The 57671-nt window shown below is 71.9% G+C and carries 39 protein-coding genes, 9 tRNA genes, 3 pseudogenes and 1 riboswitch (1 of these 52 running past the window's edge); of the genes and pseudogenes, 25 read left to right on the plus strand and 26 right to left on the minus strand.

Features of this window, described 5'->3' with window-relative positions; genetic code table 11:
- From ACFWI4_RS31410 to ACFWI4_RS31430, 5 genes and pseudogenes are all read left to right on the plus strand, one after another.
- Positions 1-755: pseudogene (locus ACFWI4_RS31410) on the plus strand (DNA polymerase III subunit gamma and tau); the annotation flags it as partial.
- A gap of 744 nt (positions 756-1499) precedes the next feature.
- Complete coding sequence (gene purD / locus ACFWI4_RS31415) at positions 1500-2753, plus strand: phosphoribosylamine--glycine ligase (protein WP_387203161.1); 1254 nt, start codon at positions 1500-1502, stop codon at positions 2751-2753.
- Between the two features lie 387 nt (positions 2754-3140).
- Positions 3141-4979, plus strand: a complete 1839-nt coding sequence (locus ACFWI4_RS31420; protein WP_387203243.1) for a hypothetical protein — start codon at positions 3141-3143, stop codon at positions 4977-4979.
- A 218-nt stretch (positions 4980-5197) separates the two neighbouring features.
- Entirely contained in the window at positions 5198-6718 is a 1521-nt protein-coding gene (locus tag ACFWI4_RS31425) for a N,N-dimethylformamidase beta subunit family domain-containing protein (RefSeq protein WP_387203164.1), read from the plus strand.
- A gap of 200 nt (positions 6719-6918) precedes the next feature.
- Positions 6919-7818 carry a phosphoribosylaminoimidazolesuccinocarboxamide synthase gene (locus ACFWI4_RS31430; RefSeq protein ID WP_385402609.1) on the plus strand — a complete coding sequence of 300 codons (900 nt, stop codon included), beginning with the start codon at positions 6919-6921 and terminating at the stop codon, positions 7816-7818.
- A gap of 110 nt (positions 7819-7928) precedes the next feature.
- Here ACFWI4_RS31430 and ACFWI4_RS31435 read toward each other — a convergent pair.
- The 8 genes and pseudogenes from ACFWI4_RS31435 to ACFWI4_RS31470 all read right to left on the minus strand — a co-directional run bounded on the left by ACFWI4_RS31435 (position 7929) and on the right by ACFWI4_RS31470 (position 13093).
- Positions 7929-8001, minus strand: a tRNA-Gly gene (locus ACFWI4_RS31435).
- 22 nt (positions 8002-8023) lie between these two features.
- Positions 8024-8668, minus strand: a complete 645-nt coding sequence (locus ACFWI4_RS31440; RefSeq protein ID WP_387203167.1) for a response regulator transcription factor — start codon at positions 8666-8668, stop codon at positions 8024-8026.
- A 287-nt stretch (positions 8669-8955) separates the two neighbouring features.
- Positions 8956-10185: pseudogene (locus tag ACFWI4_RS31445) on the minus strand (sensor histidine kinase); the annotation flags it as partial.
- Positions 10186-10205: 20 nt separating this feature from the next.
- Entirely contained in the window at positions 10206-11009 is an 804-nt protein-coding gene (locus tag ACFWI4_RS31450) for an ABC transporter permease (RefSeq protein ID WP_387203170.1), read from the minus strand.
- Positions 11010-11227: 218 nt separating this feature from the next.
- Positions 11228-12181: pseudogene (locus ACFWI4_RS31455) on the minus strand (ABC transporter ATP-binding protein); the annotation flags it as partial.
- Positions 12182-12341: 160 nt separating this feature from the next.
- Positions 12342-12414: transfer RNA gene (locus ACFWI4_RS31460), tRNA-Gly, on the minus strand.
- Positions 12415-12491: 77 nt separating this feature from the next.
- A tRNA-Gly gene (locus tag ACFWI4_RS31465) sits at positions 12492-12563 on the minus strand.
- 212 nt (positions 12564-12775) lie between these two features.
- The gene (locus ACFWI4_RS31470; protein ID WP_339130310.1) at positions 12776-13093 is read right to left on the minus strand and encodes an Lsr2 family protein; all 318 of its coding nucleotides are present in this window, start codon (positions 13091-13093) and stop codon (positions 12776-12778) included.
- Between the two features lie 361 nt (positions 13094-13454).
- Between ACFWI4_RS31470 and purS the strand changes: the two genes are divergently transcribed.
- The 6 genes from purS (at position 13455) to purM (ending at position 20671) form a co-directional block, all read left to right on the plus strand.
- Positions 13455-13718 carry a phosphoribosylformylglycinamidine synthase subunit PurS gene (gene purS / locus ACFWI4_RS31475; protein WP_005482678.1) on the plus strand — a complete coding sequence of 88 codons (264 nt, stop codon included), beginning with the start codon at positions 13455-13457 and terminating at the stop codon, positions 13716-13718.
- On the plus strand, positions 13715-14395 hold the full coding sequence (gene purQ, locus ACFWI4_RS31480; RefSeq protein WP_382782894.1) for a phosphoribosylformylglycinamidine synthase subunit PurQ: 681 nt from the start codon (positions 13715-13717) through the stop codon (positions 14393-14395). The genes purS and purQ overlap by 4 nt, the downstream gene beginning before the upstream one ends.
- Positions 14392-16665: a phosphoribosylformylglycinamidine synthase subunit PurL gene (purL, locus tag ACFWI4_RS31485; protein ID WP_387203174.1), complete on the plus strand. Its 2274-nt coding sequence runs from the start codon at positions 14392-14394 to the stop codon at positions 16663-16665. The genes purQ and purL overlap by 4 nt, the downstream gene beginning before the upstream one ends.
- Before the next feature lie 83 nt (positions 16666-16748).
- The gene (locus ACFWI4_RS31490) at positions 16749-17543 is read left to right on the plus strand and encodes a sterol carrier family protein (RefSeq protein WP_387203176.1); all 795 of its coding nucleotides are present in this window, start codon (positions 16749-16751) and stop codon (positions 17541-17543) included.
- A gap of 459 nt (positions 17544-18002) precedes the next feature.
- Positions 18003-19529 carry an amidophosphoribosyltransferase gene (gene purF / locus ACFWI4_RS31495; RefSeq protein ID WP_385402591.1) on the plus strand — a complete coding sequence of 509 codons (1527 nt, stop codon included), beginning with the start codon at positions 18003-18005 and terminating at the stop codon, positions 19527-19529.
- A gap of 41 nt (positions 19530-19570) precedes the next feature.
- Positions 19571-20671 (plus strand): phosphoribosylformylglycinamidine cyclo-ligase, encoded by a 1101-nt coding sequence (gene purM / locus ACFWI4_RS31500; protein ID WP_387203179.1) that lies wholly within the window; start codon positions 19571-19573, stop codon positions 20669-20671.
- A 200-nt stretch (positions 20672-20871) separates the two neighbouring features.
- On the opposite strand, the gene ACFWI4_RS31505 is transcribed toward purM, so the two are convergent.
- Together ACFWI4_RS31505 and ACFWI4_RS31510 are read right to left on the minus strand one after the other, a co-directional pair.
- The gene (locus ACFWI4_RS31505; RefSeq protein WP_037615441.1) at positions 20872-21126 is read right to left on the minus strand and encodes a DUF3073 domain-containing protein; all 255 of its coding nucleotides are present in this window, start codon (positions 21124-21126) and stop codon (positions 20872-20874) included.
- A 301-nt stretch (positions 21127-21427) separates the two neighbouring features.
- Entirely contained in the window at positions 21428-22522 is a 1095-nt protein-coding gene (locus ACFWI4_RS31510) for a Leu/Phe/Val dehydrogenase (protein ID WP_387203182.1), read from the minus strand.
- Between the two features lie 222 nt (positions 22523-22744).
- Here ACFWI4_RS31510 and ACFWI4_RS31515 point away from each other — a divergent pair, with 222 nt between their 5' ends.
- Both ACFWI4_RS31515 and bldC read left to right on the plus strand, forming a co-directional pair.
- Positions 22745-23593, plus strand: a complete 849-nt coding sequence (locus ACFWI4_RS31515; protein WP_387203185.1) for a hypothetical protein — start codon at positions 22745-22747, stop codon at positions 23591-23593.
- A 544-nt stretch (positions 23594-24137) separates the two neighbouring features.
- On the plus strand, positions 24138-24344 hold the full coding sequence (bldC, locus tag ACFWI4_RS31520; protein WP_003949541.1) for a developmental transcriptional regulator BldC: 207 nt from the start codon (positions 24138-24140) through the stop codon (positions 24342-24344).
- Between the two features lie 462 nt (positions 24345-24806).
- Here the strand turns inward: bldC and ACFWI4_RS31525 are convergent, their stop codons facing one another.
- The 10 genes from ACFWI4_RS31525 to ACFWI4_RS31570 all read right to left on the minus strand — a co-directional run bounded on the left by ACFWI4_RS31525 (position 24807) and on the right by ACFWI4_RS31570 (position 34229).
- Positions 24807-25004, minus strand: a complete 198-nt coding sequence (locus ACFWI4_RS31525) for a DUF6274 family protein (protein WP_385402580.1) — start codon at positions 25002-25004, stop codon at positions 24807-24809.
- A 271-nt stretch (positions 25005-25275) separates the two neighbouring features.
- Positions 25276-25350 (minus strand) — tRNA-Asp (locus ACFWI4_RS31530).
- Between the two features lie 95 nt (positions 25351-25445).
- Positions 25446-29423, minus strand: a complete 3978-nt coding sequence (gene hrpA / locus ACFWI4_RS31535; RefSeq protein ID WP_387203188.1) for an ATP-dependent RNA helicase HrpA — start codon at positions 29421-29423, stop codon at positions 25446-25448.
- 68 nt (positions 29424-29491) lie between these two features.
- Positions 29492-29926 carry a hypothetical protein gene (locus tag ACFWI4_RS31540; RefSeq protein WP_387203191.1) on the minus strand — a complete coding sequence of 145 codons (435 nt, stop codon included), beginning with the start codon at positions 29924-29926 and terminating at the stop codon, positions 29492-29494.
- Between the two features lie 196 nt (positions 29927-30122).
- Positions 30123-31523, minus strand: a complete 1401-nt coding sequence (locus ACFWI4_RS31545) for an FG-GAP and VCBS repeat-containing protein (RefSeq protein ID WP_387203194.1) — start codon at positions 31521-31523, stop codon at positions 30123-30125.
- A 168-nt stretch (positions 31524-31691) separates the two neighbouring features.
- A tRNA-Phe gene (locus ACFWI4_RS31550) sits at positions 31692-31765 on the minus strand.
- Positions 31766-31789: 24 nt separating this feature from the next.
- Positions 31790-31864, minus strand: a tRNA-Asp gene (locus ACFWI4_RS31555).
- Between the two features lie 50 nt (positions 31865-31914).
- Positions 31915-31987, minus strand: a tRNA-Glu gene (locus ACFWI4_RS31560).
- 80 nt (positions 31988-32067) lie between these two features.
- Positions 32068-33663, minus strand: coding sequence for a metallophosphoesterase (locus tag ACFWI4_RS31565; RefSeq protein ID WP_387203197.1), 1596 nt, complete (start codon positions 33661-33663; stop codon positions 32068-32070).
- Positions 33664-33878: 215 nt separating this feature from the next.
- Positions 33879-34229 (minus strand): metallopeptidase family protein, encoded by a 351-nt coding sequence (locus ACFWI4_RS31570; RefSeq protein ID WP_382782861.1) that lies wholly within the window; start codon positions 34227-34229, stop codon positions 33879-33881.
- Positions 34230-34411: 182 nt separating this feature from the next.
- Here ACFWI4_RS31570 and ACFWI4_RS31575 point away from each other — a divergent pair, with 182 nt between their 5' ends.
- The 6 genes from ACFWI4_RS31575 to ACFWI4_RS31600 all read left to right on the plus strand — a co-directional run bounded on the left by ACFWI4_RS31575 (position 34412) and on the right by ACFWI4_RS31600 (position 44058).
- The gene (locus tag ACFWI4_RS31575) at positions 34412-35665 is read left to right on the plus strand and encodes a serine hydrolase domain-containing protein (RefSeq protein ID WP_387203200.1); all 1254 of its coding nucleotides are present in this window, start codon (positions 34412-34414) and stop codon (positions 35663-35665) included.
- A gap of 194 nt (positions 35666-35859) precedes the next feature.
- Positions 35860-36396, plus strand: coding sequence for a hypothetical protein (locus ACFWI4_RS31580; protein WP_387203203.1), 537 nt, complete (start codon positions 35860-35862; stop codon positions 36394-36396).
- 415 nt (positions 36397-36811) lie between these two features.
- Positions 36812-38932 carry a DEAD/DEAH box helicase gene (locus ACFWI4_RS31585; RefSeq protein ID WP_387203206.1) on the plus strand — a complete coding sequence of 707 codons (2121 nt, stop codon included), beginning with the start codon at positions 36812-36814 and terminating at the stop codon, positions 38930-38932.
- A 246-nt stretch (positions 38933-39178) separates the two neighbouring features.
- On the plus strand, positions 39179-42271 hold the full coding sequence (locus tag ACFWI4_RS31590) for an FG-GAP repeat domain-containing protein (protein ID WP_387203209.1): 3093 nt from the start codon (positions 39179-39181) through the stop codon (positions 42269-42271).
- 58 nt (positions 42272-42329) lie between these two features.
- Positions 42330-43865 carry an amino acid permease gene (locus ACFWI4_RS31595; protein WP_387203212.1) on the plus strand — a complete coding sequence of 512 codons (1536 nt, stop codon included), beginning with the start codon at positions 42330-42332 and terminating at the stop codon, positions 43863-43865.
- Positions 43866-43985: 120 nt separating this feature from the next.
- Positions 43986-44058 (plus strand) — tRNA-Lys (locus ACFWI4_RS31600).
- A 67-nt stretch (positions 44059-44125) separates the two neighbouring features.
- Here the strand turns inward: ACFWI4_RS31600 and ribA are convergent.
- Together ribA and ACFWI4_RS31610 are read right to left on the minus strand one after the other, a co-directional pair.
- Positions 44126-44770, minus strand: a complete 645-nt coding sequence (gene ribA / locus ACFWI4_RS31605) for a GTP cyclohydrolase II (RefSeq protein ID WP_385402558.1) — start codon at positions 44768-44770, stop codon at positions 44126-44128.
- 122 nt (positions 44771-44892) lie between these two features.
- Positions 44893-45402: a MarR family winged helix-turn-helix transcriptional regulator gene (locus ACFWI4_RS31610; RefSeq protein WP_387203216.1), complete on the minus strand. Its 510-nt coding sequence runs from the start codon at positions 45400-45402 to the stop codon at positions 44893-44895.
- A 211-nt stretch (positions 45403-45613) separates the two neighbouring features.
- On the opposite strand from ACFWI4_RS31610, the gene ACFWI4_RS31615 reads away from it, so the two are divergent.
- From ACFWI4_RS31615 to ACFWI4_RS31635, 5 genes are all read left to right on the plus strand, one after another.
- Positions 45614-46756 carry a dihydrofolate reductase family protein gene (locus tag ACFWI4_RS31615; protein ID WP_387203219.1) on the plus strand — a complete coding sequence of 381 codons (1143 nt, stop codon included), beginning with the start codon at positions 45614-45616 and terminating at the stop codon, positions 46754-46756.
- A gap of 124 nt (positions 46757-46880) precedes the next feature.
- Positions 46881-46954, plus strand: a tRNA-Met gene (locus ACFWI4_RS31620).
- 200 nt (positions 46955-47154) lie between these two features.
- Positions 47155-48396: a PP2C family protein-serine/threonine phosphatase gene (locus tag ACFWI4_RS31625; RefSeq protein ID WP_387203222.1), complete on the plus strand. Its 1242-nt coding sequence runs from the start codon at positions 47155-47157 to the stop codon at positions 48394-48396.
- Between the two features lie 169 nt (positions 48397-48565).
- Positions 48566-48721, plus strand: a riboswitch (cyclic di-AMP (ydaO/yuaA leader).
- Between the two features lie 11 nt (positions 48722-48732).
- Positions 48733-49746 (plus strand): M23 family metallopeptidase, encoded by a 1014-nt coding sequence (locus ACFWI4_RS31630; RefSeq protein ID WP_387203225.1) that lies wholly within the window; start codon positions 48733-48735, stop codon positions 49744-49746.
- 140 nt (positions 49747-49886) lie between these two features.
- Complete coding sequence (locus tag ACFWI4_RS31635; RefSeq protein WP_387203228.1) at positions 49887-50831, plus strand: aldo/keto reductase; 945 nt, start codon at positions 49887-49889, stop codon at positions 50829-50831.
- A 103-nt stretch (positions 50832-50934) separates the two neighbouring features.
- On the opposite strand, the gene ACFWI4_RS31640 is transcribed toward ACFWI4_RS31635, so the two are convergent.
- The 4 genes from ACFWI4_RS31640 to ACFWI4_RS31655 form a co-directional block, all read right to left on the minus strand.
- Complete coding sequence (locus tag ACFWI4_RS31640; protein ID WP_387203231.1) at positions 50935-52281, minus strand: PrsW family intramembrane metalloprotease; 1347 nt, start codon at positions 52279-52281, stop codon at positions 50935-50937.
- A gap of 88 nt (positions 52282-52369) precedes the next feature.
- Positions 52370-53206: a tRNA (guanosine(46)-N7)-methyltransferase TrmB gene (trmB, locus tag ACFWI4_RS31645; protein ID WP_387203234.1), complete on the minus strand. Its 837-nt coding sequence runs from the start codon at positions 53204-53206 to the stop codon at positions 52370-52372.
- A gap of 257 nt (positions 53207-53463) precedes the next feature.
- Positions 53464-54669, minus strand: a complete 1206-nt coding sequence (gene lhgO, locus ACFWI4_RS31650; protein WP_387203237.1) for an L-2-hydroxyglutarate oxidase — start codon at positions 54667-54669, stop codon at positions 53464-53466.
- Between the two features lie 157 nt (positions 54670-54826).
- Entirely contained in the window at positions 54827-56248 is a 1422-nt protein-coding gene (locus ACFWI4_RS31655) for an MFS transporter (protein ID WP_385402538.1), read from the minus strand.
- A gap of 889 nt (positions 56249-57137) precedes the next feature.
- Here ACFWI4_RS31655 and ACFWI4_RS31660 point away from each other — a divergent pair.
- Positions 57138-57671 carry the beginning of an asparagine synthase-related protein gene (locus ACFWI4_RS31660; RefSeq protein WP_387203240.1) on the plus strand. Its footprint extends 1557 nt past the window's final position, so the window shows 534 of its 2091 coding nt (coding positions 1-534); the start codon lies at positions 57138-57140; the stop codon falls past the right edge of the window.

The raw sequence follows: 57671 nt of genomic DNA on the forward strand, positions 1-57671 counted from the left end.
GGCCCACCGCGGCCCCCGCGGGCGGCGGACGCCCGCAGGCGCAGTCCGCACCGGCTCCCGCCGGCCCGCAGGCTCCCCCGGCCGCCGCGGCGGCTCCCGGGGTGCCCCAGGCGGCGGCTCCGGCCCCGGGCGGCCTCGACCCCCGCGTGCTGTGGCCGAACATCCTGGAGGCGGTGAAGAACCGCCGCCGGTTCACCTGGATCCTGCTGAGCCAGAACGCACAGGTCACGGCCTTCGACGGCACGACCCTCCAGATCGGCTTCGTCAACGCCGGAGCGCGGGACAACTTCGCCGGCAGCGGCAGCGAGGACGTGCTGCGGCAGGCGCTCGCGGAGCAGTTCAACGTGCACTGGAAGGTCGAGGCGATCGTGGACGCCTCTGGCGGCTCGGCACCGCCCGCCCCGACCGGCGGCTTCGGCGGAGGAGGCGGTTACGGCGGCGGTGGCTACGGAGGCGGTGGCGCCGGTGGATACGGCGGAGCCCCGGCCGGCCAGCGCCCCGCGCCCCAGCAGCCGTCCGCCCCCGCTCCCGGCCCCTCGGCCCCGCAGTCCGGTCCCTCGGCTGGCCGTCCCCAGGCCACGGGCATGTCCGCGCCCGCGCAGACCGCCCCGGCGTACGAGCCGCCCCCGGTCGCCCCGGAGGACGACACCCCCGAGGACGACGACCCCGACCTGGACGAGTCCGCCCTCTCCGGCCACGAACTGATCGTCCGCGAACTCGGGGCGACGGTGGTCGAGGAATTCACGAACGAGTAACCCCGGGGGCTCACCGGCCCCGTTCCGCCGAGCCCTGAGCCCGACTTCGGCCACCGGGCCACGGCCCTTGGTGTCCCGCCACCGGCTCGGGCTCCCGGCGCGAGCCACCGGCCTTACCGACCCCTGGCTCCCGGGTCACCCGGCTCCGGCCCCAGCTCGCCGGGCTCAGGCCCAGGACTCCCGGCCCCTGGCTTCCCCGGCCCACCGCCCCCGGGCCAGGGCCCCGGGTCACCCGGCTCCGGCCCCAGCTCACCGGGTTCAGGCCCAGGACTCCCGGCCCCTGGCTTCCCCGGCCCACCGCCCCCGGGCCAGGGCCCCGGGTCACCCGGCTCCGGCCCCAGCTCACCGGGCTCAGGCCCAGGACTCCCGGCCCTTGGCTTCCCCGCCCACCGTCCCCGGCCCAGGGCCACCGGTCCAACGGCCCCTGAGATCCGGCCCCGGCCCGGCCTCGGTCCGAGCTTCCGGCTCACCGGCCCACAACGCCGAGATCCCGCTCCTGGGCCGGGCCGCTTGGCCCACCCACACCCCTGAAACGACCCCCTCACCGGCCCCCGGCCCCCGCCGACCCGCAAAGGCGCTGTCGCCGCCTCCGGAACCTCCCAGCGGACCCTTCCCGCGGTCCGTGGGGGCGGCCCCCGAACCCCGCCCCGCGCCCCCTCCTGGAGGATCGCACCAGTCCCGTACCCCCCTTCCCTCGGAAGCCCCTACAAGGGGCACCCGGGTGCGGCGGCTAGGCTGACCCCCGTGAAGGTCCTTGTCATCGGTGGTGGCGCCCGCGAACACGCCCTGTGCCGCTCCCTGTCCCTCGACCCCGACGTCACCGCCCTGCACTGCGCCCCCGGCAACGCCGGGATCGCGGACGTGGCGGAGCTGCACGCGGTCGACGCCCTCGACGGCTCCGCCGTGGCCGCGCTGGCCACGGAGCTCGGCGCCGAGCTGGTGATCGTCGGCCCGGAGGCCCCGCTGGTCGCCGGTGTCGCCGACGCCGTGCGCGCGGCCGGCATCCCCTGCTTCGGCCCCTCGCAGGAGGCCGCGCGGCTGGAGGGCTCCAAGGCGTTCGCGAAGGACGTGATGGCGGGTGCCGGCGTCCCCACGGCACGCTCGTACGTCTGCGTGACGCCTGAGGAGGTCGAGGAGGCCCTCGACGCGTTCGGGGCGCCCTACGTCGTCAAGGACGACGGACTGGCGGCCGGCAAGGGCGTCGTCGTGACCGACGACCTGGAGACGGCACGGGCGCACGCGAACGCCTGCGACCGCGTCGTCATCGAGGAGTTCCTCGACGGCCCCGAGGTCTCCCTCTTCGCGATCACCGACGGCACGACCGTCGTCCCGCTCCAGCCCGCCCAGGACTTCAAGCGCGCGCTGGACGGCGACGAGGGCCCGAACACCGGCGGCATGGGCGCGTACTCGCCGCTGCCGTGGGCGGACCCGAAGCTCGTCGAGGAGGTCATGGAGACCGTCCTCCAGCCCACCGTCGACGAGCTGCGCCGCCGCGGCACCCCGTTCTCCGGGCTCTTGTACGCCGGTCTGGCGATCACCAGCCGCGGTGTGCGGGTCATCGAGTTCAACGCCCGCTTCGGCGACCCCGAGACCCAGGTCGTCCTCGCCCGCCTGAAGACCCCGCTCGCCGGTGTCCTGCTGGCGTCCGCGAACGGCACCCTCGCCGATCTGGAGCCCCTGCGCTGGAGCGACGAGGCGGCGGTCACCGTCGTCGTGGCCTCGCACAACTACCCGGACACCCCGCGCACCGGCGACCCGATCACCGGGCTCGACGAGGTGGCCGCCAAGGACGCCCCGCACGCGTACGTCCTGCACGCCGGCACCCGGCACGAGGGCGGCGCGGTGGTGAGCGCGGGCGGCCGTGTGCTGTCCGTCACAGCGATCGGATCCGGCCTCACCGAGGCCCGCGAGCGCGCCTACGCGGCCGTCGCCCGCATCGGTCTGGACGGTTCCCAGCACCGCACCGACATCGCGGCGAAGGCGGCCGCCGAGGCGTAGCCCCGTCGGCGGAGGCCAGGCCTCCAGCCCCCTATAGCAGCACCGAGCCCCGGACTCCGTACGGAATCCGGGGCTTCGTGCGTCCCGTCCGGGCCCCTTCAGCTGCGGGTTTCTGTACGGAATCGGAAGCGTGCTCGGGGCCCGCCGTCACCCACCTTTCCCCAGAGCCATTCCATCGGGTGACCGGGTGCCCTATCCGGCTGACGACGGCCGGGGCCCCAACTAGGGTGCGGCGAAAGCATTCCGGCACTTGGCCCACCGGCATTGCGATGTCGGCGGCGGGTGCCACAGTGGGGGAGTGACCAACGCCAGGGCATCCGTCGGCACCGGCAGCGACAGGGCCGGGGCCCGGCGGACAAGAGGGGGTGACGTCCGGTCGTGACCGGTATGGGTGTGGAGGTGGGCGCGCAGGCAGCGCGCTCCCGGGCTCTCGCTGTGCTGCGTGTGCGCAGCAGGGCGCTGGCCGTCGCCCTGCTGCCCGCGGCCGTGGCCGTCGTGCTGCTCGTCGGGGCCGCCACCGGCCGTGTCAGCGGCAGGCCCTGGGGGATCGCGGGGTGGATCGTGACGGTCCTCGCCGTCCTCGTCCTGCTCGTGGCGTCGGGTGTCGCGCTCGTCGTGGCCCGCGCCCGGCCCGCGATGAGCCCCACCGTCCCGATCCCCGAGGCATCGGCCCCCGACCTCTACCGCATGGTCCGGGACCTGGCCGACCGGCTCGACGTCCCGGCCCCCTCCGCGATAGCGCTCACCCCGGACTGCGACAGCTGGCTGGAGGACCGCACCCACCGGGCGCACGGCCGGTTCTCCCCGGGCGGAGGCGGCGAGCCCGACGGCGGGCGCCGCGATCCGGCCGGAAGCGGCTCCGTGACCGCGCCGGCCGACCGCGCGGCCAGGGTCGCCACCGCCCCCGTCCTCGTCATCGGCTCCCCGTTCCTGTGGTGGATGCGGGTCGGCGAGCTGCGGGCGGTCCTCGCCCCCGTCGTCGCCGGTACGGGCCCGTCCGCGCACCCGGACATAGCCGCGGCCCGCCGCTTCGTCCGGGGCCTGGACGCGGCCGTCGCGGTGGCCTCGGCACCCGGCCGCGGCCCGCTGCCCCGCACGGTCCTGGCCGGAGTCGGCCGGATCACCCGCATCCTGCTGCGCGCCTGCCGGGACCACGCGGCCGAGATGGAGCGCGCCGTGGCGTCCGCCGCGGCCGAGCGCGCCCAGGCCGTGGACTACGGCGTACGGATCGTCGCCCAGGAACAGGTCGGCCTGGCGTACGCGGGCTGGGACCGGCTGCTGACCCGGGTCGCGCTGCCCGCCTGGCGGATGGGCCGCTGGCCCTCCCGGCTGGACGTGGGCGTCGTCGCCGCCCTGACCGAGCTGTCCCGCCGCGACCGCCTCGCCGAGGGCTTCACCTCCCGGCTCGGCGAACGCCCCGCCTGCGACCTGCTCGAAGAGCCCGGCACCGTGGACGAGGCCGCCTCGCTGCTCGCCGCCCGGCTCTTCCACGGCGGCCCGGCCGAGGCCGGCCCCGACTGGGCGCCCGTCGACTGGCAGGACTATCCGGACGAGGTCGTCGACCGGAAGTGGCGCACCGACGCCGCCCGGCTGCACCGGGTCCTGGACGCCCTCGGCGTACGCCATCCCGCCGACCCCGCGCTGCCCGAGGCCGACGGGCCGACCCTGGCCCGCGTGCTGGAGCACCTGTCCGCGCCGCAGGGAGCCGTGCCCGCCCCGGATCCCGCCCCCGCGGCGCCCCTCGCCGAGCACCGGACCGAGGCGTACGGGGAGATGGGGATCTCCGAGAGCGACGACCCCGACCTCGCCGTGGGGAACGAGCGGTCGGCGGCCCTCGCGGCCCGGCTCACCGCGGAACTCGCCCGCGAGGAGGCGTCCGCCCCGGCACGTCCCCGGCCCGCCGGGAGCACGGGGCAGCAGGGCCCCGACCACGACTTCTGGGACGACCGGATGCTTCCGCTGTTCCCCCTCCAGCCGCCCAGGACGGGCCGTGAGCTGCTGGCCGACCATGTCACGGCGATGGTCTGCTGCGCCGCGATGGACACCGCCGGGGCGGTCCCCGGACTCGACTGGCTGGACGGCCCGTCCCTGCTCGTCGCCGGTGAGCGGGCCGCCGACATCGGTCCGCGCGTCCTGACCCTCATAGAGACGGGAGACCCCGTGCCGCTGCGGGAATGGCTCCGCCATCTCGGAGTCCGTCCGGAGAAACCGGTCCGCCTGGTCTGACGGAGGCCCCCCGAGGCACCCGCCCGGCCGTCCCTTTCCGGCCCTTCGTCCACCCCACGGTTCGCAGGGGCCCCGGCCCAGCCGGAGCCATCCGTTCCACTCACGCCAATTCGCGACGAACGGTGACGGACTGCGTGCGTAATGTGATGTGCTGGGACCGATCGAGCACAGCGCAAGGGCTTGCCAGTACGACGGGGGCACGAGGGAGGGGTGCGGGCATGGGATCGGAGCAGATCCGCCGCTGGGAGTCGGGAGCACTCGCGCACGCCGTCACGGATCCCTTCGGCCTGGGACCCGTTCCCTGGCTCCGCGGCAGCGAGACCTATTTCGACGACACCGGCCACGTCGTCCCCTGGTACGTGGACACCGAGACACCGCAGCCGGCGGCCGGCGCCTCCCGGATCCCGGCCCCGCGCTCGACCTCCCGCACCCGTCCTCGCACGGGCCCCGGAGGCCCCCGCTCCGCCGACGACGTCCACCGTCAGATCAAGGGCTTCACCAGCACGGGAGCCGCCGCTCCCGGCGAGTCGATCGACTTCCACGTCACGGTCGACCCGCCGCAGGAGTTCAGCGTCGACATCTACCGCATCGGCCACTACGGCGGGGACGGCGCCAGCAAGATCACCACGAGCCCCCGGCTCTCCGGGATCGTCCAGCCGCCGCCGCTCACCGCCGACCGCACGGTCTCCTGCCACCACTGGTGGCTGTCCTGGCGCCTCCAGATCCCGTCCTACTGGAGCGTCGGCGCGTACGTCGCGGTCCTCACCACCGTCGACGGCTACCGCTCGCACGTCCCCTTCACCGTCCGCAACCACCAGACGGCCGACCTGCTCCTGCTGCTCCCGGACATCACCTGGCAGGCGTACAACCTGTACCCGGAGGACGGCCACACCGGCGCCAGCCTCTATCACGCGTGGGACGAGAACGGCCGGCTCCTCGGCGAGGCCGACGCCGCGACGACCGTCTCCTTCGACCGCCCGTACGCGGGCGCGGGCCTGCCCCTGCACGTCGGCCACGCCTACGACTTCATCCGCTGGGCCGAGCGCTACGGCTACGACCTCGCCTACGCCGACGCCCGCGATCTGCACGCCGGCCGCGTCGACCCCACCCGCTACCGCGGCCTGGTGTTCCCGGGCCACGACGAGTACTGGTCGCCGCAGATGCGCCGCACCACGGAACTCGCCCGCGAGCACGGCACCTCGCTCGTCTTCCTCTCCGCCAACACCATGTACTGGCAGGTGGAGCTCGGCCCGTCCCCGTCGGGCGTCCCGGACCGGCTGCTGACCTGCCGCAAACGCCGGGGCCCCGGAAAGCCCGTTCTGTGGCGGGAGATCGACCGCCCGGAGCAGCAGCTCATCGGCATCCAGTACGCCGGTCGCGTCCCCGAGCCGCACCCGCTGATCGTCCGCAACGCCGACCACTGGCTGTGGGAGGCCACCGGGGCGCACGACGGCGACGAGGTGGAGGGCATGGTCGCCGGTGAGGCGGACCGTTACTTCCCGCGCACCCCCCTGCCCGAGCACCAGGACCGGATCCTGCTGGCGCACTCCCCGTACCCGGACAGCGAGGGCGTCCCGCGCCATCAGGAGACCTCGCTCTACCGTGCTCCCTCGGGCGCCCTGGTCTTCGCGTCCGGGACGTTCGCGTGGTCCCCGGCGCTCGACCGCCCCGGCCACGTGGACCCCCGTATCCAGCGGGCGACCGCCAATCTCCTCGACCGCATCTGCAAACACGACTGAGGAAGGCACCGCCGGCCACCCGGCGCCGCTCGCCGGCGGCCCCGCACCGCCCCGCCGGCCACCCGGTGCCGCACCCATCTGCGGCCCCGTGCCGCACCCCGGAGACGGGCGTCCGCGCCCGCTCGGGACGCCCCCTGTCCACGGCCGCCCGTCCCGTACGGGAGAATCGAGCCACTTGTACAGAACCACGGGGAGGAACCGTGTCCGGATTCGTCGAAAAGCCCGAGCCCCTCCAGGTGCCGGGTCTGGTACATCTGCACACCGGCAAGGTGCGCGATCTGTACCAGAACGAGGCGGGCGACCTCGTGATGGTCGCCAGCGACCGCATCTCCGCCTACGACTGGGTTCTCCCCACCGAGATCCCCGACAAGGGCCGTACGCTCACCCAGCTCTCCCTGTGGTGGTTCGACCAGCTCTCCGAACTGGCGCCCAACCACGTGCTGAGCACCGAACTCCCGCCGGGTGCCCCGGCCGACTGGGCCGGCCGCACCCTGATCTGCAAGTCCCTGCGGATGGTCCCGGTCGAATGCGTCGCCCGCGGCTATCTGACGGGCTCGGGCCTCGTCGAGTACAACGAGTCCCGCACGGTCTGCGGACTCGCGCTCCCCGAGGGCCTCGTCGACGGCTCGGAGCTCCCCGCGCCGATCTTCACCCCGGCCACCAAGGCCGCGGTCGGCGAGCACGACGAGAACGTCTCGTACGAGGAGGTCGTCCGCCAGGTCGGCGCCGACACCGCGGCCGAGCTGCGCCGGGCGACGCTGGCCGTCTACGGCCGCGCCCGGGACATCGCCCGCGACCGGGGCATCATCCTCGCGGACACCAAGTTCGAGTTCGGCTACGACGGCGACACGCTGGTCCTCGCCGACGAGGTGCTGACCCCGGACTCCTCGCGCTTCTGGCCCGCCGACGGCTGGGAGCCGGGCCACGCGCAGCCGTCCTTCGACAAGCAGTACGTCCGCGACTGGCTGACCTCCGCCGAGTCGGGCTGGGACCGCCGGAGCGAGACGCCGCCGCCCGCGCTGCCCGAGCGGATCGTGGAGGCCACCCGCGCCAAGTACATCGAGGCGTACGAGCGGCTGACGGGCGTCAGCTGGACCTGACCCCCGCACACGGGCCCGGCCGCCGGCCGGGCCCGTCGGCCGTCCCCGCGCGCGGGGCGTCGGCGCACACGAAGAAGCCCCCGACCGGAGTCGGGGGCTTCTTCGTTCTGAGCGGACGACCAGGTTCGAACTGGCGACCTCAACCTTGGCAAGGTTGCGCTCTACCAACTGAGCTACGTCCGCATGCGCCGTGGCGCGAGAGCAACTATACCCAACCTCGCTCCCGTGCGAGACGCACTGCCGTGTGACGGTTCTCCGCGCCCAGTTTGGACACGGCCGAGGACAGATAGTTCCGCACCGTTCCCTGCGAGAGAGCGGCCCGCTCCGCGATCTCCGCCACGGGCGCGCCGTCGGCGGCGAATTCGAGCACCTCGGTCTCGCGCGCGGTCAGCGGCGAGTCCCCGGCGGAGATCGCGTCGGCGGCCAACTCCGGGTCCACGTAACGGTTTCCCGCGTGCACGGTACGGATGATCTCCGCGAGCCGGCGTGCGCTGACCGTCTTCGGGACGAAGCCGCGCACGCCCGCCGTGAGCGCCCGCTTCAGATGGCCGGGCCGCCCGTGTCCGGTGACGATCAGCACCTGGCAGCCCGGCAGTTCGGCCCGCAGGGATGTGGCCACGCTCACACCGTCGGCCCCCGGCATCTGGAGATCGAGCACGGCGACGTCGGGCATGTGCGCCCGTGCCATCGCCAGCGCCTCCGGTCCGGTCGCCGCCTCGGCCACCACGACCAGGTCGTCCTCAAGGCCGAGCAGCGCGGCCAGCGCTCCCCGGATCAGATGCTCGTCGTCGGCGAGCAGCAGCCGCACGGGGCCGCTCCCCACGGACGCGCCCTCCCCCGCATCTGTCATGGCGTGACCTCCGTCACCTCGTGCGAAACCGGGTCCGGTGGCGAGGAAGGGGCTGCCGGGGCCGGCAGGTCCACCGGGGCTGCCGGGTTCGCCCGGCCCCTCAGGGTCACAGGAGCCGCCGGCGCTGCCGGAGCCACCGGAGCTGCTGGCGCCACCGGAGCTGCCGGGGCCGACGGGTCCGCCGGGGCCGACGGGTCCGGTGTGGCTGTCGGAGCCGTTCGTCCGGGTGATGTCGCGGGCGTCCCGCGGGCGCCCGCGGTCGCGTCCCCGGGGCGCTGATCGCCGGCCGCCGTGCCCGGAGTGCGCCGCAACGGCACGTCCGCCGTCAGCCGGAACACCCCGTCGCCCGCGACGGCCCGCAGCGCCCCGTCCACCTCCTCCAGCCGCTCCCGCAGCCCCACGAGCCCGCTGCCCCTGCCCGTTCCGGGGTCCGGCACGGTCTCCCGCGGCACCCCGTCGTTCTCGACGGTGAGCGTCACCAGGTCCCGCGTCGCCCGCAGGGACAGCGCGCACCGGGTGGCGTTCCCGTGCCGCAGCACGTTGGTGGTCGCCTCCCGCACGACCCAGCCGAGCGCCGACTGGACCTGAGGCGGCAGCCCGTCGGCTCCGCCGGTGATGGCGCAGTCGATGCCGGCGGCCGTCAACACCCCCTGCGCACCGGCCAGTTCGTTGGCGAGATCGGCGTCGCGGTAACCCCGTACCACCTCCCGCACCTCCCGCTGCGACTCCCGCGCGATCCGCTGCACCTCGGTCATCTGGTCCACGGCCTCGGGCCGCCCGCGCCGGGCCAGCTGCACCGCGAGTTCGCTCTTGAGGGCGATCACCGCGAGGTTGCGGCCCATCACGTCGTGCAGGTCGCGGCCGAAGCGCAGGCGTTCCTCGGCGACGGCGAGCCGGGCGCGGGTCTCGCGGGCCTCGTCGAGTGCGTAGACGGCGTCGAGCAGCCAGACGGAGAAGGCCGCGGTGAAGGTGAGGAAGCCGGCGGTCAGCAGGACCAGGACGGCGGTGACGAGCGCGGCGGGGGCGGCGAAGCCGAGGGGGAGGGCGAGCACGCCGGTGCCCGCGGAGGCGCCGAGCACGACGTACGTCATCCGGCGGCCGTCGCGGGTCCCGAGCGCGACCGTGCCCGTGCCGAACGCGGTGGCGCCGACGAGCAGCGAGGAGGCGACCAGGAACGCGCCGTCGTCCGCCGGGTGCCAGGGGGCGCCGGACAGGAGGGTTCCGGCGACGACCACCGCGCAGGTGGTGACGGCCAGCGCGAGCAGGGTCCGCCGGGGCCGTTCCCGGGTGCCGCGCGTCCAGTCCAGCGCCCGGGAGGCGGTCACCGCGCAGAACACCGCGTGTCCGCACACCAGCAGGAGCACCGCCCAGGCCCGGGCGGTCGGCAGGTTCCCGAACACCGGCAGCCCGATCGAGGCGGCTTCGAGGAAGGAGAAGACGTGGAACGACCAGCGGGTGTACGTCTCGACCTTCGCCGGTGTGCTCTTGCCCCGCCACCAGCCGGACGGCCTGCCCATGCCCACCCCCGCGTCCGTGGTCATCGCCGCGGCTCCCAGCGGAACCACCGTCGTACAGCAAACACCGCGATCACGGTCCAGGCCACCGCCGTGACGAGGGCGCCGGCGGTGTCGTGGGCGGACAGGTGCCCGGTCCAGCCGCCGCGGACCAGGGTGATCACCGGGGTGAGGGGCAGCAGTTCGCAGAACGGGGCCATGCCGTCGGGCAGCAGTTCCAGGGGGATCAGGGCCCCGGAGCCGACCAGGGACACCAGGGTCAGGGGCGTGGCCGCGACCTGGGCGCCCTCCACGCTCCTGCTGAGACTCGAGGTGACGGCGGCGAGCGCCGGCCAGGTCACGAACGCGGACAGCAGCCCCAGCAGGACGAGTTCGGGCCGTGCGGGCATGCCGACGCCGAGGGTCGCGTGGTAGGCGACCGTCAGGATCAGGCACTGGGCGAGGCCGATCGCCACCGAGGGCAGCGCGGCGCCCGCGAGGATCTCCAGGTCCCGCAGCTCCCCGGTGCGCAGCCGTTTGAGGACGAGTTCCTCGCGGCGGGCCGTGTACACGCTGGTCAGGGAGCCGTACACGGCGAAGAGGAGGGCGAAGCCGAACGAGGAGGGGAGCAGGACCGAGCCGACGGTGAGGCCGGTGCCCTTCAGGTTCATCGAGGTGACGGCGGAGCGGAGCGTGAGCGGCATGACCAGCGGGACGAACAACGCCGCGGCGAGTGTGGCCCTGGTGCGGCCGAGGAGGGTGAGTTCGGCGCGTGCCAGTGCTCTCGTCCGGCCGGCGGCCGTGGTCCTCGCCGTGCCGGCGCCGGTGGTGACCGCTGTTCCGCTCATGCCGTCTCTCCCTTCGTGCGTACCGTCCGCGCTTCAGCGGCCTCCCCGGGCCCGCGCGTGCCGTACGGGGTCTCCCCGGGCCCGCGCGTGCCGTGCGTGGCCGCCTTTCCCGGTCCGTGTGTGCCGTCCGTCGGCAAGGCCTCCTGCGGCCCGTGCGTGCCGAACGCGGCTGCCTCTCCCGGTCCGTGTGTGCCGTGTGCCGCCGGGTCCCCCGGTGGGCCGGCGTCCGTGCCGCCCGCGGCCTCCCGGGAGATCCGCAGGAACGCCTCCTCCAGGGAGGCCGCGCGCACGTCGAGCCCCCGCAGCTCGACGCGGGCCCGCTCGGCCCAGACCAGCAGGGCGGTGGCCGTGCGCTGGAGTTCGCCGGTGCGCAGCCGGATCCTGCGGCCCGCCGTCTCGTGGCCGCTCACGCCGAGTTCGGGCAGCGGAGGCAGGTCGCCGGGGAAGTACCCGTCGGGCAGCTCGAAGGAGACGTGGGACGGCTGGGAGGCGGTCACCTCGGCGGGGGTGCCGACGGCCGCGACCCGTCCTTCGTGCAGGATCGCCAGCCGGTCGGCGAGCGCCTCGGCCTCTTCCAGGTAGTGGGTGGTCAGCAGGACCGTGGTCCCGCCGTCGCGGAGTTCGCGGACCAACTCCCAGGTGCTTCGGCGGCCTTCCACGTCGAGGCCGGTCGTCGGCTCGTCGAGGAAGAGGACCTCGGGGTCGCCGAGGAGCGCGAGCGCCAGGTCCAGGCGCCGCTTCTCGCCGCCGGACAACTGCTTCACGCGGACGCCGGAGCGGTGCGCGAGGCCGGCCCGGTCCAGGACCTGTCCGACGGGCCGGGCCCCGTTGGTGCAGCCCGCCCACATCCGCGCGGTCTCGGCGACCGTCAGCTCGGACGGGAAGCCGCCCTCCTGGAGCATCACGCCGATCCGGGGCCGTACCGCGGCCCGGTCCCGGTACGGATCGTGCCCGAGGACCCGGACGCGCCCGCCGGCCGCCGGAGCCAGCCCCTCGATCAGTTCGACGGTGGAGGTCTTGCCCGCGCCGTTGGTGCCGAGGAGGGCGAAGATCTCGCCGCGGCCCACGGAGAAGGTGACTCCCCGGACCGCCTCGAAATCCCTTCCGCCGCCCCCGTACACACGCCGCAGATCAGTGACCTCGATCACGTGGTCGCGTTCGTCGGTGTTCATGGAATCAGCGTCGGCGCGGACGGGGCCCGGCAGCAGTGCGCGGTGTCATCACTCGGCATGACAAATGTCAGAAGGCCCCGGTGTCCCCCTGGGGAGAACACCGGTGGATACGGGGATACGAGAAAGGCCCCGGTCGGTGACCGGGGCCTTTACTTCGTTGAGCGGACGACCAGGTTCGAACTGGCGACCTCAACCTTGGCAAGGTTGCGCTCTACCAACTGAGCTACGTCCGCATTGCCTCCGAACGGCTTCCACCGTCCGGCGCGAGCACCACCCTACCTGATCGGCAAGCGACCGGTGGACGATGCAGAGCGGGTGACAGGAATTGCACACTGCGCCTTCCCTCTGGAAGAGGGATGTTCTGCTACTGAACTACACCCGCACGACCTTCGGGTTCCGGCCTTTTCGGCCTGGCCCCTCGGCGTGTTCCAGACTCTAGCCGATCGGGCGGGGGTCAGCGCAAGTCGGTTCTTCCGGGGGCCGCGGAAGGCCACGCGGCACGCGGCTCGCGGACGCGGTCCGGGTGCCCGGCCGGTGCGCGGCCCGGTGTGTGGGCCCGGTCCGCGGGCTAGCCGCCTGGGCCCGGTGCCGGGGTCAGTGCGCCTCGGCGAACGCCTCGTAGACCTTCTTGGGGATCCGGCCGCGCGGCGGCACGTCCATCTTGTTGGAACGGGCCCAGGCACGCACCGCGGCGGGATCCGGCGTCAGCGCCGTGTGCGTGTACGCCTTCCCGGACTTCGACCGCTTGCGGCCGGCCTCGACGTACGGCTCGAGCGCCTTACGCAGTTCCTCGGCATTGGTGGGATTGAGGTCGATCTCGTACGACTTGCCGTCGAGTCCGAAGGCGATCGTCTCCGCCGCTTCCGAGCCGTCGATGTCGTCAAAGAGAGTGACCACGACACGCTGCGCCACGAATATCGGTCCCTTCGTGCGACACCCCTGCGATCAACGGCCATGACGTGCGCTGACGTCAGGGAGTTGTCGGGGAGATGTCGACTGTCCGGCTGTTATTGAGCAAAGTATCGGCTATTGCCAATTCATTTGTACAGGGCCCGGCATTGCATGGTGAAGCCCGACTAAAACCCTCCGCGTGTCCGGTGGCAATGAGGTCCTGCCGTTCTTCTGCGGTTTTTCCCAGGATTTTCCGTGGATGGCCCCGCGCCGATGCGCGATCGTGATCGCGGTCACGTAGGATTCTACGAATCTACGCGAGTAGAAATTTTGTACGGGTAGTCTGAAGGGACCTGCTCAGCACCACACACCGGGAGTGCCAGTGGCACGCGTCGTAGTCGACGTCATGCTCAAGCCGGAGATCCTCGACCCCCAGGGCCAGGCGGTGCAGCGTGCACTGCCGCGCCTCGGTTTCGAAGGTGTCTCCGACGTCCGTCAGGGAAAGCGATTCGAACTGGAAGTGGACGGACCGGTGGACGACGCCGCGCTCGCCCGCATCCACGAACTGGCGGAATCCTTCCTCGCCAACACCGTGATCGAGGACTTCACCGTCAAGGTCGAGGAAGTCGCGGAGGCCGGAAAGTGACCGCTCGTATTGGAGTCGTCACCTTTCCCGGCAGCCTCGACGACCGCGACACGCAGCGCGCGATCCGGCTGGCGGGCGCGGAACCCGTAGCCCTCTGGCACAAGGACAAGGACCTCAAGCAGGTCGACGCCGTGGTGCTGCCCGGCGGTTTCTCGTACGGCGACTATCTGCGGGCCGGAGCCATCTCGCGCTTCTCGCCGGTGATGGAGACCGTCATCGAGCAGGCGAAGTCCGGAATGCCGGTTCTCGGCATCTGCAACGGCTTCCAGGTCCTCACCGAGGCGCACCTGCTCCCCGGCGCGATGCTCGGCAACAACCACCTCCACTTCATCTGCCGCGACCAGAAGCTGCGGGTGGAGAACGCGGGGACCGCCTGGACCGCCGACTACACGGCCGGCCAGGAGATCCACATCCCGCTGAAGAACATGGACGGGCGGTACGTCGCCGACGAGCACACCCTCGACATGCTGGAGGCGGAGGGCCGGGTCGCGTTCCGCTACCTGGACGTCAACCCGAACGGCTCGCTGCGGGACATCGCCGGCATCACGAACGAGGCCGGGAACGTCGTCGGTCTCATGCCGCACCCCGAGCACGCCGTCGAGCCGCTCGTCGGCTCCGGCCGCACCGACGGCCTCCCCTTCTTCACCTCGATCCTCAAGAAGCTGGTCAACGCATGAGCCGCACGCCTCTGGACACGGTCGAGAACGCGGCCGCGACCCCCGACGTCGAGCTGCCCTGGGCCGAACTGGGCCTGAAGAAGGACGAGTACGAGCGGGTCGTCGAGATCCTCGGCCGCCGGCCCACCGGCGCCGAGCTCGCCATGTACTCCGTCATGTGGTCCGAGCACTGCTCGTACAAGTCCTCGAAGGTCCACCTCCGCCAGTTCGGCGAGAAGGCCCCGCAGTCCGACGCGCTGCTCGTCGGCATCGGCGAGAACGCCGGTGTCGTCGACGTCGGCCAGGGCTACGCGGTCACCTTCAAGGTCGAGTCGCACAACCACCCGTCGTACGTCGAGCCCTACCAGGGCGCGGCCACCGGCGTCGGCGGCATCGTGCGCGACATCATCGCCATGGGCGCCCGCCCGGTCGCGGTCGTGGACCCGCTGCGCTTCGGCGCGGCCGACCACCCCGACACCAAGCGCGTGCTGCCCGGCGTCGTCGCCGGCATCGGCGGCTACGGCAACTGCCTGGGCCTGCCGAACATCGGCGGCGAGGTCGTCTTCGACGCCTGCTACCAGGGCAACCCGCTGGTCAACGCCGGTGCCATCGGCGTCATGCGGCACGAGGACATCCACCTCGCGAAGGCGTCCGGCACCGGCAACAAGGTCATCCTGTACGGGGCCCGCACGGGCGGCGACGGCATCGGCGGCGCGTCGATCCTCGCCTCGGAGACCTTCGACGACGCCAAGCCGTCGAAGCGTCCGGCCGTCCAGGTCGGCGACCCCTTCCAGGAGAAGCTCCTCATCGAGTGCACCCTGGAGGCCTTCGCCGAGAAGCTGGTCGTCGGCATCCAGGACCTCGGCGCGGCCGGACTGTCCTGCGCCACCAGCGAGCTCGCCTCCAACGGCTCCGGCGGTATGCGGGTCACCCTGGACGACGTGCCGCTGCGCGACTCCACGCTCTCGCCCGAGGAGATCCTCATGAGCGAGTCGCAGGAACGCATGTGCGCGGTCGTCGAGCCGGAGAAGGTCGACCGGTTCCTGGAGATCTGCGACAAGTGGGACGTCATCGCGACCGTCATCGGTGAGGTCACCGACGGCGACCGCCTGGAGATCTTCTGGCACGGCGGCAAGATCGTCGACGTCGACCCGCGCACGGTCGCGCACGACGGCCCGGTCTACGAGCGCCCCTACGCCCGCCCCGAGTGGCAGGACGCGCTCCAGGCCGACGACGCCAACAAGCTGCCCCGCCCGGCGACCGGCGACGAGCTGAAGGACCAGGTCCTCAAGCTGGTCTCCTCGCCGAACCAGGCCTCCAAGTCCTGGATCACCTCCCAGTACGACCACTTCGTGCAGGGCAACACGGTGCTGGCCCAGCCCGAGGACTCGGGCATGATCCGCATCGACGAGGAGACCGGGCTCGGCGTCGCCATCGCGACCGACGGCAACGGCCGTTACGCCAAGCTCGACCCGTACACGGGCGCGCAGCTGGCCCTCGCCGAGGCCTACCGCAACGTCGCGACGACCGGTGCCAAGCCGCTCGCCGTGTCCGACTGCCTGAACTTCGGCTCGCCCGAGGACCCGGCCGTCATGTGGCAGTTCGCCGAGGCCATCCGCGGTCTGGCCGACGCCTGCCAGCAGCTCGGCACCCCGGTGACCGGCGGCAACGTCTCGCTGTACAACCAGACCGGTGAGGCGGCCATCCACCCGACCCCGGTCGTGGCCGTGCTGGGCGTCATCGACGACGTCGCCCGCCGCACCCCGGTCGCCTTCCAGGAAGAGGGCCAGCTCCTCTACCTGCTCGGCGACACCCGCGAGGAGTTCGGCGGTTCGGCCTGGTCCCAGGTCGTCCACGACCACCTGGGCGGTCTGCCGCCGAAGGTCGACCTGGAGCGCGAGCGGCTGCTCGCCGAGATCCTCATCTCGGCGTCCCGCGACGGCATGGTCGACTCCGCGCACGACCTGTCCGACGGCGGTCTGGTCCAGGCCGTGGTCGAGTCGGCGCTGCTCGGCGGCAAGGGCGCGCGCCTGGTCGTGCCCGACGGTCTCGACGCGTTCACCTTCCTGTTCTCGGAGTCGGCGGGCCGCGCGGTCGTCGCCGTCCCGCGTTCGGAGGAGCTCCGCTTCAACGACATGTGCGGTGCCCGGGGTCTGCCCGTCACCCGTATCGGTGTCGTCGACGGCACCGAGGCCGAGGCCGCCGTGGTCGAGGTCCAGGGCGAGTTCGCGCTCACCCTGGCCGAGCTGCGCACGGCCCACGAGGGAACGATCCCGGCGCTGCTGGCGTAACACGCCCGCCCCGCAGGCCAGGTGAAGGCCCCGACCGTTCCGACGGACGGGGCCTTCACCCTTCCCGGGGCTAGGCTCGCCGTATGACCTCAGCCCGGAAGCGCGCGCGTACGTACGACTCGGCCAGGATCCGTGCGGCGGTGCTCGCGCAGTTCGGGAACGTACGGGAGGGTGTGCGCGGCCTGACCGAGGAGCAGTTGGCGCTGCCCGCGGGGCTCGGGGACTGGACCGTGCGGGAGTTGGCGGCGCACCTCACGATGGGCGTCCAGGCCGTGAGCCGGCAGCTGGAGCTGCCCGCACCGCCCGCGAAGGAACTCGCGCTGCTGGACTGGCCGTTCGGGACGGCCTCGCGCTCCGGGGCCATCTCCGACGGCACGCGCGCGCTCGCCGCGGCGAACCCCGACCTCGACGCGCTGTACGCCACCGCCGAGGAGCGGATCACGGCGAACCTCGCCACCGCCCCCGACGACCGGCTGCTCGGCGTGCCCGCCGGGGCGATGACCCTCGCCGACTTCCTCGTCACCCGTACGGTGGAACTCGTCGTCCACACCGACGACCTGAACCGGGCCGCGGGCGTCGCCGTCCCGTTCGACCGCCAGGCCCTCGCCGCCTGCACCCGGCTGCTCGCCGACGCCCTCGCCGTGAAGGCGCCCGGCGCCTCGACCGAGGTCCGGATCCCGCCGTACGCCGTCGTGCAGTGCGTGGAAGGGCCCCGGCACACCCGTGGCACCCCGCCGAACGTCGTCGAGACGGACCCGCTGACCTGGATCCGGCTCGCCACGGGACGCCTGGAGTGGAAGACGGCGCTGGACGAGGCCAAGGTCAGCGCGAGCGGCGAGCGCGCCGACATCGGCCCCCTGCTCCCCCTGATGGGCTAACCCGCCCCGCGTCCCGCCCCCGTCCCGCCCCGCGTCCCGTGCGAGGCCCGCGCCCGGGTGGCCGGCCCGCCCACGACGGCCGGCCCGGACCCGACCACGTACCCGGCGGACACCGGGCGCCTGACGGCCGCCGCGTGTCCGGCGGCCACGACGTGCCTGGTGGTCACCGTGTGTCCGTCCCCGCCACCGCGTGTGCGCCCGCGCCACGGTGAGCGACGGACATATCACCCTCAGCCGGACCGGGGCCACCCGTGCGATGTGCCAAGACTCACTCGTGAGGGCCGGGAAGGCGGCGCCCCGGCCCCGCGAGAGCAAGATCACTCATCGGTCCGACCGTCGCCGCACCGCTCTGACCAGCGCGAACGGTGTCCGGGCGGGCTCGCGGGACGACGAGTGATCCACGGGCGGCCTCGTATCCCCAATTCGGACCAGTGGTCGATCTCGCCTACACTCGGTGCCGTGCCACGTGGTGACGGTCGACTCAGTCATGATCTGCTCCCCGGTGAGAAAGGCCCCCAGGACGCTTGCGGCGTCTTCGGTGTCTGGGCTCCCGGCGAAGAGGTCGCCAAGCTCACTTACTTCGGGCTCTACGCCCTCCAGCATCGGGGTCAGGAATCCGCGGGGATCGCGGTCAGCAACGGCTCCCAGATCCTCGTCTTCAAGGACATGGGCCTCGTGTCCCAGGTCTTCGACGAGACCTCGCTCGGTTCGCTCCAGGGTCATATCGCGGTCGGTCACGCCCGCTACTCGACCACCGGTGCCTCCGTGTGGGAGAACGCCCAGCCGACGTTCCGTGCCACAGCGCACGGCTCCATCGCGCTCGGTCACAACGGCAACCTCGTCAACACGGCGCAGCTCGCCGAGATGGTCGCGGACCTGCCCAAGCAGGAAGGCCGCAGCACCCGTGTGGCGGCCACCAACGACACCGACCTGCTCACCGCGCTCCTCGCGGCCCAGGTCGACGACGACGGCAAGCCGCTGACCATAGAAGAGGCTTCCGCCCGGATCCTGCCCCAGGTCAAGGGCGCCTTCTCGCTCGTGTTCATGAACGAGCACACCCTCTACGCCGCCCGTGACCCGCAGGGCATCCGCCCGCTGGTCCTCGGCCGGCTGGAGCGCGGCTGGGTGGTCGCCTCCGAGTCCGCGGCCCTCGACATCTGCGGCGCCAGCTACGTCCGCGAGATCGAGCCGGGCGAGTTCGTCGCGATCGACGAGAACGGTCTGCGGACCTCTCGATTCGCGGAAGCGAAGCCCAAGGGCTGTGTGTTCGAGTACGTCTACCTGGCCCGTCCCGACACGGACATCGCCGGTCGGAACGTCTACCTCTCGCGCGTCGAGATGGGCCGCAAACTCGCCAAGGAAGCGCCTGTCGAGGCCGACCTGGTGATAGCGACCCCGGAGTCCGGGACGCCCGCCGCGATCGGTTACGCGGAGGCCTCCGGCATCCCGTTCGGCGCCGGCCTGGTCAAGAACGCCTATGTCGGCCGGACCTTCATCCAGCCCTCGCAGACGATCCGCCAGCTCGGAATCCGCCTGAAGCTGAATCCGCTCAAGGAAGTCATCAAGGGCAAGCGCCTGGTCGTCGTGGACGACTCGATCGTGCGCGGCAACACCCAGCGCGCCCTGGTCCGGATGCTCCGCGAGGCCGGTGCGGCCGAGGTCCACATCCGGATCTCCTCCCCGCCCGTGAAGTGGCCCTGCTTCTTCGGCATCGACTTCGCGACCCGCGCCGAGCTGATCGCGAACGGCATGACGATCGAGGAGATCGGCACCTCGCTCGGCGCCGACTCCCTCTCGTACATCTCCCTGGACGGGATGATCGAGGCCACGACGATCGACAAGCCCAATCTGTGCCGCGCCTGCTTCGACGGCGAGTACCCGATGGAGCTTCCCGACCCCGAACTGCTCGGCAAGCAGCTCCTGGAGACCGAGCTGGCCGCGGGTCCCGCAGCCACGGCCGCGGCTGACGCCATCCGTCGCCCGTAGCGCCGCAGAGCCCCGTTTCACCAACCGAAAGATCCCAGGCAATGTCTGCTGTACCTGATCAGTCGACTTCGTCGACGGGCACTGCTTCCGGCGCGTCCTACGCGGCCGCCGGCGTCGACATCGAGGCGGGCGACCGCGCCGTGGAGCTCATGAAGGAGTGGGTGAAGAAGACGCGGCGCCCCGAGGTCCTCGGCGGCCTCGGCGGCTTCGCCGGCCTCTTCGACGCCTCCGCCCTCAAGCGCTTCGAGCGTCCGCTGCTCGCCTCCGCCACCGACGGTGTGGGCACCAAGGTCGACATCGCCCGCCAGCTGGGCGTGTACGACACGATCGGACACGACCTCGTCGCGATGGTCATGGACGACATCGTGGTGTGCGGCGCAGAGCCGCTCTTCATGACCGACTACATCTGTGTGGGCAAGGTCCACCCGGAGCGTGTCGCGGCCATCGTGAAGGGCATCGCCGAGGGCTGTGTCCTCGCGGGCTGCGCCCTGGTGGGCGGCGAGACGGCCGAACACCCCGGTCTGCTCGGACCCGACGACTTCGACGTGGCGGGAGCCGGTACCGGCGCGGTCGAGGCCGACCAGCTGCTCGGCCCGGATCGCATCCGTACGGGTGACGCGGTGATCGCCATGGCGGCCTCCGGTCTTCACTCGAACGGGTACTCGCTCGTCCGGCACGTCCTCTTCGACCGGGCGAACCTGCGCCTGGACCAGCACATCGAGGAGTTCGGCCGCACGCTCGGCGAGGAGCTCCTGGAGCCCACCAAGATCTACTCGCTGGACTGTCTGACGCTCACCAAGAGCACCGAGGTCCACGCCTTCAGCCACATCACCGGAGGCGGTCTGGCGGCCAACCTGGCCCGCGTGATCCCGGACGGTCTGCACGCCGTGGTCGACCGCGGCACCTGGACCCCGGCACCGGTCTTCGACCTGGTCGGCAGGACCGGTGGCGTCGAGCGCCTGGAGCTGGAGAAGACGCTGAACATGGGCGTCGGCATGATGGCGATCGTGCCCGAGGAGTCCGCCGAGGTCGCTCTCGCCGTCCTCGCGGACCGCGGGGTGGACGCCTGGGTCGCCGGTGAGATCACCGAGCGCGGGGACCGTACGACGGGCGCGGAGCTCGTCGGCGACTACGCGAGCTGAAGCGGGGACCGGGAGCGGAGGCCGGCGGTCACGCCGGCCGAAGCTCCCGGAGCAGCACGAAACCCGGTCCGGCGCTGAGGCCCCGAACCGGGTGAAGTGCAGTCGCTACGAGAAATCCGCCAGGCGGGATCTGCCAGAAACCCACGCCAGGTGATCCACCGGTTGAAGAGATCGCGGAAACTGCGAGGGACGCTGTTGCGTCAAGCGCCGCGACGTTGCGACTGCGGACCGGACTGGTCGTCCTCGTCCTCGTCGTCGTCGTTGTAGAGATCCGCGTACTGTGCGTACGGGTCGTCTTCCTCGTCGTCGTCCTCGAACGGCTCGCCATTCGGCGGCTGGCTCGAAGTCGAAGCGCCCAGCTCATTGGCCAGACGCGAGAGGTCAGTCCCGCCGCTGCTGTACTTCAGCTGGCGGGCGACCTTCGTCTGCTTGGCCTTTGCCCGGCCGCGCCCCATGGCTCGACCCCCTCGGATACGGGGCTCGACGGCCCCAGAGTCTTGACACGCGTTCATGATCTGGAACGGACTCTCCGTGGAGAGACCGGTCCGTAGGGCTTCCACGGTACCTGAGCCCGCGCCCATACGGTACGTCGCCCGCAGCACGCGCCTTCGCCCAGCCCCCGCGAGGTGCCCTGTCCTCGCTGGTCAACCGCGATTTTAACCTCTTCTTGGGCTACGACCCGCCGACAGACGTGAGAGTTCTCTCCCAACCGCCCGTCGACGGGTCCCTGACAAGCGCCTGAGGCCCCGGAAGGGGTCAGTGGCCGCGTGCCTCCGCCATCCGCTGCTCGGCGATCCGGTCGGCCGCCGCGGCCGGCGGGATCCCGTCCTGCTTCGCACGTGCGAATATGGCCAGCGTGGTGTCGAAGATCTTCGTGGCCTTGGCCTTGCACCGGTCGAAGTCGAAGCCGTGGAGCTCGTCGGCGACCTGGATGACCCCGCCCGCGTTCACGACGTAGTCCGGGGCGTAGAGGATCCCGCGGTCGGCGAGGTCCTTCTCGACGCCCGGGTGCGCCAGCTGGTTGTTGGCCGCGCCGCACACGATCCGGGCCGTGAGCACCGGCACGGTGTCGTCGTTCAGCGCCCCGCCCAGCGCGCAGGGGGCGTAGATGTCGAGGCCCTCGGTGCGGATGAGCGTGTCGGTGTCCGCGACGGCCGTGACGCCGGAGGGGTGCCGGTCCAGGATCCGCCGCACGGACTCGGCCCGCACGTCCGTGATGACGACCTCGGCGCCGTCCGCGCGCAGGTGGTCGACCAGGTGGTGGCCCACCTTGCCGACGCCGGAGACGCCGACCCTGCGGCCGCGCAGCGTCGGGTCGCCCCACAGGTGCTGCGCGGAGGCCCGCATGCCCTGGAAGACACCGAAGGCGGTCAGGACCGACGAGTCGCCCGCGCCGCCGTTCTCCGGGGAGCGTCCGGTCGTCCACCGGCACTCGCGCGCCACGACGTCCATGTCGGCGACATAGGTGCCGACGTCGCACGCGGTGACGTACCGGCCGCCGAGCGAGGCGACGAACCGGCCGTAGGCGAGGAGCAGCTCCTCGGACTTGATCTGCTCGGGGTCGCCGATGATGACGGCCTTGCCGCCGCCGTGGTCGAGCCCGGCCAGGGCGTTCTTGTACGACATCCCGCGCGCGAGGTTGAGGGCGTCGGCGACGGCCTCCTGCTCGCTCGCGTACGGGTAGAAGCGCGTGCCGCCGAGGGCGGGGCCCAGGGCGGTGGAGTGGATGGCGATGACGGCCTTCAGGCCGCTGGCGCGGTCCTGGCAGAGCACGACTTGCTCATGACCGCCCTGATCCGAGTGGAACAGGGTGTGCAGTACATCAGCAGGCGCGCCGGTTACGTCGGTCACTGTGGTGACTCCCAGGTAAAAAGCGGCGGTTGGGTGCGGTGCCCGTGCGGATGGCGGGCTCCGTGGGAATGAGACTAGAGCCTGTGCCGACCCGCCCTCGGCGCAGTGTTCAGGATCACCTACGGGCGGGGTACGGCCGTGGTTCGATTTGCATGGATTTCTGTTCAGGTTCCGATTGGTTCTCGCTGGTTTTCCCGGTGGTCGACGGGGGAGGGAGCAGGCGTGCCCAAGGTGTCCGCGGTGATCGTCCCGTACACGTCGTACCTGCGCGTGTACGAGCCACTGGCCGCGTTCCCCGAGTCCGAGCGCGCCCACTGGACGCGCTACGCCCGGCGCCCCGAGCGCCCCTCGTACCAGGACGAGCTGCGCCGCTCGCTGGCCGATCTGCTGCCCACCCCGCCGGTGCCCGTGCCGGTGCACGAGAGCGGTGACGCGTTCGTGGCCGAGGTGGACGGCGTGGTGTGCGTCTGTCCCTGGCGCACCCGGCTGCGCGGCTGGCAGGCCCTGGACGAGCTGGGCGAGGACCTTCCCGCGTCCGTCCTCGACGCGGTGCTGCCGCCGCTGGTACGGCGTCAGGCGGCCCTCGACTACGAGCGGTGGCTGGCGCGCAACCCCGACGCCCGTCCGTGGATCCGCACCTCCACCTGGCAGGTGCCGCTGAACTGGTTCGTGCTCGTCACCGACGAGGAGCGGGAGTACGAGAAGGGGACGGGCCCGGCCGGAGCCGTGCCGCTGCTGCGCTACCGGACGCCGATGGTGCAGGCGCGGCGGCGCACGGCACGGGCCCTGCGCACGCTCAGGGACACGCTGGACGACGGTCCGCTCGTCGAGGGCCTGGTGGACGTGGGGCGCTGGCTGGAGGAGTTCCATCCGCGTTCGCTGGTCGAGCTGGACTACGGCGGGCTCGTGCACACGCTGCCGGCGGGCGATCTGGAGGGCGACCACTCCGCCGCCGACGTGGCCGAGGGCATCGAGGCGCTGCGCACCGGGGACGGGGCGACGGCGGGCGAGGCGTACGGCCGGCTGGTGGAGCGCTGGCGGTCCGTCAGGGACCGGCGTTCGGCGAACTGAAATCACTGCGTCCGGTTGTGATCTGGCTCTCACAGGTTTGGGGTCGAACTCGCGTATGGTCCTCACACACTGAAGAACCCTCACGTCCAGGACGTAGAGCCCGATCCGGGCGTATGCGTCAACGGGTGGCAAGCGTGACGGACGGCACTTACCCGGCTCTTGCATCGCTTCCCCCTCCCCGTGTCAAAATAGGACAAGGAGCCCGGGGGAGGGCTCCCTCCGCCCGCTTTTGGGGGGGAATCTCGGCATTGCACGCTTTTAGGACGTCTGGTGACTCCTGATCGCCCTGTGACTGATCGTCACAGTGGCGTGACTGTCCGCTATGGCATGGTCCATCGGCTTCCGTCGCTGATGAACACCTGGGAGGGCAATTCCATCGGTTTGGCCGACGCGGCTGGACGGATGGTGTAGTTGTAGTGCCGAGGACAAGCCGTTCGTCCTATAACCGACTCGACTCGCGTCCGCCATTTCGGGCAACGCGGGTCAAGGTGCAGAATTTAGAGGAAAGAACCGAGAAGGTTCGGTTCTCCCGAGGAGGCCGCTCATGACCGCTCGCACCCCTGATGCCGAGCCGCTGCTGACCCCCGCTGAGGTCGCCACGATGTTCCGCGTCGACCCCAAGACGGTCACGCGGTGGGCGAAGGCCGGCAAGCTCACGTCCATCCGCACGCTCGGAGGACACCGTCGTTACCGCGAGGCTGAGGTCCGCGCACTGCTCGCGGGTATCCCGCAGCAGCGCAGCGAAGCCTGAGTCACCGCATAACCGGACAAGTCGACGGATCCCCCAACCCGTCGAGGCGTCCACACCACAGCTCCAAGCGACGCGGGTTCTGCCCCAACAGAGCTCACGCCCAAGCGTTTTTGCCAGATGAACAGGGTGCGTCGTAGGTCGCGCTGGACTCCGCCGGGTCCAGCGCGATTTTTTTTGTGCGTTCCACGCGTCCCCGCGGCCGGTCTGTGAGCGGCCTTGTCGAAGTCTGGGGGCGGGTGTCGGATCGGCTGTGGATGTCCTCGACGACCGGTGCAATTGCACATATTAAATTGACTGGTTGTAGGAGGGGGGTAAGTTCCACACTTCTGAAAACATATGCGGTGACTCCCGTCACATGCCACAGTCCTTGTCCACCGAGAGCCTTCTGCGCTAGGGGAGTTGGGGATCGGAGGGCTCGTCGTGCGAGGCGGGACGCACGGGGGCCGCGGAACCGGCCCCGGGTCACGCCGGCGAGGGGTGTTCGTCCTCCGGGGCGTCCTCGGTGTCCGGCTCGTCGTCCGGGACGGCCTCCACGTCCATGGCCAGTCGCGCGAGCTGACGGCAGACCGGGCAGTTCCGCGTCAGGTGGCGGTACCCGGAGGCGGCCGCCAGATGGGCTCGCAGCAGAGCCCGGGTCTCGTGCCGGGCGGACACCGCCATGCGCACCTCCAGAGGGCCGGCAGGGCGAGGGCCCTGGATTCCGGGGTACCGGCGGAATGTGACGCCGTCAAGGGACGCGAACGCGCCGCGGCCGCGCCCCTGATGGCCCCGTGGGCGGCCACCGGGGCCGCGCGGGGCGGTGCGCGCACGCGAACACGGCCGGTGGACGGGCCGGAGGGCCCGCCGGGCGGGAACGCGGCGGCGCGGTCCCGGCGCGGGCGGCCGGACAGACGAAAAGGCCCGGAGCTTTCGCTCCGGGCCTTCCTTCGTGCGGTCCTGACGGGATTTGAACCCGCGGCCTCCACCTTGACAGGGTGGCGAGCACTCCAAACTGCTCCACAGGACCTTGATTCGCAGCGACTTGTTGGTGCGCCGTGCTGCGAAACAGACTGTACATGAGGTCAGACCCCGGGGTCGAACTCACCGCCCGTGCGGGTGCCGTTACGGCGCCGCGGCGTCGATCGCCTTCACGATCCGCTTGTCGGAGACCGGGTACGCGGTGCCCAGCGCGTGGGCGAAGTAGCTGACCCGCAGCTCCTCGATCATCCAGCGGATGTCCAGGACCGACGAGGGCACGGGACGGCCCTGCGGCAGCTGCTCCAGGAGCCAGGCGTACTCGTCCTGCATCTCGTGGACCTTCTCCATCCGGCTGGTGTCCCGCTGGGCACCCGTCGGCATCTGCTGGAGGCGCCGGTCCGCGGCGACCAGATAGCGCATCAGGTCCGGCAGCCGCCGCAGCCCCGTCGCCGTCACGAAACCGGGCCTCACGAGGGCGTCCAGCTGCTTCCGTACGTCCGCCAGGTTCGCGAGCAGGACGGGGCTCCTGACGCCCTTCAGACGGCGCTCACAGGCCTGCCAGGCGGCGAGCACCTGCTGCACCTGCCCGACCGTGCGCACGGTCGTGTCGACGATCTCCGCGCGCACCTTGTCGTACAGCTTCCGGTAGGACTCCTCGTCCCACGCCGGGCCGCCGAAGTCCGCGATCAGCTTGTCCGCCGCGGCCATCGCGCAGTCGTCGAAGAGCGCCTGCACCGAGCCGTGCGGGTTCGCGGACAGGGCGAGCTTCTGGGCGTTGGTGAGCTTGTCCGAGGCGAACTTGCCCGGGTTCACCGGGATGTTGCGCAGGATCAGCCGGCGCGTGCCCTTCCACATGGCCTCGGCCTGCTCGGCCTCCGTGTCGAAGAGCCGCACCGAGACGGTGTTCGCCGCGGCGCCGTCGTCCACCAGTGCCGGATACGCCTTCACCGGCTGGCCGGCCCGGCGCGTCTCGAAGACCCGCCGCAGCGAGCCGATCGTCCAGTCCGTCAGCCCCGAGCGCTCCAGCGACTCGCCGCCCTCGCGCTCCGCCGTCGCCGCCGCGGCCTGCGAGATCGCCTGGCGCGCCTTCGGCTTCAGCCGGAGCTTGAGCGCCTCCAGGTCCTTGTCCTCGGCGAGCTTGCGGCGCCGCTCGTCGACGATCCGGAACGTGATCTTCAGATGGTCGGGGAGCCGGGACCAGTCGAAGTCGTCGGCCGTCAGCGGCACGCCGACCATCCGCTTGAGCTCGCGCGCCATGGTCAGCGTCAGCGGCTCCTGGAGCGGTACGGCCCGCTCCAGGAACTTCTGGGCGAAGTTCGGGGCCGGCACGTAGTTCCGCCGGATCGGCTTCGGGAGCGAACGGATCAGCTCCGTCACCACTTCCTCCCGCAGACCCGGGATCTGCCAGTCGAAGCCCTCGTCCGTGACCTGGTTCAGGACCTGGAGCGGGACGTGGACGGTCACGCCGTCCGCGTCCGCGCCCGGCTCGAACTGGTAGGTCACCCGGAACTTCAGCCGCCCCTGGAGCCAGGAGTCGGGGTAGTCGTCCTTCGAGACCGCGCCGGCCCGGTCGTTGATGAGCATCGAGCGCTCGAAGTCGAGGAGTTCGGGTTCCTCGTGCCGCTTGTGCTTCCACCAGGAGTCGAAGTGCGCCCCGGACACGACGTGTTCGGGCACCCGCTGGTCGTAGAAGTCGTACAGGGTCTCGTCGTCGACCAGGATGTCCCGGCGGCGGGCCCGGTGCTCCAGCTCCTCGACCTCGGTGAGCAGCTTGCGGTTGTCGGCGAAGAACTTGTGGTGCGTGCGCCAGTCGCCCTCGACGAGCGCGTTGCGGATGAACAGCTCGCGGCTGGCCTCCGGGTCGATCCGCCCGTAGTTCACCTTCCGCTGCGCGACGATCGGCACGCCGTACAGCGTCACCTTCTCGTACGCCATCACGGCTGCCTGGTCCTTCTCCCAGTGCGGCTCGCTGTACGTCCGCTTGAGGAGATGGCCGGCCAGCGGCTCCACCCACTCCGGCTCGACACGGGCGTTGACGCGCGCCCAGAGCCGCGAGGTCTCGACCAGCTCCGCCGACATCACGAACCGCGGGGGCTTCTTGAAGAGCGCCGAACCCGGGAAGATCGCGAACTTGGCGCCGCGCGCGCCCAGATACTCGTTCTTGCCCGTGCTCCGACCGCTCTCGCCGCCGGTCTCCTTCACGTCCTTCATGCCGATGTGCGAGAGCAGCCCGGCGAGCAGGGACACGTGGACGCTCTGCTCGGGAGCGTCCTCCTCGTTCAGCCGGATGCCCATCTGCTGGGCGACGGTGCGCAGCTGGCTGTAGATGTCCTGCCACTCGCGGATGCGCAGGAAGTTCAGGTACTCCTGCTTGCACATCCGGCGGAACGCGGACGAGCCCCGCTCCCGCTGCTGCTCGCGGATGTAGCGCCACAGATTCAGGAAGGCGAGGAAGTCGGAGGTCTCGTCCTTGAAGCGGGCGTGCTGCTGGTCGGCCTGCGTCTGCTTCTCGGACGGCCGCTCGCGCGGGTCCTGGATGGAGAGCGCGGCCGCGATCACCATGACCTCGCGCGCGCAGCCGTTCTTGTCGGCCTCCAGGACCATCCGGGCCAGCCGGGGGTCGACGGGGAGCTGGGCGAGCTTGCGGCCCATCGGCGTGAGCCGCTTGCGGGCGTCCTTCTCCGCCGGGTCCAGGGCGTTCAGCTCCTGGAGGAGCTGGACGCCGTCGCGGATGTTGCGGTGGTCCGGCGGGTCGATGAAGGGGAACTTCTCGATGTCGCCGAGGCCGGCCGCGGTCATCTGGAGGATGACGGAGGCGAGGTTCGTGCGCAGGATCTCGGCGTCGGTGAACTCCGGCCGGGCGAGGAAGTCGTCCTCGGAGTACAGCCGGACGCAGATGCCGTCGGACGTACGGCCGCAGCGGCCCTTGCGCTGGTTGGCGCTGGCCTGCGAGACCGGCTCGATGGGCAGCCGCTGCACCTTGGTGCGGTGGCTGTAGCGGGAGATGCGCGCGGTGCCCGGGTCGATCACGTACTTGATGCCCGGGACGGTCAGGGACGTCTCGGCGACGTTGGTCGCCAGAACGATCCTGCGCCCGGTGTGCGGCTGGAAGACGCGGTGCTGCTCGGCGTGCGAGAGCCGGGCGTACAGCGGCAGGACCTCGGTGAAGCGGTAGTTCTTCTTGGTGATGGCGTCGGCCGTGTCGCGGATCTCCCGCTCGCCCGACAGGAAGACGAGGATGTCGCCCTTGCCCTCGGCCTGGAGCTCCTCGACGGCGTCGCAGATCGCGGTGATCTGGTCGCGGTCCGCGTCCTCGGAGTCCTCCTCCAGGAGCGGGCGGTAGCGCACCTCGACCGGATACGTCCGGCCGCTGACCTCGACGATCGGGGCGTCCCCGAAGTGCCGGGAGAACCGCTCCGGGTCGATGGTCGCGGAGGTGATGACGACCTTGAGGTCGGGGCGCTTGGGCAGCAGCTGGGCGAGATAGCCGAGCAGGAAGTCGATGTTGAGGGACCGCTCGTGGGCCTCGTCGATGATGATCGTGTCGTACGCGCGCAGCTCGCGGTCCGTCTGGATCTCGGCGAGCAGGATGCCGTCCGTCATCAGCTTGACGAAGGTGGCGTCCGGGTTGACCTGGTCGGTGAAGCGGACCTTCCAGCCGACGGCCTCGCCGAGCGGTGTGTCCAGCTCCTCCGCGACCCGCTCGGCCACCGTGCGGGCGGCGATACGGCGGGGCTGGGTGTGCCCGATCATGCCGCGCACGCCACGGCCCAGCTCGATGCAGATCTTCGGGATCTGGGTGGTCTTGCCGGAGCCGGTCTCACCGGCGACGATCACGACCTGGTGATCGCGGATGGCCGCCGCGATCTCGTCCTTCTTCTGGCTGACCGGCAGCTGCTCGGGGTAGGTGACGGCGGGGACGCGGGCGCGGCGCTCGGCCGTCCGGGCCTCGCCCCTGGCCACCTCCGCCTCGATCTCGGCGAAGACGGCGGAGCGGGCCTCGGGCTTGCGGATCTTGCGCGCGCCTTCGAGCCTGCGCCCGAGCCGGTGCGCGTCGCGCAGGGGCAGCTCGGTCAGGCGGGCGGCGAGATCGCCGAGGGCGGGGGCGGGGTGCGTAGACATACGCGGTCCAGGATCTCATCCCGGGGAAATCCGTGGCGAACGCTTTTGCCGCGGCGCCCGCGCCCGGGTCAGGGAGCGCGCTGGGCGGGCGGCGCGGACGCCTCGGCGGCGGACCCGGGGTTCCCGGCGCCGGGGGCTCCGGTTCCTGCTCCGGGCGCGGGTCCTGTGGCCGTGGCGGGCGCTCCGGGGCCGGGCGCGGTGGCGTGCGCGGTGCCGGTGGCGGGCGCCGGGTCCCGGCGGGGGGCCGATCCCAGGGCGATGGACCGGGCGGTGTTGGAGACGGCCTTGATACCGAGATAGGCGGTGGTCATGCTGCTGACCGCGGTGAACGCGGCGGTGAGCACGCCGACGATCACGGACTTGTCGCCGTCGAGCCGCCAGACCCCGAGGGCCGCGACGCCGACGATGGCGAGATTGCTCATGACGACCGCGATCAGCCCGTACCGCGCCCGGTCCTTCTCCAGCTCGGTGTCCCGCACGGCTGCGGCCTCGTCCCGGCTCATGTTCGTCCCCCCGATGGAACCCGATCGATCAGCCGGAGAAGCTAGCGCCGACCGGGCGCGGTGCCAAGCGGACCGTCGCTTACCGGCCACATCCGTCCCGGTGCGGCGAGGAACGGACGAGGGGCGCGCCCCTCTCGGGCGCGCCCCTCTCGGGCGCGCCCCTCCTTCGCCGGCCTGTGCCGTGCGGACCGTTCTGTCAGGGGGCCATGTACCTGGAGAAGTAGGTGTAGTGCTTCTTTTCCGTGCCGCCGAGGGTGCGGTAGCTGAAGGACACCATCCCCTTGGTGGTGAGGGTCGAACCGCTGGACGGGAAGTACCAGGCGTTGCCGATGTCGTCGTTCTCGAACTCCGTACCCACCACGAGTTCGCTGCGGCCGTCCCGGTTCATGTCGGTGAGCAGCAGGCTGCTTCCCCACCGGTCGTAGGACTCGTTCGCGCCGGGCACGCCGGGGGAGTTCTGGTTGTAGGAGACCGCGCCGGTGCCGGTCAGCCCCTTGGCGGAACCGCGCAGCACCATCACCCCGCCGGTCGTCGAGACCCCGGAGATGCTCTCCTGCTGGGAGCTGACCGCGACGTCGGCGTAACCGTCGTGGTCGATGTCGCCGGTGGCGAGGGCGAAGCCGAAGCGGTCGTACGTCTCGCCCGTGCCCGGGACGCCCGGGGTGTCCTGGCTGATCCGCACCGCCGGACGGGTGGTGCTCAGGCCGGTGGCGCTGCCGTAGTTGACGACGATGGAGCCGCCCACCACGCCCGCGGGGTTGTAGCCCTCCAGGAACGCGCCCTGGATCACGTCGCCGAAGCCGTCCCCGTCCACGTCGCCGATCGCCGCGCTCCCGCCCAGATTCGGGAGCCGACGCGGGTTGTGCAGCCCGCCGGGCGAACCGAGCAGCAGGATCGCCCCGGCGTAGGACCCCTCCTTCGGAGGCGTCCGGCGGATCGAACCGAGCAGGAGGAGGTCGGTCGTGCCGTCGCCGTTCACCTCGCCCGCGACCAGGGACTGGCCCCCGAAGCCGGGGTCGATGTCCTGGTACGCGTACCGGTCGACCGCGGCCGGTACGCCGGTCCGGGAGAACGGTCCCCTGGAGATGTGGAACCCGGCGTAGTCGTCGTGGATCGCGAGGTCCTCGTGGCCGTCCCCGTCGAAGTCCCCGGCGACCGTCCCCCGGTCGCTCGCCCCGCCCGCCGTACCGTCGGACAGGAGGGCGCTGCCGGACAGACCGCGCGCTCCGCCCCACACCACGACGGACTTCTGGAGGGGGCTCGTGATCACGAGGTCGTCGTAGCCGTCGCCGTCCAGGTCACCCGGGGTTGCGTTCTCGGCGAAGTACCTCGCCGTGGCGACCGGGGCGGGGAGGCCGGGGAAGTCCTTGGTGATCCTGACCTTCCGCGCGGTGTCGAGTCCCCCCGGCCCTCCGTAGAGCACGGACGCCGCATCACCGCCGGTGACCACCATGTCCCCGTAGCCGTCGCCGTTGAAGTCGACCCGGGGGGCCGCCACCGGTGCGGCGTCGGCCTCGACCGGATCGCCCACGCCGATGGCGGTGATTCCGGCGACCAGTGTCGCGACCAGCCCGACCGCCAACGCGGTTCTCCGCATACCCACACCCTTGCTTCCCGAGGCGTGCCGACGGATGTGCCGCACGTTCCGCCGAGCAAGATCGATCAACGGGGCGAAAGGTTGTACGGGCCGGGTGTGCGGCAGGACAGACGAGAACACCCCCTCCAGAAGTTCCCGGAGGGGGTGCATGCCCGGAAAGGGCGGTTGTGGCTGGGGCCGGGGTCGAACCGGCGACCTATCGCTTTTCAGGCGATCGCTCGTACCAACTGAGCTACCCAGCCACGAGATTTCCGAGGAAATCTCAGCGGTCCTGACGGGATTTGAACCCGCGGCCTCCACCTTGACAGGGTGGCGAGCACTCCAAACTGCTCCACAGGACCAAGCTGTTGTGTGCGAAACAAGCGATGCAAGTGTCGCACACGGTGTTGCGTGCCCCCAACGGGATTCGAACCCGTGCTACCGCCTTGAAAGGGCGGCGTCCTAGGCCGCTAGACGATGAGGGCTATCGGCCCGCCTGCGCGCTTCTCAGCGCGTCGGGGACGTGAGAAGCATATGGGATGGCGGGAGGTATCGCCAAAACGGTTTACGGGGAGGTCCCGGAGGGGGTCCCCGAGGGCTGCGGCGAGGGGGTCGCGCCGGGCTGGTTCTCCTCCGCCAGATGGCGGCTGACCTCGGCCGACGTGAGGCCCAGACCGCCCAGCCGGATCTCGTCCCAGGCCTGGAGCCGGTGGGTGTCCCGGTCCATGTACAGGACCGAGGCCTCGATCGGGGCGGGGTACTGGCGCTCGACCGCGCGCAGCCCGCTTCCGCCCGTCGAGCCCTCGACCCGCAGCCGGGTGCCCTGCTTCATGACCTCCATCTCCTCGTGGTGCAGATGTCCGGCGAGCACCAGGGGCACCGCGCCGTCCGTGCCGCGGGCGGCGACCGGTTCATGGGCGATCGCGATGTCGACCGGGGTGCCCGCGGCGCGCTGCTCGCGCAGGGCCGAGGCCAGGCGGGCGCCCGCGAGTCCCTCCGCCGCGTCGCCGCCCGGCACTCCCGACCTGTCGGGCGTGAACTGGGGATCGCCGATGCCCGCGAACCGCAGGCCCGCGACCGTGACCGCCCGGCCGTCGTCGAGGACGTGCACGTTCCTCAGGTGGCCGAGGTAGCGCTGGGTCTCGCGCGAGTCGTGGTTGCCGCGCACCCAGACGTACGGGGCTCCGAGGTTCGGGATCGGGTCCAGGAAGCCGTTCTCGGCGGTCGAGCCGTGGTCCATCGTGTCGCCGGAGTCGACGATGACGTCGATCGCGTACTGCTTCACGAGGGAGGCGATGATCTTCCAGCTCGCCGGGTTCAGATGGATGTCGGAGACGTGGAGCACCCGGATCGTGGTCGGGTCGGGCTCGTAGGCCGGGAGGGTGGACGCGACGTCGTACAGCTTCGTCACGTTGGTCACCAGGCGCGCCAGTTCCTTCTGGTAGACGTCGAACTCGCTGACGATGCTGCGGGCGTCGCCGACCAGGGAGGGCGCGGAGGCGAGGAGCCCGGAGTACTTCGGCTCCAGGACCGACTTGGGGTTCCAGGTGGCGAAGGCGGTCGCTCCCGAGGCGGCCAGCAGGCAGAGGGCGAGGCCGCCGGCGGCGAGGGCGCGGCGCGGGCGGCGGTAGACCGCGAGGCCGAGGGCCGAGGCGCCGGCGACCACGGCTATGCAGGAGCGGACGGCCAGGTCGAGGGTGCCGTGCTCCACGTCCCGTACGACCTCGTCCTGGAGTCCGGCGAGGCGTTCCGGGTGCTCCACGAGGGCCTGCGAGCGCTCCGGGTCGAGCCGGTCCACGTCCACGTCCAGCCGCAGCGGGGCCTCGTGGCTGTTCAGCTCCAGCGCGCCGAGCGGGGAGATGTTGATCTTCGTGCCACCGGTGAGGGAGGGGCGCAGGGTCATGGTGGTGTTCATGGGGCCGACCGGGACGCGGACGTCGCCCACGGCCAGCAGTCCGAGCCAGGCGCCGAGCAGCACCACGCCCACGAGTCCGAGGGCACGGGCGTACGGGTTCTGCCGGGCGGCGAGTTCGAGCGCCGGGCCCTTGCGGCGGCCGGGGCGGCGGTGGGGACGGCGGCGGGCGAGCGCGCGCAGCGCCCGTCCGGCGCGGTCCGCCGTACGGCGGAGGGTGGCGGTTGCGGCAACGGGGGCGCGGGCCATTTGTCCCGTCTGCCCAAGGTGTGGGGTGGGTATGCGGGGTTCCGTCACCCTCACGGGCGGGGGGCGCGGTTCGGGGAGGGGGAGCGCGCGGGCCCCGGGCCGGAGGGTCCGCCGCTGGGCGGGTGGCGCGGCACGCGGCCCGGGAGGCAACCGTGGAGGTGGCCGGGGAGGCGGTGGGGTCCGCCGTCCGGCCCGGGCCGCGGTCCGCCGGTCGGTCAGCCCCAGCCCAGTTCGTGCAGACGGTCGTCGTCGATGCCGAAGTGGTGGGCGATCTCGTGGATCACGGTCACGGCGACCTCGTGGACGACCTCGTCCGTGGTCTCGCACCGGCGCAGGGTGGGGCCCATGTAGATCGAGATGCGGTCGGGGAGCACCCCGGCGTACCACTCGCCGCGGTCGGTGAGCGGCGTGCCCTCGTAGAGGCCCAGCAGCTCCGGATCGTCCGCCGGGGGCTCGTCCTCGACGAACACGGCGACGTTGTCCATCACCCGGGTCAGTTCGGGCGGGATCCGGTCGAGCGCCTGGCTCACGAGCTCTTCGAAGGTTTCGCGCGTCATCTCCAGCACCCCGCCATTGTCGTGGATGGCGTGCCGCGGGCGGCGGACGACGGAGGCCCGGAAGGGCCGGAAGGGCCGGAAGGGCCGGAGCGCGGCCGGGAAACCGGCGGCCTGCCCCACATGGGGTGTCTCGTGCCGGTTTCGGAGTGTTCTGCCAAAGAGGGCCCCGGCGGTCCGGTGATAGTGCGGGCATGACACGCACCTCCTCCCCGGCCCGCCCGGGCGCCCGTGCCCTCACCCGCGCCCGCAAGGCCCTCCTGTGTGCCGCCCTCCTCGCCGTCACGGTCCAGACCGCCGCCGTGCCGGCGTTCGCCCAGGGGCCCGGAAGGGGTCCGAGAAACGACTGCGTGAGGACCGCCCGACCCCTCGGCGGCGAGGCCGCCCAGGTGCTCGCCATCACCCGCAGGGCCAAGGCCGACCTGCATCTGAAGTCCGTGGAGCTGAAGGTCACCCGGGGCGGGCGCGAGGTCCTCACCGACGCCCTCGGCGAGTCCATGACCGGGGTCCCGGCCCGGCCCGACATGCACTTCCGCGCCGGTTCCGTGGTCTTCTCCTACGTCGGGACGGCCCTCCTGCAGCTCGTCCAGGAGGGCAAGGTCCGCCTGGACGACACCGTCGAGCGCTGGCTGCCGACGCTGCCGAAGGCGAACCGGATCACCCTGCGGATGCTGGCCACCAACACGACCGGGCTGCACGACTACGTCACCGACCCGAAGTTCCTGGCCGAGCTGGAGGCGCACCCGTTCCGCGCCTGGACCCCGAACCAGCTGCTCGCGTACCCGTACAGCCACTCGTTCTGGTACAAGCCGGGCACCAACTGGAGCTACTCGCACGCCAATTACCTGCTGCTGATCCAGGCGCTGGAGAAGATCACCGGCACCCGGATCGACCGGCTCCTGCGGGAGCGGGTCACGGGCCCGCTGGGGCTCCACGAGACCCGGAACAACTTCACCCCGAACATCCCGCGCCCGGTCCTGCACGCCTTCACCTCCGAGCGCGGCCTGTACGAGGAGTCCACCTTCTGGAACCCGTCGTGGACCACCGCGCCCGGTGCCGTGATCACCACGCAGATCTGTGACCTGGCCCGTTCCGCGCAGGGCATCGGCAGCGGGCGGCTCATCTCGCGCCGCTCCTACCGCACCCTGGTCAACCCGGGAACCGTCGGTCTCGGCCACCCGACGGACCGGTGTCCCGCCACGGTCTGTCTGCCGCAGACCGAGGCCAAGCACTTCGGGCTCGGCGTCATCGTGATCAACGGCTGGATCCTCCAGAACCCCTCGTTCTCGGGCTACGCGGCGATCCAGGCGTACCTCCCGTCCGACCGTCTCGCCATCGCGGTCAACGCCACCAAGACCAAGGACACGCCCGACGGCAACATGGCCGAGGTCGTCGCGCAGCGCATCGCGGCGGCGCTCGCCCCGCAGGCCCCGCTGGCGCTCGGCTGACCCGCCCGTAGCGCCTTCGGACCGCGTCCCGCCACGCGGAGGCGCCGGCTTCGTCCCGCCCCCCGGGCCCGGTTGGGTCCGGGGGGCGCGTGTCCTCCCGCGGGCGGCGGGAGTTGGACGGGGAGAACTCCCGTCTCTCCCCACGCTCCCGGCTCCTTCCGGGCGGGGGACACCCCGTTCGGAGGTGGCCGCCCGTGCGCGCCTTGTACGTACCCGCCCGTCTGGCCGCCGCGGTCCTGGCCCTGGCCGCCACCGCGGGCTGTATGAGCGTCGGTGCCGACGCGGGGCAGCCGGCGCCCTCGCACCCGGCGGGCAGACGGGCCGACGGGGTGCCCGGCGCCGGGGCCGCGGCGGGCGCCGGCGGGATCGGGTCGTACGGCGGGAAGGGCGGCAAGGACGGCAAGCGGGGCAAGGCCTCGGCGAAGCCGGGGCAGTCCGCCTCCGACGACCCGTCGGCGTCCGCGTCACCCGGCGCGAAGCCCTCCGCGAAGGCGACGGACAAGGACGGGAGCCCGTCCGAGGGCTCCGCGCCGCCCGGCGGCGACCCGACCCCCTCGCGTACGACGGAGGAGCCGAGCTCCGAGCCCTCGTCGGACCCGCCGCCCCCGTCGTCCGACCCCGGCCCCGGTCCCGCGGAGCCGTCCTCGTCGGCGCACGAGCAGCCGGTGACCCAGCTCGTGCAGCGGGAACCGGCGCCGGCGGCGGGCTCCGGGGTCTTCCGGGCCCCGTGACACCCGTGGAGCCGGCCGGAGCCCCTGGAGCCGGGCAGGTCCGGGGAGCGCCGCGGGGGTCCGCGGAGCCGGTCGTCGCGGTGCCCGCGCGGCCGGTGTGGCGGGCTTCACGGGTTTCGGAGCCGCGGATGTGGTCCGTTCAACAGCGCGCCCGGCCGCGGCGCGGTAGCTTTGATGACGCGAGCAGGTGGCTTGGAATGCACCCTCACCTGCTCGTATGAGGCTCAGTTTGCCTTCATGGGGGAAGGGTGCGTATGGTAGTAGATCGTTTGATCCCATTTGCCCGGCGCCGCCGCAGAGAGCGCCGCGTGGCGCGTACTCTCCCTTGCCGTGGCCGGACCGCATAGAGGCGGTCGTTTGCGACTTCACGGAGTTTGGGCGCGTGCCGAGGAACTCCGGAAGGTTCGCATTTCGCATGTCTGTTTCCAGTACTGATCACTTCGTCGTGCCCGAGAACGACGAGAACAACGACGTGGTCGAGGTCGTCGAGACCATCGAGTCCGACGTCGAGACCGCCGAGTCCGCCCCCGAGATCACCTTCTCGGACCTGGGTCTGCCCGAGGGCGTCGTCCGCAAGCTCGCGCAGAACGGCGTGACCAGCCCCTTCCCGATCCAGGCCGCGACCATCCCGGACGCCCTGGCCGGCAAGGACATCCTCGGCCGCGGCCGCACCGGCTCCGGCAAGACCCTCTCCTTCGGTCTCCCGACCCTGGCGCAGCTCGCCGGCGGTCACACCGAGAAGAAGAAGCCCCGCGCCGTCATCCTCACGCCGACCCGTGAGCTGGCCATGCAGGTCGCCGACGCGCTCCAGCCCTACGGCGACGTCCTCGGCCTCAAGATGAAGGTCGTCTGCGGCGGTACGTCGATGGGCAACCAGATCTACGCCCTGGAGCGAGGCGTCGACGTCCTCGTCGCCACCCCGGGCCGTCTGCGCGACATCATCAACCGCGGCGCCTGCTCGCTGGAGAACACCCAGATCGCCGTCCTCGACGAGGCCGACCAGATGTCGGACCTGGGCTTCCTGCCCGAGGTCACCGAGCTGCTCGACCAGATCCCGGCCGGCGGCCAGCGCATGCTCTTCTCCGCCACGATGGAGAACGAGATCTCCACGCTGGTCAAGCGCTACCTGACGAACCCGGTCACGCACGAGGTCGACAGCGCCCAGGGCAACGTCACGACGATGTCGCACCACATCCTCATCGTGAAGCCCAAGGACAAGGCGCCGGTCACCGCCGCGATCGCCTCCCGCAAGGGCCGCACGATCATCTTCGTCCGCACCCAGCTGGGCGCCGACCGCATCGCGGAGCAGCTGCGCGACGCCGGTGTGAAGGCCGACGCGCTGCACGGCGGCATGACGCAGGGCGCCCGCACCCGGACGCTCGCGGACTTCAAGGACGGTTACGTCAACGCGCTCGTCGCGACCGACGTCGCCGCCCGGGGTATCCACGTCGACGGCATCGACCTGGTCCTGAACGTGGACCCGGCCGGTGACCACAAGGACTACCTGCACCGCTCCGGCCGTACGGCCCGCGCCGGCCGCTCCGGCACCGTCGTGTCGCTGTCGCTGCCGCACCAGCGCCGCCAGATCTTCCGGCTGATGGAGGACGCGGGCGTCGACGCCGCGCGTCACATCATCAACTCCGGTACGGCCTTCGAGCCCGAGGTCGCCGAGATCACCGGCGCCCGGTCGATGACCGAGGTCCAGGCCCAGTCCGCGGGCGACGCCGCCCAGCAGGCCGAGCGTGAGGTCACGCAGCTCACCAAGGAGCTGGAGCGGGCGCAGCGCCGTGCCGCCGAGCTGCGCGGCGAGGCCGACCGTCTGGTCGCCCGTGCCGCCCGTGAGCGCGGCGAGGACCCGGAGGTGGCCGTCGCGGCCGCCGCCGAGGCCGCCGCCGAGCAGGCCGTTGTCGAGGCGCCGGCCGCCGAGGCCGCCGTCGTCGAGGCGGACGAGCGTCCCTCGTACGAGCCGCGTCAGCGTCGCGACGAGCGGGGCAACTACGAGCGTCGTGACAACGACCGTGGTGGCTTCCGCCGTGATGACAACCGTGGTGGCGGCTTCAACCGCGATGACCGTGGCGGCCGTTCTTTCGAGCGTCGTGACGACAACCGTGGTGGTGGCTTCCGCCGTGACGACAACCGTGGTGGCGGCTTCAACCGCGATGACCGTGGCGGCCGTTCTTTCGAGCGTCGTGACGACAACCGCGGTGGTGGCTTCCGCCGTGACGACAACCGTGGTGGCGGCTTCAACCGCGATGACCGTGGCGGCCGTTCTTTCGAGCGTCGCGATGACAACCGTGGTGGCGGCTTCAATCGCGACGACCGTGGCGGCCGTTCCTTCGAGCGCCGTGACGAGCGTGGCGGCCACCGGGGCAGCGACCGTCCCTTCAACCGTGACCGTCAGGGCGACCGTCCCGCGGGCGGTGGCTTCCGCTCCGGCCACGACCGTCCGACCGGCCGTCGCGACGACCACCGTGCCACCGGCGCCGGTTCGTCGTTCCGCCGCGACGAGAAGCCGCGCTGGAAGCGCAACGGCTGACGCCTGACAGCTCAGTGAAGTGAAGCGATGTGGCCCCTACCCGGACCGGGTAGGGGCCACATCGTCGTTCCCGGGCCGATCCGCAGAAAAATCGCTTCCTGTTGATCCGTCAACTCACTGTATTGTCAGTGCACTTGTGTGAGGGATGTGACGGCTGGGGGCCAGGTCCAAACCTGGGACGGCGAGCGTCTCCCCGCACTGTTCCGGGAGGGGTATTCCTTGCTTCGTCATTCCTTCGTCGGCCCGGTGAGAGCCAGACGCGTCGCCGTCGCCGCGGCGGCTTCCGCAATGCTCGCGGGCGGCGTGATCCCGCTGCTGCCGACGTCCGCCTCCGCGGTGGGCTCGGCTCAGGAGACGGTGGTCCCCGCCGCGCTGCGGAGTTACAACACGACGGCCATGATCCGCAGCACTTCGACGGGCTCGGGCCACGACGGCGCCGGGGCGCAGGGCGTCTTCCACACGCAGGAGGGCCGCACGGGGGTGCTGTGGACGCGGTACGCCGACGGCGAGTCCGTCGCCGTTCCGCAGCGGGCCGGAGTGTCCCCCGCGCCCACCGGCAGCGACGTCCTGGCGTACAAGGACGCCGACGGGCGGGTCGAGTTCTGGGACGCCACGGACGGTACGTCCCGCAGCGTCCAGGTCCCGGCGGGCCTCGGGTATCTCACGGCCTTCGACAACCTGGCCGTCGCGTTCCGCACCGAGGCCGCCGAGGACGGGACGAGCACCCGGATCATGCACCTGCTCACCCCGGCGTCCGACGGAAGCACCCGTGACGTGACCGTCGGCGGCGGACCGGCCGGGCTCCTGTTCGGCGCGCCGACGGGTGCCGACGCGAGGAGCGTCTTCCTGTGGGCGTCGCTGGACGGCCAGCCGCGTCTGGTCGCGGTGGACCGGGAGAGCGGCCAGGTGCAGAGCTGGAGCGGCCCGCTCCCCGTCGCGTACCGCAAGGTGCTGATCGCGCCGGACCACGTCGTCCTCTTCACCTCCGGCGTCGCCAAGGTCCTGGTGCTGCCCCGCGCCGACCTGTCGGCGGCACCGGCCGGGGTCGTTCTGACGGGGACCGCCGACGAGGCGCGCGGCGCCAGTGACCTCGCCGTCGTCGGCGACTGGCTGGTCAACGGCGTGAGCCCGGTGACCGCGCAGCCGATCGCGGGCGGGCGGGCGGTGGCGCTGATGCAGTCCTCGAGCTCGGGGATCGCGGCCGGCCCCGGCGGCTCGGCCGTGAAGATCGGCCGCACGGGCGCCGACGACTGGGGCATCCGGCGCATCATCTCCGGCCCGGACGGCGTCCCCGTCGTCACGCAGGTCAAGCCGCTGCCCAAGCCGCCCGTCCCCGTCCAGGGAATCTCCCTCGACCAGGGCCGTCTCGTCGTCACGGACGACAGCCGGGACGGGCACCGGGACGACTACGTACGGACCGTCGCCGCGACCGGCGCCCCCTCCTACGGCGAGCGGTCCGAGTTCTCGCCCTACGCGGAGACCGTGTCCATCGCCTCCTGCCCGACGACGGACGTGGCCTGCTCCGAGATCCACGGGACGGCCGACGGCCGGATCGCCTGGCTGGAGCACTCCTCGGCGACGAACGACCTGATCCGGGTCAACGGGCCGAAGAACAACGACCTCTGGGAGCGGTCCGTGCCCGCGGGCGGGCGGATCACCGACGTCTCGGGCCGGTACGTGCTCTACACGACCGCGGACCAGCAGTACGTGTACGCGCTCGACAACGCGGGCGCCCCGGCCCTCACCCGCCCCACCGGCGCCGCCGCCCTGTCCGGGGACATCCTCTGGACGGCGGGTTCCACGCCCGGCACCCTCACCGCGTACGACCTCACCGCGAGGAAGACCACCGAGACCCTCACCACCGACGCCGGTTGCGTCCCCACCGAGCTCCAGGCGCTGGGCCGCTGGATCTACTGGACCTGTGACGGCAGGGCCGGTGTCTGGGACCGTACGGCGAAGAAGTCCGTCGCCGTGCCCGCCGGAGAGGCGAAGCTCGGCGACGGATACGTCGTCACGCACGACAGGGCGGCCGGGAAGCTGACGCTCACGACGGTCGCGGGCGGCAGTGCCGAGAGCCGGGTCATCGGGGATCTGCCCGACACCGGGATCTCGCAGCGGGACGTGCGCTGGACGGTCGACGAGTCCGGCGCGAACGCCGCGTACGTGGACGACCAGGAGCGCGTGCACCTCGTGCCGTCCGGGGTCGACGAGCAGCCGCTTCGGCTGCTGGCGCCCGCTCGGAACACGCCGTCCGTCCAGGCGCACGAGGTCGACACCGTCCCGGACACCCTGACCACCCTGCTGCTGTCGAAGCCGGCCGCGAAGTGGACGGTGACCGCGCGCAACCGCGCCACCGGCAGGACCTACGCCGACGGCCACGACGGCGGACCCGCGCGCGGCGAGGTGAACGTCGGCTGGTTCGGCGCCGATCCGTCGCGCCCGGGCGACTCCTTCGTGCCGGACGGCTCCTACGACTGGACCGTGACCGTCACCCCCGCGGACGGCGTCGGCGCCCCGCTCCAGGTGCGCGGCACGGTCCGGCTGACCGGCGGCAGCCCGGTGCGCCACGACCACGTCGGCTCCGGCGGCGCCCCGGACGGCACCGGCGATCTGCTGACCCTCAACTCCTCGGGAGGGCTGACCTTCCAGCAGGGCGACGGGAAGGGCGGCTTCGCCGGAAAGGTCACCGGCGGCGGCTGGTCGACCAAGGCGCTCGCGGTGCCGTTCGGCGATCTGAACGGCGACCGCTGCAACGACGTCCTGGTGCGGATGAGCGACGGGTCCCTGCGCGGCTACCGGCCGGCGTGCGGCACGGCGCCGACCCCGTCCACCGCGTACAAGTCGCTCGGCACCGGCTGGAACGCGTACAACGTCCTGACCTCGCCCGGCGATCTGACCGGGGACGGGCGGCCGGATCTGATCGCACGCAAGGCCTCGACCGGCGACGTCTATCTGTTCGCGGCGAAGAGCGACGGGACGCTCGCCGCGGGCAAGAAGATCCGTTCGGCGTGGACGGGATACACGAAGATCGTCGGCGCCGGTGACCTGAACGGCGACGGGATCGGGGACGTCCTGGCGCGCGACCGGGCGGGGACGCTGTACCGCTACAACGGCACCGGGACCGGCCTGTTGAAGGACCGGGTCAAGGTGTTCTCCGCCTGGGGCGCCTCCTACGACGCGATCGTCGGGGTCGGTGACATCACCGGCGACGGGAAGAGCGACCTGGTCGAGCGCGACACCTCGGGGAACGTCTACCGCAACGCCGGCACGGGGACGGGGTCGTTCGGCCCGCGCGTGAAGATCGTCGGTGGCTGGCAGGGCTACAAGGGTCTTTTCTAGCCACATTTCCCATCGGCACGGCGCATGTCATGCCCCCGGCGAGGGAATCGCTGGGGGCATGACAGATGACGCCAGAGTGAGTGGGCTGTCGGACGAAGAGCGGCTGGCCCAGCTCGGCTACACGCAGGTTCTCGCCCGCCGCATGTCGGCGTTCTCCAACTACGCGGTCTCCTTCACGATCATCTCGGTCCTGTCGGGCTGTCTGACGCTGTACCAGTTCGGCATGAACACCGGCGGTCCCGCCGTGATCACCTGGGGCTGGGTCGCGGTCGGCCTCATGACCCTGTTCGTCGGGCTCGCGATGGCCGAGATCTGTTCGGCCTATCCGACGTCCGCCGGGCTGTACTTCTGGGCGCACCGGCTCGCCCCGGAGCGCAGCAGGGCGGCCTGGGCCTGGTTCACGGGCTGGTTCAACGTCCTCGGCCAGGTCGCGGTGACCGCCGGCATCGACTTCGGCGCGGCGCTGTTCCTCGGCGCCTATCTGAACCTCCAGTTCGACTTCGGGGTTACGCCGGGCCGCACGATCCTCCTGTTCAGCGCGATCCTGCTCCTGCACGGTCTCCTCAACACCTTCGGCGTGGGGATCGTCGCCCTGCTCAACAGCATCAGCGTGTGGTGGCACGTCGTCGGTGTCGTCGTCATCGTCGGCGCGCTGACGTTCGTGCCCGACCACCACCAGTCGGCCGGCTTCGTGTTCACGAAGTTCGTGAACCACACGGGCTGGGGCGGCGGGGTCTACGTGGTCCTCATCGGACTGCTCATGGCCCAGTACACCTTCACCGGGTACGACGCCTCCGCCCATATGACGGAGGAGACCCACGACGCCTCCACGGCCGGGCCCAAGGGCATCGTCCGCTCCATCTGGACCTCGTGGATCGCCGGGTTCGTCCTGCTGCTCGGCTTCACCTTCGCCATCCAGTCGTACGACAAGGAGCTCGGCTCGGCCACGGGCGCGCCCCCGGCGCAGATCCTGCTCGACGCGCTCGGCGCGACGGCCGGCAAGCTCCTGCTGCTCGTCGTGATCGGCGCCCAGCTGTTCTGCGGCATGGCGTCCGTGACCGCCAACAGCCGTATGATCTACGCCTTTTCGCGTGACGGGGCGCTGCCGTTCTCCTCGGTGTGGCACACGGTGCACCCGCGTACGCGGACCCCCGTGGCGGCGGTCTGGCTGGCCGCGCTGGGCGCTCTCGTGCTCGGCCTGCCGTACCTGATCAACTACGCGGCCTACGCGGCCGTGACGTCGATCGCGGTCATCGGCCTGTACGTCGCCTATGTCATCCCGACCCTGCTGCGGGTGCGCAAGGGCGACGCCTTCGAGCCCGGGCCCTGGCACCTGGGCCGCTGGTCCCGTCCGGTGGGGATCGTCGCGGTGGTCTGGGTGGCCGTCATCACGGTCCTGTTCATGCTGCCCCAGGTCTCCCCGGTCACCTGGGAGACGTTCAACTACGCCCCGGTCGCCGTCCTCGTCGTCCTCGGCTTCGCCGCGGCCTGGTGGCTGGCCTCGGCCCGTCACTGGTTCCTCAACCCCGCGCACCAGCGCACGATCGCCCGGGAGGCCGCCCGCAAGGGTGCACCCGAACCGGTCGATCCCTGACCTTGTGGGCCTTTGGCGCGGCCGGGTCCCCGATACCCGATCGGAGTCCCGGCCGCGTCCCGCTATGCTCGGGGATGCATCGGCGCGGGCCGGTGCGCGTGCCGGGTTTTTCCGGCGCGGGGACCCTTAGCTCAATTGGCAGAGCAGTGGACTTTTAATCCATTGGTTGTGGGTTCGAGTCCCACAGGGTCTACGGAGAAGCCCCCGGTTCAGAGGTGATCTGAACCGGGGGCTCTTTGCGTGGCGGGTGTGGCGCGGTGTCAGCCCGCCGAGAGTTCCGCGCGTTCCGTGAGCTCCGGCAGCGGGAGCGTGTGCTGGGTCTGGAGGACCTTGGCGCGCAGATAGCGGACGTTGTGGGCGGTGGTGAAGACGCCCGTCGGGACACGGCGGGAGACCGTGATGCCGAGGTCGCGGAGCTGTTCGGCCTTGTCCGGGTTGTTGGAGAGCAGGTCGAGGGAGCCGATGCCGAGGGCCCGGAGCATCTGGGCGGCCGCCGTGTAGTCGCGGCCGTCCTCGGGCAGTCCGAGGGCCGCGTTGGCGGCGTAGGTGTCCAGGCCCTGGTCCTGGAGGGCGTACGCGTCGAGCTTGTTGTAGAGGCCGATGCCGCGGCCCTCCTGGCGCAGGTACAGCAGGACGCCGCCGCGCTCGGCGATCTGTTCCACGGCCTCGCGCAGCTGGGGTCCGCAGTCGCAGCGGGCCGAGCCGAACACGTCGCCGGTCAGGCACTCGGAGTGCAGCCGCACCAGCGGGTTCGCGCCGGGCTCGCCGAGGACGACGGCCAGGTGCTCCTTGCCGTCCTCCAGCCCCTCGAAGGTCACGAGTTCGGCGTCGACGGAGTAGCCGTCGCCGAAGCGCAGGGGTACGCGGACGCGGGTGCGCACGGTGGCGTCGGGGTGGTCGCGCATGGTGTCTCTCCGTCCGGCGGGTTCGTACGGTGGTGTGCTTCAGATTTGAAGCACAGCCGCAGGGAGAGACTACATCTGCTTAAAACTTCAAGCAATGGGGTCGCGGGTCCCCGTCGGGCGCCTCATGAGGAGCAGGAACGCCGCCGCCACGGCAGATCCTCCCCGGGGGCACCGGGATCCCCGCTCTGGATGGCCCGGGTGATGGTTCCGCAGATCTCCTCCAGCTGTTCCACCTGCTCGGGGGTCAGATGGTCGAAGACGGCCGTCCGCACCGTCTCGACGTGCGCGGGCGCCACCCGCTCCAGGAGGGTCATGCCGGCGTCGGTGAGGACGGCCATGTGCCCGCGCCGGTCCGTGGGGCAGCCCTCGCGGGCGACGGTGCCGTCCTTCTCCAGCCGTGCCACCGCGTACGTCAGCCGGCTCCGGGTGATCTTCAGGGCCTCGGCGAGGTCGGTCATCCGCAGCCGCCGGTCCGGCGCCTCGGACAACCTGGACAGGATGGAGTAGTAAAGGTGGGGCATCCCCGCCTCCGCCTGGAGCCGCCGGTCGATGGCGTCCGCCAGGAGGGAGGTCGCGGAGATGTACGAGCGCCAGGCGCGCTGTTCGTCGGCGGAGAGCCAGCGGGTCGTCATGGACCCAGTCTAGGTATTGTTTAAAAATTGAACCACTGCATGTGAAGCCCGCCTGAAGCACCGCATGTGAAGCACGCTTGCAGCACCGCACTTGAACCACGCACTTGAACCACGCACTTGAACCACCGCACTTGAATCGCCGCCCGTGGACCACCCCGCGTGAGCCACCGCGGACGACCCCTGTGCGCGTGTGACCGGAGGATGCGACCCGATGCCCCGTCCCTACGTCCTGCTGTCCGCCGCCGTCTCCCTGGACGGCTTCCTGGACGACACCGGCCCCGAGCGGCTGCTGCTCTCGGGCCCGGCCGACTTCGACCGGGTCGACGAGGTGCGGGCGTCCAGCGACGCGATCCTGGTGGGCGCGGGCACCCTGCGCACGGACAACCCGCGGCTCCTGGTCAACTCCGCCGAACGGCGCGCGGCCCGGGTCGCCGGCGGCCGTCCCGCCTACCCGCTGAAGGTCACCGTCAGCGGCTCGGGCGACCTCGACCCCAAGGCGCAGTTCTGGCACACGGGCGGGGAGAAGGTCGTCTACACGACGGACGAGGGAGCCGTACGGGCGTCCGCCCTGCTGCACGGTCTCGTCGGCGTCGACGTCGTGCCGACCGGCCCCGGGCTCGACTGGCGCGTACTGCTGGAACACCTCCACGACGTACGGGGTGTGCGCCGCCTCATGGTCGAGGGCGGCGGCAAGGTCCACACCCAGCTCGTGCGCGAGCAGCTCGCCGACGAACTCCAGCTCGCGGTGGCCCCCCTCTTCGTCGGACAGCCGGACGCTCCACGGCTGTTCGGGCCCGGCGCGTACCCCCTGGGCCGGATGCGGCTCGCGGAGACCCGGCCCGTCGGGGACGTCGTGCTCATCCGCTACGTGCCCACCGCGCCCGGCACCGGCCCGCTCGCCTCCGCCGCGGACCGGCGCTGGCTGGAGCTCGCCTGCGAGCTCGCGGAGCTGTGCCCGCCGTCGAGGACCGCGTTCAGCGTGGGCGCGGTGGTGGTCGCGGCCGACGGCACCGAGCTGGCCCGGGGCCACTCCCGCGAGGACGGCGACCCCGTCGTGCACGCCGAGGAGGCCGCCCTCGCCAAGCTCGACCCGTCCGATCCCCGGCTGGCCGCCGCCACCGTCTACAGCAGCCTGGAACCGTGCGCCCACCGCGCCTCCCGGCCCGTGCCGTGCGCCCGGCTCATCCTCGACTCCGGGGTGCGGCGGGTCGTCACCGCCTGGCGTGAGCCCGACACCTTCGTCACGGACGCCGACGGGAACGGGCTCCTCGCCGCCGCGGGCGCCGAGGTCGTCGTCCTCCCCGAGTACGCGGACCGCGCCCAGGCCCCCAACCGGCACCTTCTCGCCCGCTAGGGCTGTCCGACCGGCACCGGGGCACTTGGGGCGGGCCCGGCGCCGGGTTCGGTGGTGCCGGAGGGGCGGGCCTGAGCGGGTGTGATTCGCGGTCCCGCAGATGGCGTACACTTGGGTTTACCGACGCGGGGTGGAGCAGCTCGGTAGCTCGCTGGGCTCATAACCCAGAGGTCGCAGGTTCAAATCCTGTCCCCGCTACTGAACACCAGAGGGCCGGAACTCGGATTCACGAGTTCCGGCCCTTCGGCATGTTCCCCCTCGGCCGTTCCTCGGCGTTTTCCCGAGGGGCCCCGGTGTCCCCCGTTCCCCGGCGGAGTCCGGCTTTCCGGCGGACACCGTTCTCCCCCGGTCGGGCCACACCGGTCGCCCGCCGCCACCGCACCGGTTCTTCTGGACGGGTGGGGCAGCCAGGAGGTGAGCGGCGGACCGGAGAACTCGACGACCGGGCCGGCCGGCCCCCGCCCCCCGCCCGGCGGCCGGGGACCACCCCGCCGCCCGGACCCGCGGGAGACCGCCCGCGCGGGCTCGGACCCGCCCGCACCCTCGTCCGGGCCCTGCCCGTGCTGCTCGTCGCCGCCGGGATCGTCTACGACTGCCTCACCCCGGCCGCCTTCACCGCGGCCCCGTTCTTCACGGCCGCGCCCCTGGTCGCCGCACCCTTCTACTCCCTGCTCGGCACCGTTCTCGCCGGCGCCCTCGCCGTCGGCGCGGTGCTCGCGGTCCACTTCGTGCTCGGCATCGTCCTGCACGCCGACGCCGTCACCGAGGTGGTCACCGTGACGACGGCCGCGGTCCTCGCCGTCCTCGTCAACGTCGTGGTCCGGCGCGGCGACGAACGGCTCGCCTCGGTCCGGGAGATCGCCGAGTACGCCCAGCGCGCCGTGCTGCCCGAACCCGAGGACCGGATCGCCGGCCTGGAGGTCGCGGCCCGCTACGAGGCGGCGCAGGAGGACGCGTTCATCGGCGGCGACCTGTACGCCGTACAGGACTCCCCGTACGGCGTACGCGTGGTCGTCGGGGACGTACGCGGGAAGGGGATGACCGCCGTGGCCGCCGTCGCGACGGTGGTCGGGGCGTTCCGGGAGGCGGCCGAGCAGGAGGCGACCCTTCAGGGCGTCGCCGGACGCCTGGAGCGGGCGCTGACGCGCGCGGGCACCCGGCACGACGACGCCGAGGCCGCCGAGGAGTTCACCACCGCGGTCCTGGCCGAGATCCCGCACGGCGAGGGCGTCGTACGCGTCGTCAACCGGGGCCATCCGCCACCCCTGCTGCTGTGCCCCGACGGCACGCTCGCCGTCCTCTCCGCCGGGACCTTCGCGCTGCCCCTCGGAATGAGCGAACTGGGCGACCCGTACGCCCCGGCCGTCCAGGCACCCTTCCCGCGCGGGGCGACGCTGCTCCTGCACACCGACGGACTCTCCGAGGCCCGCGATCCGCGCGGGCGGTTCTTCGATCCGGAGGCCTGGTCGGCCGGACGGGATTTCCCTTGCCCCGACGGGCTGCTGACCGCCCTGTCCGAGGCCGTTCGACGGCACACGGGCGGCGCGCTGACGGACGACATGGCACTGCTCGCCGTCCGGCGCCCCTGCGGGGGCACTCCTGAGGGCCTCCGCGACCCGCTTTCACGGCGGCGCCCGTGACACGTACCGGCGGCGCGCGGCCAACTCGCCCGTTTTTCAACGCTCATGACCCCAAAGTCCAGACCAAAAGCCGTTAACGATCACTCGGAACATCTTGGAATTCGGTGGCCGGGTCTATTAACGTTCGATAACGCAGCGCGGCCGTAACAGCCGTCACAAGAGGTGGCTCCGTGCGCACGCGCCGAATCCCGCAAGGGAACCGGGGACCCACATCGTGGGGTGAATCGAGCGTAACCCGCCGTGGTCGCACGGTGGCAGTCGCCCGTAGGAGACCTTCCTGCTCCGAACCCGTCAGCTAACCCGGTAGGCGGCATGGAAGGAAAGGAGTGCGCCCACGTGGCGTCCAACCGGCCCGCTCAGCCATCCCCGTTCGCGCCGAACGAAACGCACACCTTCGGCTATGACAAGGACGAGGAATCCTGGGAGGAGTGGAATCCCACCGCGGATTCTCTCGCTCCCGTCCGTGGCCGGCACCGCACGGGCAAGCAGCGCGGCGGAGGACTCGCCCGCAGTTCCACGGTTCTCGGTGTCGGCGTCATCGCCGCGGTCGGCGGCGGCGGCATCGCCAGCGCCGCTCCGGGCAAGGCGCCCGTCTCGATCTCGCTGCCCGACCTGTCGTCGGTCACCGCGTCGGCCAAGGCCCTGCTGTCGGACGGCGGATCCAGCACCGCCAAGGGTTCCTCGACCCCGCTCACCACCGCCGGTCTGACCAGCTCCGAGACCGCCCACGGTGTCACCGACGCCGGTGAGGCGCTGCGCGACCGCATCATGCAGCAGGCCAAGTCCCAGCAGAACCGCGCCGACACCGCCTCGCAGCAGGCCGCCCAGAGCGCCGCCGCGAAGAAGGCCGTGGAGACCGCCACCAAGCAGCAGAAGGAGGCGGAGCAGAAGGCGCTGGACGCGGCCAAGGCCAAGGCCGAGAAGGAGCGCCTCGCCGAACTCGCCAAGAGCTACACGCTGCCGACCTCCTCGTACACCCTGACCTCGCGCTTCGGCGAGGCCGGCGCGCTCTGGTCCTCCGGCTACCACACCGGACTCGACTTCGCGGCGCCCACCGGCACGCTCATCAAGGCGATCCACAGCGCCACCGTCACCCAGGCCGGCTGGGCCGGCTCGTACGGCTACCGCACGATCCTCACCCTCGACGACGGTACGGAGCTGTGGTTCTGCCACCAGTCCTCCATCAGCGTCAGCGTGGGCCAGAAGGTCGCCACCGGCGATGTCATCGGACGCGTGGGCGCGACGGGCAACGTCACCGGGCCGCACCTGCACCTCGAAGTGCACCCGAACGGCGACCCCACCGCCATCGACCCGATGGCGTGGCTCCACAGCAAGGGCCTCAACCCCTGATCCCCGATCCCCGGCAGTCCTGACGCCACCCCCCCTGCGTCAGGACTCCCGGTCGGGCAGGCACGGACACCCTCCGCCGCCCCCGCCCTCCACGGGTGCTTGTGGAATACATCCATCCGGTGCGGGTGTTGAGGCCGTACATGACTTCCCTTCGCAAGCTCGGTGCGTCCGACCTCGAGGTGTTCCCGCTCTCCCTCGGCGGCAACGTATTCGGCTGGACGGCCGACGAGACCAGCTCCTTCGCCGTCCTCGACGCCTACGCGGCCGCCGGCGGCAACTTCCTCGACACGGCCGACTCCTACTCGGCGTGGATCGAGGGCAACGAGGGCGGCGAGTCCGAGACCATCATCGGCAAGTGGCTGAAGACCCGCGGCAACCGCGAGGACGTCGTCGTCGCCACCAAGGTCAGCCAGCACCCCGCCTACCCGGGGCTGTCCGGCGCCAACATCAAGGCCGCGGCCGACGCGTCGCTGCGCCGCCTGGGCACCGACCACATCGACCTCTACTACACCCACTTCGACAAGACCGAGGTTCCGGTCGAAGAGATCATCGGCGCCCTCGACGAGCTGGTGAGGGCCGGGAAGGTGCGGCACATCGCCGCCTCCAACATCTCGCCGGAGCGGCTGCGGGAGTCCCTGGAGTTCTCCGACCGCGAGGGCCTCGCCCGCTACGTCGCGCTCCAGCCGCACTACAACCTCGTCTCGCGCGACACCTACGAGGGCGCCCTGCTGGACGTCGCCTCCCAGGCGGGTCTGGCGGCCGTCCCCTACTTCGCGCTCGCCTCCGGGTTCCTCACCGGCAAGTACCGCCCCGGCACGGACGTCGACTCGGCGCGGGCGGCCGGCGCCGCCAAGCACCTCGGCACCGAACGCGGACCCAAGGTCCTCGCCGCCCTCGACGAGATCGCCGCGTCCCACGGCGCCGCCGTCCCGACGGTCGCCCTCGCCTGGCTCGCCGCGCAGCCGACGGTCGCCGCGCCGATCGCCTCCGCCCGCACGGTCGAGCAGCTCCCTGCCCTGCTGGGCGTCGCGGACCTGGTCCTGACGGACGAGGAACTCACCCTCCTGACACGGGCGTCGGCGTAACACGTAACACGTAACACGTAACAGCAGGTCAGCAGGTCAGCAGGTCAGCAGGTCAGCAGGTCGGCCGGCCGGTCAGGTGGTCGGCCGGCCGCAGCCGGCCGGTCTAGGAGCGGTACGGGTTGTACGCGGGATACGGGGCCGGCGCGGAGGGCTGCGCCGGCGGGCCGTACGGGCGCGCGGGCGGGACCGCGTAGCCGTAGCCGGGGGCCGGCCAGGGCGGCGGTACGGGCAGCGGTGCCGTGAGCCGGGCCGCGTGGGCGAGCGCCGGACGGGCGGTCTCCCGGCGGCGCCACAGCTCCTCCAGCAACTCGCGCTCCCGTACGACGAAGTCGGCGCCCGCCCGGCCCCTGCGCCCCCGGTGCCGCAGGAACGCCAGCGAGGTCGCGTACGCCTCGTACTCCGCCACCGAACGCGCGGCGCTCTTCCCGAAGTGATGGCGGGCGTACTCGCGGGCGATCTGCCGCGCCCGCATCGAACCGAGCACCCAGGGTTCCGCCGCGCCCAGCCAGCCGGCCGCGGTGTACACGGGCAGTTCGGCGCGGATCGTCCGCAGCTCTCGCTGCCGGGTCCAGACGACGAGCCAGGTCAGCAGCCCGAACGCGGGAACCATGAACGCGGCGTACACCCCGAAGAACCCGAACCGGCTGAAGCCCGAGGAACCGTTCCAGAGCGCGTGCATGCCCATCGCGAGCAGGAGTCCGGTGAGGGGGAGCAGGACGCGGCGCGTGCGCTGGCGTTCGGCGGACAGCGCCGCGAACCCGAAGCCGATGCCGGTCAGCACGGTGAAGAGCGGATGCGCGAAGGGCGACATCACCACCCGGACGAAGAAGGTCGCCGCGGTGACGGAGGCGAGTCCGCTCTCCCCGCTGAGCCGGTCGGTCCCGAACGCGGTCCCGAGATAGAGGATGTTCTCGGTGAAGGCGAAGCCGGTGGCGGTCACCCCGGCGATGACGACCCCGTCGACGATCCCGGTGAAGTCCCGTCTGCGGAAGAGGAACACGAGCAGCACGGCCGCGGCCTTCGCCGACTCCTCCACGACCGGCGCGATGACGGTCGCGCCGAGGGTGTCCGCGCCGGAGGGATCCGCGGTCGTCATGGCTATCCAGCGGGTCGCGAAACTGTTCGCGACGATCGCTATCAGCGCGGCCGCGCAGGCACCCCAGGCGAACGCGAAGAACAGGTTGCGCCAGGGGCCCGGTTCGACCCGGTCCAGCCAGCGGAAGGCCGCTATGAGCAGCGGCACGGGGAACACGGCCAGGCCGAGGCCGACCAAGAAGCCCTCGGTCCCCGTCTGTTCGCGGACGAGCGCGAGGATGACCAGGCCCGACAGCGCGAGCAGGCTGATCAGCGCTCCGTACCGCACCCAGCCCCGCTGCCACCAGTGCGGATGTCTCGGCGCGGGTCCGGCGGGGGAGCCGGGCCGGGTCGGGTACGGGGGATGGATGGCCACGGCATTGACCCTAACGAGGGAGGGCGTCGCCCGCGACGGTAACCGGGTCCCCGGGAATTCCCGGCGGACGCCGGCGGGTGCGTGCGGGTCAGCCGCCCGAGGTGTGCTGGTCTCGATGCTGTACGCGCCGGAAGAGGAGGTCGTTCACCACATGACCCTTGTCCAGTCCCTGGCCCTCGAAACGGGTCAGCGGCCGGAACTCCGGACGCGGCGCGAAACCGCCGTCGGGCACGGTGTTCTCGAAACCGGGGTGCGCGGTCAGCACCTCCAGCATCTGTTCCGCGTACGGCTCCCAGTCCGTCGCGCAGTGCACCAGCGCGCCCGGCGCGAGCCGGGTGGCGGCGAGGTCCAGGAACTCCGGCTGGATCAGGCGCCGCTTGTGGTGGCGCTTCTTGGGCCAGGGGTCGGGGAAGAAGACACGCAGGCCGTTCAGGGAGTCGGGCGCGAGCATCTCGCGGAGCAGGATGATCGCGTCGCCGTTGGCGACACGGACGTTGGTCAGACCGCTGCGCTCGGCGAGGCTGAGCAGATTGCCCTGGCCCGGTGTGTGCACGTCCACGGCGAGGATGCCGGTCGCCGGGTCCTCGGCCGCCATCAGCGCGGTCGCCTCACCCATGCCGAAGCCGATCTCCAGCACGACGGGGAGGTCCGCCCCGAACAGCTCCGCCAGGTCGAGCGTGCCCCGTCCGTCGATGTCCAGACCCCACCTGGACCACAGTCGCTGCAACGCGTCCGCCTGCCCGGTCGTCACCCGGCTGCGGCGCGGCTGGAAACTCCGGATCCGCCGCTCGAAGTGCGAGCCGGCGGGATCCGGCTGCGGACCGTCGGGGAAGCGGGGCTCGCTCTTGGAGCGGTGGTGACGCGGCGTGCCGTCCTCGGCGGAGGCGGGCCGGGTCTCTTCGGTGGAGTCGAGGAAATCAGACACAGTGGGGTCGATTTTACGGGGGCGGCGACGCTGGGCATCCCGTCCCGACGCTCCCGGCCGACCGCTCCTGCTTCAGTCCCGCGCTCCCGGCCGACCGCTCCTGCTTCAGTCCCGCGCTCCCGGCCGACCGCTCCTGCTTCAGTCCCGCGCTCCCGGCCGACCGCTCCTGCTCCCGGCCCACCGCCCGGCCTCCTGGTCCTGATCCCGGCCCACCGTTCCCCGGCGCACCGTTCCCGGTCCGTCGTGGACGGGGCCGCTCAGACCGCCGCGAGGGACGCCAGGGCGCGGCGGGCGACCTCGCGGCCGATCGGGAGGGAGGCGGTGGCCGCGGGGGACGGCGCGTTCAGTACGTGCACGGTCCTCGGGCCCTCCTTGATCAGGAAGTCGTCGACCAGGGTGCCGTCCCGCAGGACCGCCTGGGCGCGGACCCCGGCGGCGGCGGGCACCAGGTCGTCCGGGGTCACCGCGGGCAGCAGCCGTCGCACCGCCTCGGTGAACGCCGCCTTGGACACCGACCTGCGCAGCTCCCCGGCTCCGTAGCGCCAGTGCCGCCGGGCTATGTGCCAGGAACCCGGCCAGGACAGGGTCCCGCCCAGTTCACGGGGCCGGACGACCCCCCATCCGTAGCCCTCGCGGGCGAGCGCGGGCACCGCGTTGGGACCGATGTGGACACCGCCGTCGATGCCCCGGGTGAGATGGACGCCGAGGAACGGGAACGCCGGGTCGGGAACCGGGTACACCAGACCACGCACCAGCTCCGGCCGCGCCAGCGTGTAGTACTCGCCGCGGAAGGGGACGATCCGCATCCCGGGGTCGTCGCCCGTGAGCCGGGCCGTCTCGTCGCAGTGCAGCCCCGAGCAGTTGACCAGCACCCGGCCGCGGACGATCGCCCCGTCGGCCGTGCGCACGGCGACACCGAGATGCGGGCGCCGGTCCGCGCGCACGACCTGGGCCCCGTACCGGATCTCCGCCCCGGAGGCCTCGCCGAGCCGGCGGGCCACCGCCACGTAGTCGCAGATGCCCGTGGTGCCCACGTGGATGGCGGCGAGGCCGCGGACCTCGGGTTCGTACTCGGTGAGCTGGGCCGGGCCCAGCTCCTTGACCGGGATGCCGTTCTCCCGGCCGCGCTGGACCAGGCCGTGCAGACGGGGGAGCTCCGACTTGTCCGTCGCGACGATCAGCTTGCCGGTGACGGCGTGCGCGATGTCGTACTCCGCGCAGAACTTGACCATCTCGGCGGCACCCTTGACCGCGTACCGTGCCTTCAGGGAGCCGGGGCGGTAGTAGATCCCGCTGTGGATCACTCCGCTGTTGCGCCCGGTCTGGTGCCGGGCGGGCCCCTGTTCCTTCTCCAGCACCGTCACCCGCGTGCCGGGCGCCGCCCGTGTGATGGCATAGGCCGTCGACAGGCCGACGATCCCGCCGCCGATCACCAGCACATCGCAGTCGTACGCGCTCCGCATCCGCACCACCTTCCGGCCTCGATAGTGCACTGCGCCACTGACAACGCCCTCAAACCCGAGGACGGCACCCCGCGATTCTTTCGCGCCGCGGGGCCGTGGCGCTCCCTTCGCGCCGGATCCCCCCGAGCGCTCCTTCGAACCCTAGGCCGTGTCCGGCCTAGGCCGGAGCCATCAGCAGCGGACGGGCCCGCTCCCGCAGCTCCACCACGCGCGGCTCGTCGCCGTAGGGCTCCAGCCGGTGCAGCAGGTCCTTCACGTACTCGGTGGTGCGCGCGGAGGAGATGCGCCCCGCGACCTCCACCGCCCGCACGCCCTGCTCGCAGGCCGCGTCCAGGTTGCCGGACTCCAGCTCGGCGACCGCCGACACCACCAGGCGCAGCCCGTGCGAGCGCACGAACTCCTCCGTCGGCTTCGACAGCGCCTGTTCGGTGAACCGGCGCACCTGGCGCGGCGCCTTCAGGTCGCGGTAGCACTCGGCGGCGTCGGCCGCGAAGCGGTCGTACCCGTAGAAGCCGAGCCAGGACGGGTCGTTGTCGCCTTCGCGGGCCCGCTCCAGCCAGCCCTCGGCGGCCTTCAGCGCCGCGCCGGCCGCCTGGGCGTCGCCCGCGCGCGCGTGGGCACGTGCCTCGACGAGCCGGAAGAAGCTCATGGTGCGGGCCGTGGCCAGACCGCGGTTGCGCTCCAGCGCGGCCTGGGCGAGGTCGACGCCCTCGTCGCCGAAGCCCCGGTAGGTCGCCTGGAGGGACATGGACGCCAGGACGTAGCCCCCGAGGGGCACGTCGGCGGCCGCGCGGGCCAGCCGCAGCGCCTGGATGTAGTACCGCTGCGCGGCCTCCTGCTGGCCCGTGTCGAAGGCCATCCAGCCCGCGAGCCGGGTGAGCTCCGCCGACGCGCCGAACAGCGCCCTGCCGACCTCGTCGGAGTAGGAGCCGAGCAGCAGCGGCGCCGCCTCCACCCGCAGACACTCGGGCACCATGGACGAACGCCAGTCGCCGCCCCCGTACTTGGAGTCCCAGCGCCTCGCGTCCTCGGCCGCCTCGCGGAGCTTCAGCACATCGCTGTGGCCGACTTTCAGCGGCGCTCCGGAGCCCTCGCCCGGGTTCACCTCGCGCGCCACCGAACTGTCGGCCGGGGTTATCAGCCAGCGAGAGGCGGGCGTCGCGTAGGCGCTCACGGCGAAGGAACCCGCGAGCGACTGCCAGATGCCGCCGCCGGCCCTGCGCCCGGCGAGGTCGAGGCGGTACAGCTCCGTCGCCGACCGCACCGCCTGCCCGACGTCACGGGGGAAGGCGAGACCCACTTCCGGCGCGGGATCCGCGTCCGCCAGGCCGATCTCGTGGAGCGGCACGGGACGGCCGAGCTTCTGGCCGATGGCGGCCGCGATGAGGTGCGGCGCGGCGCCCTGAGGCACCATGCCCTTCGACACCCAGCGCGCCACCGACGTCTTGTCGTAGCGAAGAGTCAACCCGCGTTGAGCGCCAAGATCGTTGACGCGACGCGCGAGTCCTGCGTTGCTGATTCCCGCGAGGGCGAGAACGGCGCCGAGTTTTTCGTTCGGCCCGCGTTGCTCCCTGGACATGCGCCACCCCTCGACACAGACGGCTGCCGCGGTGGCATAACCACGCGGCATTCGTAAACCCAGCGTAGTTCGCCCGATCCCCAGCGTTAAGGGGCGTACGTCCGGTTGGCGGGATTGTGGTCCGTACGACTGTACGGACCGTGGCGGTGTGCTCCTGTTGTGTGGCCGTGCGCCCGTCCGTGCGCTCTTCTCCGGCCACCGCGGGGAGCGCTTCCATGGAACGTGCGTGGGTCGGCCCGCTGTACTGGATCCAGTGGGCTGGGGGACACCGCCGCCTACATCCCCGCGGGCGGCGGACCGGTCCGGGGGGCGAACTCCGCCTCCCGGACTGTGCGTTGCCGAAGCGGTGCGCAAGGCCTGTACGGAGCGTGTCCGCGGTTGTCCGCCCGACACCGATTTGGCCGAAAACCGATGGCCTCCCCTGAGGGCAATCAGGGCTCCCACCATACGAGTTGAGGGCGCGAAGGGCGTCCTGGGGGAGCGTATCGGGGGCGCATTCGCGTCGACCTGACGGGGGTCGCGTGATGCGGGAGAGGTGCTCCGTTGCGGTGCCGGGCCGGGGGTGCCGGGCGGCAACTGCGGTGCGGGGTGCGGGAGGTGGGTGAGGGGCGCCCGGGCCGGGGGCCGGGCGTGGTCCGGTGGCCGTTCGGGACGGCATCCGCGGGGATTTGCTCGCGATGGGCGCCGATGCGCTTCGATCTCTTCAACGGCCTTTGTGCGGACGGTATTTGCGGGCGAGGTGCCCTCCCGTGGCGGCGCGGGTGTTCGGGTGGGGGCGCACTTCGGGGAGCGCAAGCCGCCGCAGAGTCCCTCCCGCACGCCTCCTTCGTGGCAGCATGGTGCCGAGTTCGTACGGTGCACTGGTTGTCCACAGCCTGTGGAGGCGGCGATGCGATGGTTGGTGGGGTGGAGCAGCACCGTCGCCAGAGCGTCCGCGATCGGCTCGGCGGGCGCCACGGGCAACGAGGGCGAGACCGTTCACCCGGTCGGCTCCCAACTCCTGTGGGGTGACCCGGATCCCCTGTGGGCCGTCGGCGACTGGCGCCCCGACGAGGTCCGCGTGGTCAAGGCCGACGCCGAGAACCGCATCGCCGTCCTCGGCATCTGCGGCGCCTCCGACGACGAACTGCGGGTCGGACTGTTCGCCGCGCGCGGCGGAGCCCTGCGCCACCTCACCAACTGGTCCGGCAGCTACACCGCCGTCGTCCAGGTCGGCCGCCGGGTCACCGTCTGCGGAGACCTCGCCGGCGCCCGGCCCGTGTTCTACACCCCCTGGGCGGGCGGCACGGCCTACGCCACCGCCGCCCTCCCCCTCGCCGACCTCATCGAGGCCAACCTCGACTTCGGCCACCTGGCCGCGATGCTCGCCGCCCCCGACGTCCCCGCCGCGGTGCACGACTCCACCCCGTACGAGGGCGTGCGC

It is taken from the genome of Streptomyces sp. NPDC127038 (assembly GCF_042725875.1).
In the GTDB taxonomy this organism is placed as follows: domain Bacteria; phylum Actinomycetota; class Actinomycetes; order Streptomycetales; family Streptomycetaceae; genus Streptomyces.

What these genes read in the sequence shown, in the direction of transcription:
- ACFWI4_RS31575 (WP_387203200.1), top strand. Translation starts at nt 34,412, where the DNA reads ATGACACGCACCTCCTCCCCGGCCCGCCCGGGCGCCCGTGCCCTCACC.
- ACFWI4_RS31615 (WP_387203219.1), top strand. Translation starts at nt 45,614, where the DNA reads ATGCCCCGTCCCTACGTCCTGCTGTCCGCCGCCGTCTCCCTGGACGGC.
- ACFWI4_RS31540 (WP_387203191.1), bottom strand. Translation starts at nt 29,926, where the DNA reads ATGAGCCGGGACGAGGCCGCAGCCGTGCGGGACACCGAGCTGGAGAAG.
- ribA (WP_385402558.1), bottom strand. Translation starts at nt 44,770, where the DNA reads ATGCGCGACCACCCCGACGCCACCGTGCGCACCCGCGTCCGCGTACCC.
- ACFWI4_RS31440 (WP_387203167.1), bottom strand. Translation starts at nt 8,668, where the DNA reads ATGACAGATGCGGGGGAGGGCGCGTCCGTGGGGAGCGGCCCCGTGCGG.
- ACFWI4_RS31585 (WP_387203206.1), top strand. Translation starts at nt 36,812, where the DNA reads ATGTCTGTTTCCAGTACTGATCACTTCGTCGTGCCCGAGAACGACGAG.
- ACFWI4_RS31610 (WP_387203216.1), bottom strand. Translation starts at nt 45,402, where the DNA reads ATGACGACCCGCTGGCTCTCCGCCGACGAACAGCGCGCCTGGCGCTCG.
- ACFWI4_RS31565 (WP_387203197.1), bottom strand. Translation starts at nt 33,663, where the DNA reads ATGGCCCGCGCCCCCGTTGCCGCAACCGCCACCCTCCGCCGTACGGCG.
- ACFWI4_RS31545 (WP_387203194.1), bottom strand. Translation starts at nt 31,523, where the DNA reads ATGCGGAGAACCGCGTTGGCGGTCGGGCTGGTCGCGACACTGGTCGCC.
- ACFWI4_RS31595 (WP_387203212.1), top strand. Translation starts at nt 42,330, where the DNA reads ATGACAGATGACGCCAGAGTGAGTGGGCTGTCGGACGAAGAGCGGCTG.
- bldC (WP_003949541.1), top strand. Translation starts at nt 24,138, where the DNA reads ATGACCGCTCGCACCCCTGATGCCGAGCCGCTGCTGACCCCCGCTGAG.
- ACFWI4_RS31490 (WP_387203176.1), top strand. Translation starts at nt 16,749, where the DNA reads ATGACCTCAGCCCGGAAGCGCGCGCGTACGTACGACTCGGCCAGGATC.
- ACFWI4_RS31420 (WP_387203243.1), top strand. Translation starts at nt 3,141, where the DNA reads ATGGGTGTGGAGGTGGGCGCGCAGGCAGCGCGCTCCCGGGCTCTCGCT.
- ACFWI4_RS31425 (WP_387203164.1), top strand. Translation starts at nt 5,198, where the DNA reads ATGGGATCGGAGCAGATCCGCCGCTGGGAGTCGGGAGCACTCGCGCAC.
- ACFWI4_RS31450 (WP_387203170.1), bottom strand. Translation starts at nt 11,009, where the DNA reads ATGAGCGGAACAGCGGTCACCACCGGCGCCGGCACGGCGAGGACCACG.
- ACFWI4_RS31525 (WP_385402580.1), bottom strand. Translation starts at nt 25,004, where the DNA reads ATGGCGGTGTCCGCCCGGCACGAGACCCGGGCTCTGCTGCGAGCCCAT.
- lhgO (WP_387203237.1), bottom strand. Translation starts at nt 54,669, where the DNA reads ATGCGGAGCGCGTACGACTGCGATGTGCTGGTGATCGGCGGCGGGATC.
- purL (WP_387203174.1), top strand. Translation starts at nt 14,392, where the DNA reads ATGAGCCGCACGCCTCTGGACACGGTCGAGAACGCGGCCGCGACCCCC.
- purM (WP_387203179.1), top strand. Translation starts at nt 19,571, where the DNA reads ATGTCTGCTGTACCTGATCAGTCGACTTCGTCGACGGGCACTGCTTCC.
- ACFWI4_RS31505 (WP_037615441.1), bottom strand. Translation starts at nt 21,126, where the DNA reads ATGGGGCGCGGCCGGGCAAAGGCCAAGCAGACGAAGGTCGCCCGCCAG.
- ACFWI4_RS31635 (WP_387203228.1), top strand. Translation starts at nt 49,887, where the DNA reads ATGACTTCCCTTCGCAAGCTCGGTGCGTCCGACCTCGAGGTGTTCCCG.
- hrpA (WP_387203188.1), bottom strand. Translation starts at nt 29,423, where the DNA reads ATGTCTACGCACCCCGCCCCCGCCCTCGGCGATCTCGCCGCCCGCCTG.
- ACFWI4_RS31655 (WP_385402538.1), bottom strand. Translation starts at nt 56,248, where the DNA reads ATGTCCAGGGAGCAACGCGGGCCGAACGAAAAACTCGGCGCCGTTCTC.